The organism is Bacillus sp. FJAT-53060, from assembly GCF_037104745.1.
GTDB classification, from domain to species: domain Bacteria; phylum Bacillota; class Bacilli; order Bacillales; family Bacillaceae; genus Bacillus; species Bacillus stratosphericus_B.
The window spans coordinates 1-48344 of sequence record NZ_JBAWSW010000020.1 but is presented as its reverse complement, the minus strand read 5'-3'; the positions used below and the strand labels follow the sequence as shown (position 1 = coordinate 48344).

The 48344-nt window shown below is 40.6% G+C and carries 34 protein-coding genes and 6 pseudogenes; 31 read left to right on the top strand and 9 right to left on the bottom strand.

The genetic code is table 11. The annotated features are described in order from the left end of the window. The 9 genes from WAX46_RS09330 to WAX46_RS09290 form a co-directional block, all read left to right on the top strand. A partial coding sequence (locus WAX46_RS09330; RefSeq protein ID WP_336493384.1) for an IS3 family transposase occupies positions 1-186 on the top strand: 186 nt, incomplete at its 5' end. Between the two features lie 101 nt (positions 187-287). Further along, positions 288-866, top strand: a complete 579-nt coding sequence (locus WAX46_RS09325) for a superoxide dismutase family protein (RefSeq protein ID WP_336493730.1) — start codon at positions 288-290, stop codon at positions 864-866. An 89-nt stretch (positions 867-955) separates the two neighbouring features. Further along, the gene (locus WAX46_RS09320) at positions 956-1831 is read left to right on the top strand and encodes an ATP-binding protein (RefSeq protein WP_226568647.1); all 876 of its coding nucleotides are present in this window, start codon (positions 956-958) and stop codon (positions 1829-1831) included. 11 nt (positions 1832-1842) lie between these two features. Further along, positions 1843-3759 (top strand): vWA domain-containing protein, encoded by a 1917-nt coding sequence (locus WAX46_RS09315; protein ID WP_226568645.1) that lies wholly within the window; start codon positions 1843-1845, stop codon positions 3757-3759. A 229-nt stretch (positions 3760-3988) separates the two neighbouring features. Further along, positions 3989-6823, top strand: coding sequence for a 2-oxoglutarate dehydrogenase E1 component (sucA, locus tag WAX46_RS09310; RefSeq protein WP_336493728.1), 2835 nt, complete (start codon positions 3989-3991; stop codon positions 6821-6823). A gap of 14 nt (positions 6824-6837) precedes the next feature. Then, on the top strand, positions 6838-8076 hold the full coding sequence (gene odhB / locus WAX46_RS09305; RefSeq protein WP_226568641.1) for a 2-oxoglutarate dehydrogenase complex dihydrolipoyllysine-residue succinyltransferase: 1239 nt from the start codon (positions 6838-6840) through the stop codon (positions 8074-8076). 199 nt (positions 8077-8275) lie between these two features. After that, the gene (locus WAX46_RS09300; protein WP_336493727.1) at positions 8276-8992 is read left to right on the top strand and encodes a (Fe-S)-binding protein; all 717 of its coding nucleotides are present in this window, start codon (positions 8276-8278) and stop codon (positions 8990-8992) included. 21 nt (positions 8993-9013) lie between these two features. Then, a complete protein-coding gene (locus WAX46_RS09295; RefSeq protein ID WP_226568637.1) occupies positions 9014-10438 on the top strand; it encodes a LutB/LldF family L-lactate oxidation iron-sulfur protein in 1425 nt (474 codons plus the stop codon). Then, entirely contained in the window at positions 10435-11163 is a 729-nt protein-coding gene (locus WAX46_RS09290; protein ID WP_336493726.1) for a LutC/YkgG family protein, read from the top strand. Before WAX46_RS09295 ends, WAX46_RS09290 begins: the two co-directional genes overlap by 4 nt. A 136-nt stretch (positions 11164-11299) precedes the next feature. On the opposite strand, the gene WAX46_RS09285 is transcribed toward WAX46_RS09290, so the two are convergent. Continuing rightward, a complete protein-coding gene (locus tag WAX46_RS09285) occupies positions 11300-11491 on the bottom strand; it encodes a hypothetical protein (RefSeq protein WP_336493725.1) in 192 nt (63 codons plus the stop codon). Between the two features lie 761 nt (positions 11492-12252). Here WAX46_RS09285 and WAX46_RS09280 point away from each other — a divergent pair. The 7 genes and pseudogenes from WAX46_RS09280 to WAX46_RS09240 all read left to right on the top strand — a co-directional run bounded on the left by WAX46_RS09280 (position 12253) and on the right by WAX46_RS09240 (position 19804). After that, the gene (locus tag WAX46_RS09280) at positions 12253-12963 is read left to right on the top strand and encodes a DUF421 domain-containing protein (RefSeq protein ID WP_226568629.1); all 711 of its coding nucleotides are present in this window, start codon (positions 12253-12255) and stop codon (positions 12961-12963) included. 226 nt (positions 12964-13189) lie between these two features. Next, positions 13190-13771, top strand: coding sequence for a TetR/AcrR family transcriptional regulator (locus WAX46_RS09275; protein ID WP_226568627.1), 582 nt, complete (start codon positions 13190-13192; stop codon positions 13769-13771). An 18-nt stretch (positions 13772-13789) separates the two neighbouring features. Continuing rightward, complete coding sequence (locus WAX46_RS09270; RefSeq protein ID WP_226568624.1) at positions 13790-16933, top strand: bifunctional cytochrome P450/NADPH--P450 reductase; 3144 nt, start codon at positions 13790-13792, stop codon at positions 16931-16933. A gap of 182 nt (positions 16934-17115) precedes the next feature. Next, a complete protein-coding gene (locus WAX46_RS09265) occupies positions 17116-18024 on the top strand; it encodes a trypsin-like serine peptidase (RefSeq protein ID WP_226568622.1) in 909 nt (302 codons plus the stop codon). An 84-nt stretch (positions 18025-18108) separates the two neighbouring features. After that, positions 18109-18279 (top strand): annotated as a pseudogene (locus WAX46_RS09260) (transposase); the annotation flags it as partial. A gap of 317 nt (positions 18280-18596) precedes the next feature. Then, a pseudogene (locus WAX46_RS15830) lies at positions 18597-19667 on the top strand (Rap family tetratricopeptide repeat protein). 2 nt (positions 19668-19669) lie between these two features. Further along, positions 19670-19804, top strand: a complete 135-nt coding sequence (locus WAX46_RS09240; protein ID WP_264188736.1) for a hypothetical protein — start codon at positions 19670-19672, stop codon at positions 19802-19804. Positions 19805-20004: 200 nt separating this feature from the next. On the opposite strand, the gene WAX46_RS09235 is transcribed toward WAX46_RS09240, so the two are convergent. After that, positions 20005-20166: a hypothetical protein gene (locus tag WAX46_RS09235; protein WP_336493718.1), complete on the bottom strand. Its 162-nt coding sequence runs from the start codon at positions 20164-20166 to the stop codon at positions 20005-20007. A gap of 24 nt (positions 20167-20190) precedes the next feature. Next, positions 20191-20799 carry a hypothetical protein gene (locus WAX46_RS09230; RefSeq protein WP_336493716.1) on the bottom strand — a complete coding sequence of 203 codons (609 nt, stop codon included), beginning with the start codon at positions 20797-20799 and terminating at the stop codon, positions 20191-20193. A gap of 483 nt (positions 20800-21282) precedes the next feature. Between WAX46_RS09230 and WAX46_RS09225 the strand changes: the two are divergent. Further along, positions 21283-21849: pseudogene (locus WAX46_RS09225) on the top strand (lytic polysaccharide monooxygenase auxiliary activity family 9 protein); the annotation flags it as partial. A gap of 162 nt (positions 21850-22011) precedes the next feature. Next, positions 22012-22462 (top strand): annotated as a pseudogene (locus tag WAX46_RS09220) (glycoside hydrolase 43 family protein); the annotation flags it as partial. Between the two features lie 74 nt (positions 22463-22536). Here the strand turns inward: WAX46_RS09220 and WAX46_RS09215 are convergent. Beyond that, entirely contained in the window at positions 22537-24621 is a 2085-nt protein-coding gene (locus WAX46_RS09215) for a molybdopterin oxidoreductase family protein (RefSeq protein WP_336493715.1), read from the bottom strand. Positions 24622-24757: 136 nt separating this feature from the next. Further along, entirely contained in the window at positions 24758-25954 is a 1197-nt protein-coding gene (locus tag WAX46_RS09210; RefSeq protein ID WP_336493713.1) for a cytochrome P450, read from the bottom strand. A gap of 424 nt (positions 25955-26378) precedes the next feature. Here WAX46_RS09210 and proC point away from each other — a divergent pair, with 424 nt between their 5' ends. The 5 genes and pseudogenes from proC (at position 26379) to WAX46_RS09185 (ending at position 28798) form a co-directional block, all read left to right on the top strand. Further along, on the top strand, positions 26379-27176 hold the full coding sequence (gene proC, locus WAX46_RS09205; RefSeq protein ID WP_376776445.1) for a pyrroline-5-carboxylate reductase: 798 nt from the start codon (positions 26379-26381) through the stop codon (positions 27174-27176). Between the two features lie 27 nt (positions 27177-27203). Continuing rightward, positions 27204-27981: pseudogene (locus WAX46_RS09200) on the top strand (glutamate 5-kinase). An 11-nt stretch (positions 27982-27992) separates the two neighbouring features. Continuing rightward, positions 27993-28223, top strand: coding sequence for a hypothetical protein (locus tag WAX46_RS09195; RefSeq protein WP_226568610.1), 231 nt, complete (start codon positions 27993-27995; stop codon positions 28221-28223). Then, positions 28205-28438 (top strand): hypothetical protein, encoded by a 234-nt coding sequence (locus WAX46_RS09190; protein ID WP_336493712.1) that lies wholly within the window; start codon positions 28205-28207, stop codon positions 28436-28438. The genes WAX46_RS09195 and WAX46_RS09190 overlap by 19 nt, the downstream gene beginning before the upstream one ends. A 39-nt stretch (positions 28439-28477) precedes the next feature. Continuing rightward, positions 28478-28798, top strand: a complete 321-nt coding sequence (locus WAX46_RS09185; RefSeq protein ID WP_336493732.1) for a GNAT family N-acetyltransferase — start codon at positions 28478-28480, stop codon at positions 28796-28798. A gap of 241 nt (positions 28799-29039) precedes the next feature. Here WAX46_RS09185 and WAX46_RS09180 read toward each other — a convergent pair whose 3' ends face one another. The 3 genes from WAX46_RS09180 to WAX46_RS09170 all read right to left on the bottom strand — a co-directional run bounded on the left by WAX46_RS09180 (position 29040) and on the right by WAX46_RS09170 (position 33596). After that, the gene (locus tag WAX46_RS09180) at positions 29040-30869 is read right to left on the bottom strand and encodes an ABC transporter ATP-binding protein (RefSeq protein WP_226568605.1); all 1830 of its coding nucleotides are present in this window, start codon (positions 30867-30869) and stop codon (positions 29040-29042) included. Next, positions 30866-32599, bottom strand: coding sequence for an ABC transporter ATP-binding protein (locus WAX46_RS09175; protein ID WP_336493711.1), 1734 nt, complete (start codon positions 32597-32599; stop codon positions 30866-30868). Before WAX46_RS09175 ends, WAX46_RS09180 begins: the two co-directional genes overlap by 4 nt. A gap of 94 nt (positions 32600-32693) precedes the next feature. After that, positions 32694-33596: a LysR family transcriptional regulator gene (locus tag WAX46_RS09170; RefSeq protein WP_336493731.1), complete on the bottom strand. Its 903-nt coding sequence runs from the start codon at positions 33594-33596 to the stop codon at positions 32694-32696. Positions 33597-33747: 151 nt separating this feature from the next. On the opposite strand from WAX46_RS09170, the gene gltB reads away from it, so the two are divergent. Both gltB and gltD read left to right on the top strand, forming a co-directional pair. Further along, entirely contained in the window at positions 33748-38319 is a 4572-nt protein-coding gene (gene gltB / locus WAX46_RS09165; RefSeq protein ID WP_336493710.1) for a glutamate synthase large subunit, read from the top strand. 16 nt (positions 38320-38335) lie between these two features. Beyond that, positions 38336-39820 (top strand): glutamate synthase small subunit, encoded by a 1485-nt coding sequence (gene gltD / locus WAX46_RS09160; RefSeq protein ID WP_336493708.1) that lies wholly within the window; start codon positions 38336-38338, stop codon positions 39818-39820. Between the two features lie 458 nt (positions 39821-40278). On the opposite strand, the gene WAX46_RS09155 is transcribed toward gltD, so the two are convergent. Then, on the bottom strand, positions 40279-42411 hold the full coding sequence (locus WAX46_RS09155; RefSeq protein ID WP_336493707.1) for an MMPL family transporter: 2133 nt from the start codon (positions 42409-42411) through the stop codon (positions 40279-40281). 179 nt (positions 42412-42590) lie between these two features. Here WAX46_RS09155 and WAX46_RS09150 point away from each other — a divergent pair. The 6 genes and pseudogenes from WAX46_RS09150 to WAX46_RS09125 all read left to right on the top strand — a co-directional run. Beyond that, positions 42591-42921: pseudogene (locus tag WAX46_RS09150) on the top strand (helix-turn-helix domain-containing protein); the annotation flags it as partial. Between the two features lie 66 nt (positions 42922-42987). Next, entirely contained in the window at positions 42988-43431 is a 444-nt protein-coding gene (locus WAX46_RS09145; RefSeq protein ID WP_336493705.1) for a Tn3 family transposase, read from the top strand. Positions 43432-43576: 145 nt separating this feature from the next. Then, entirely contained in the window at positions 43577-44278 is a 702-nt protein-coding gene (locus WAX46_RS09140; RefSeq protein WP_226568592.1) for a DUF421 domain-containing protein, read from the top strand. A gap of 331 nt (positions 44279-44609) precedes the next feature. Beyond that, the gene (locus WAX46_RS09135; protein WP_226570228.1) at positions 44610-44762 is read left to right on the top strand and encodes a hypothetical protein; all 153 of its coding nucleotides are present in this window, start codon (positions 44610-44612) and stop codon (positions 44760-44762) included. A 53-nt stretch (positions 44763-44815) separates the two neighbouring features. Next, positions 44816-46300: a D-alanyl-D-alanine carboxypeptidase/D-alanyl-D-alanine endopeptidase gene (gene dacB / locus WAX46_RS09130; RefSeq protein ID WP_226570225.1), complete on the top strand. Its 1485-nt coding sequence runs from the start codon at positions 44816-44818 to the stop codon at positions 46298-46300. A gap of 19 nt (positions 46301-46319) precedes the next feature. Then, complete coding sequence (locus WAX46_RS09125) at positions 46320-47687, top strand: MATE family efflux transporter (protein WP_226570222.1); 1368 nt, start codon at positions 46320-46322, stop codon at positions 47685-47687. Positions 47688-48344: the final 657 nt, after the last annotated feature.

The window sequence follows — 48344 nt, the reverse complement described above, 5'->3', positions numbered from 1 at the left end:
GTTATCGAGAACTTCTTCGGTATCTTAAAGTCTGAATTTCTATACCTAAAAGAATTTGAGGACATCGAACACTTCAAGCAAGAACTTGAACAATATATTGATTACTACAATCACACACGTATAAAGACGAAACTAAAAGGCATGAGTCCGATACAATATCGAACTCATGCCTCGAAAGCTGTCTAATAAATACCGTGTCTAACTTAAGGGGGTGCACTTCAAATTCGGTTTTTTTTGTTTGTCCTCTCATGTGATTGTCCATACTGATATCAAAAGGGGGCAGTCATATGAAAATGTCAGTGTGGACGATCATGATTTGTTTGACCTTTCTTGTATCAGCATGTCATGCACCGCCGAAAAAAGAAACGACAGAAGAGAGCCGTGAAGCTGCAGCATCTAAGCAAGCGCCAATCACCACTTCATTGATCAATGAAAGTGGGCGAAAAATAGGAAGCATCGAAGTAAGGGAATCTTTTGCAAATGGACTCGATTTACATGTGAAAGCGAAAGGATTACCGCCAGGGCCTCACGGTTTCCATATTCATGAGACAGGTATATGTGAAACGCCGGATTTTGAAACGGCAGGTGCCCATTTTAATCCAACGCATAGGGAGCATGGCTTTGACAACCCAAAGGGGCATCATGCTAGTGATATGCCTAATTTAGAGGTGGGAGCAGATGGTCAAATTGATGTTGTCGTCAATGTACCAGATATAACCTTAAAGGGGGGTCCGAATCAATTGTTAGATCAAAACGGACGAAGCTTTATCATCCATGCAGAAGCAGATGATTACTTAAGCAACCCTTCTGGAAACTCTGGTAAACGCATTGCTTGCGGAGCGATCACAAAAGAAATGGGAAAATAACAGATGAAGAACCTTTATGTATTGAGTGCATAAAGGTTTTTTTAGTATACTTGTTGAGGAAAATGTTCGAAGAGAGGAATTAATCATATATGTTTAAACAATCACTCCCAGAAGAAATTCAAGCAATGATCGAAGCGAAAGCAAAGGTTCTAGAAGAAGAATTTCGTCCGCTCATCGGAACAGGTGGTTATGAATCACAGGATACTTCTATCATTCAAGATGCCATGATTGCGCTTGCGCTAGGAAAAAACGTCCTTTTAAAAGGGCCGACTGGCTCGGGTAAAACAAAACTAGCAGAAACCTTGTCCGCTTTCTTTAAACAGCCGATGCACAGTGTGAACTGCTCGGTTGACCTTGATGCAGAAAGCTTAATTGGCTATAAAACCATCCATAATGATGGTCAGGCCGCTTCTATTGAATTCATTGAAGGACCCGTTACAAAAGCGATGAAAAAAGGCCACCTTTTATATATTGATGAAATCAACATGGCCAAACCGGAAACACTACCTATTTTAAATGGTGTACTCGACTACCGAAAAATGATGACAAACCCATTTACAGGTGAAGTCGTCAAAGCAAAAGAAGGCTTTGGTGTTATTGCGGCAATCAATGAAGGGTATGTTGGTACAGTGCCTTTAAATGAAGCGCTGAAAAACCGTTTTGTCGTCATTGATGTTCCTTACATTGGCGGCGGTATTTTAAAAGGCGTGCTACAATCTCAGTCGGTTTTAAAGGATGAGCGGTTAATCGATCAATTCGTACAGCTCTCATCAGATCTCATTACACAAGCACACAATGGACAGGTTAGTGAAGAAGCAGCTTCCATCCGTGCGCTCTTAGATACATGTGATCTTGCGCAATATATCCCGCCGCTTCGTGCAGTTGAACGAGGGATTGTTGAAAAGCTAGAAGATCACCGGGAAAAAGCAGCGGTAAGAAATATCGCCCAAACATTATTCGAGTGAGGTTTTGACTTTTGAAATTCATCAAATTTAATGACAGCAGAATCGATTCATTTCTATTGATGGAATTAACGGATTTAGCCAAAACGTTAGCGAAAAGTGATGATGTAGAACTTGAATACGGTGTGCAATCCTACTATGAACCTTTTGAAAAGAAAATTTTCATCAGCCATTTTTGGGATGATCGTAAACAAGAAGACATGATAGCAGGGCTGAAAAGTGATGTTTTTTTGCGCGCAGTAGGGACAGTGCATAGTGATCTTACTGTGTTTGAGGACATCATCCGCTATGCTCACACACTATCAATTCCTGATGTATGTAAACAATTGTTTATGCTGTTTGAAGATATCCGGATTGAAGAACGGATTAAACGTGACCGCCCAGGAACAAAAAAGGTATTTAAACGTAGAAGAGAGCTTTACAGGCGTCACTTTAAGACGCAATTAACCATTAACCAAGAACGAAGCATTTTAACAGACGCATTGTTTTGTGCGATTTATGTGAAGCTGACAACTGATTCACCGTTAGAAGAGATTCCACCCCTTCACGAACGGATCAACCCAATGATACCGTTTATAGAATCGAGCCTTGAACGTGTCTATGAAGCAGGCTCAACATCTGACATCGCCACAATTGTGAAAGAATTGACCGAAGGCTTTGATGAGCTTCTTGAAAAAGATATGCTGAATACATACTTTTTCTTCCCGGAATTGGACTATGAAAAAGCGGCAAAAGAACCGCTGTTCCATGACTTAAAAAGAAAACCTAAAATAAGTGAGGACATCAAAGTTGACCGGGAAAAAGATGGGGATGAAGACATCCACCAAGAATATATGGAAGTTTGGCATAGAGAAACTGAAGCGCCATCAAAAAGCTTTCTTCAATTTGATTTAGAGCACGGCGGTAAAAGTGATCTCGGTAAGGATGCGGCAAGAGAAGGTGATGATGGAGATCAGGCGTTTGGAACTGTTCAAGGCTCTGCAAAACAAACACATCGAAAAGACTATTCAAAGCTTGAAGCACTAGAAGAGGCTAATGGGGAAGAAAGCGGAGTAGATGCTCATGAAAATGGAAAAGAGAACAAATATGCGTTTCCGGTGATGACTTCACCAGAGCCTCCAGTTCCAGAGCAAATAGATGTGTACAAGCAGTATGCAAAGGCGATAAAACCTTATCAAAAACAGTTAAAGCAAATGATTCAAAAAACACTAGAGCATAAAAAATCATGGCCAAAAACCGACCTTCATGCAGGACGTCTCAGTAAAAAGCTTGTCCGCTATTTTACAGAGTCTAACCCGCGTCTTTTCTATAAAAAACAGGCACCATCTTCTCAAATTGATGCTGTTTTTACCTTATTAGTTGACTGTTCTGCGAGCATGTTTGACAAGATGGATGAGACGAAAAAAGGGATTGTTCTTTTTCATGAAGCGTTAAAATCAGTTCAAGTACCGCACCAAATTGTTGGGTTCTGGGAAGATACAAACGACGCAACAGAAACAAGTCAGCCGAACTATTTCAACACAGTCGTGTCTTTCAAAGATTCTTTATTTGATGCAGGGCCTTCCATTATGTCACTTGAGCCAGAAGAGGACAACCGAGATGGCTATGCGATTCGCCAAATGACAAAAATGATTTTGAAACGAAGAGAAGAACAAAAATTTCTCATTGTGTTCTCAGACGGGGAACCAGCCGCATTCAGCTACGAGCAAAATGGGATCGTAGATACGCATGAAGCGGTTCTTGAAGCGAGGAAAAAGGGAATTGAGGTCATCAATGTGTTTTTATCCAATTCACCGATTGAAGAAGCGCAGATGAAAACCATTCAAGATATGTATGGCAAGTTCAGCATTTTTGTACCAGATGTCGATACATTACCAGATGTCTTATATCCATTACTGAAGAAACTGCTGTATAAAAGCATTGGGGCATAAGGTTTTGTTTTGCCCCTTTCTTCAAATTATTTTTCGGAATGATTTAAATTCTTTGTTTTTCTTTGAATTTTTTATCTTTAATTTAACAAAGAATGTAGAAAGTAATCCGAAACAGTGGTAAAATATTATTGGAAGCGTTTTATTACATAAATTTGGTCATTATGTTCTGGAAGTTATATCGAGATAGTGTTCAATCACTTGATGATCAAAGTTGGGGGTAGTGTTCAAAATGTTTCAAAATGATGTGAAACAACCGTTGAGTTGGGAAGAATTTCATGGTCCGAACCTCGGCTACGTGCTCGAGCTCTATGATCAATATGTCCAGGATCCTACTAGTGTTGATGAAGATCTAAGAGGCATATTTGATGAACTTGGTGCACCACCGAGTGAAATGAAGGAGGAAATTAGGAAAAAAGAAAATAGCGTAGTTACTTCTGAACAAATCCAAAAGATAGCATCAGTCGTTAAACTGGCAGAAGACATCAGAACGTATGGCCATTTAAATGCTTCCGTCAATCCTCTTCGTAAAGAAAAGGAATTACAAGAGCTGTTTCCTTTAAAGGATTACGGTTTAACAGAAGAAGATGTCAGGGATATTCCGATATCGATTATTAGTGCAAATGCACCAAAAAACATTTCAAACGGCATAGAAGCCATTAACCATTTGAGAAATACGTATAAGCGTACCATTTCATTTGAGTTTGATCATGTTCATGACTTCGAAGAACGAAACTGGCTCTTAAACTCGATCGAATCTGGTGAACTATTTATGAAAAAGCCAGCGGATAAACTGGTTTCTGTATTCAAAAGATTAACAGAAGTCGAGAATTTTGAGCAGTTCCTTCATAAAACATTTGTTGGACAAAAGCGTTTTTCTATAGAAGGATTAGACGCACTTGTTCCAGTACTTGATGAAATTATATCAGAGTCTGTTACACAAGGGACTTCAAATATTAACATTGGAATGGCACATAGAGGTCGTTTAAATGTATTAGCACATGTTTTAGGAAAGCCATATGAGATCATTTTCTCAGAATTCCAGCATGCGCCAAATAAAGAGCTTGTTCCATCTGAGGGCTCTATTGGGATCAGCTACGGATGGACAGGGGATGTCAAGTACCATCTTGGGGCTGACCGTCAAATTAAAGATGAAGATACAAAGAGTGCGAGAGTCACCCTTGCCAATAACCCAAGTCACTTGGAATTTATTGACCCGATTATTGAAGGAAGCACACGTGCCGCTCAGGAATCGCGTACTCAAAAAGGCTATCCAGTACAAGACGTTGAAAAGGCGCTAGCCATCTTAATTCATGGTGATGCTGCATTTCCTGGAGAAGGAATTGTAGCAGAAACATTAAATTTAAGCCAATTGGTCGGCTATCAAGTGGGTGGAACAATCCATATCATTGCAAACAATATGATTGGGTTTACCACTGAAAGCAATGAGTCTCGTTCAACGAAATACGCGAGTGACCTTGCAAAAGGCTTTGAGATTCCAATTGTTCACGTCAATGCAGATGATCCAGAAGCATGTTTAGCGGCTGTTCAGCTAGCTGTAGAATACCGTAAACGCTTCAAGAAGGATTTCTTAATTGACCTGATTGGTTACCGCAGATACGGTCATAACGAAATGGATGAGCCTTCTACGACTCAGCCAATGCTATACGATGCGGTCCGAAAGCATAAAACCGTTAAGAATATCTTTGCGGATAAGCTTGTCACAGAGGGCCTTCTGTCAAAAGAACAAAGAGAAGAAATCGAGCAGGCTGTGACGGCAAAAATAGAAGAAGCCTATAAAAAAGTGCCTTCAAAGAAAGAACATACGATTCAAGAAATCGAACTGCCAGAGCCAGTATCTAATGGTTTCCCAGCAGTTGACACATCAGTAGAATTTGATGTATTGAGAAAGCTGAATGAAGAATTGATTAGCTGGCCGAAAGATTTCCAAGTATTTGGTAAGCTAAAACGGATCCTTGAAAAACGTGCAAAGGTGTTTACAGATGCCCGTAAAGTGGAGTGGTCACTTGGGGAAGCACTGGCATTTGCATCTATATTAAAAGACGGTACGCCAATTCGAATGACTGGACAGGATTCAGAGCGAGGCACATTTGCTCAAAGAAACCTTGTTCTTCACGACAGCCAAACGGGAGATGAATTTATTGCTCTTCATGAACTGAGTGATGCTAATGCTTCATTTACAGTTCATAACAGTCCACTCTCGGAAGGCTCTGTCATTGGATTTGAATATGGTTATAATGTCTATTCTCCTGAAACATTGGTGATTTGGGAAGCTCAATTTGGAGACTTCGCAAATGCGGCTCAAGTGTATTTTGATCAATTTATTTCAGCAGGTCGCGCAAAATGGGGACAAAAATCAGGTCTTGTGATGCTCTTACCACATGGATATGAAGGACAAGGTCCAGAACATTCAAGTGGAAGAACAGAGCGCTTCCTGCAATCAGCTGCTGAGAATAACTGGACAGTGGCGAACCTGACAAGTGCAGCGCAATACTTCCATATTCTTAGAAGACAGGCGAAAATGCTGCTTCGTGAAGAGATTCGTCCGCTTGTCATTATGACACCGAAGAGCCTGCTTCGTAACCCGAACACATTATCTGAAGTCAAAGAATTAACGGATGGAGAGTTCCGTGCAGTTCTTGAACAGCCAGGACTTGTGCATGATCATGAAAAAGTATCACGCCTCGTTCTATCCAGCGGGAAGGTATCGATTGATATTAGTGATCGTTTTACTCAAATGGAAGAGCCGAAAGATTGGATTCATATTGCTAGAGTGGAACAACTATATCCATTCCCAGCTAAAGAAATTAAAGCAATTTTAACGAAACTGACGAACTTAGAAGAAATCGTATGGGTGCAAGAAGAACCACAAAATATGGGGGCTTGGGGATACATTGAGCCATATTTACGTGAAATTGCACCTGAAAAAGTAAAAGTACGTTACATCGGCCGCAGAAGACGTTCAAGTACGGCTGAGGGTGATCCAACTGTGCATAAAAAAGAACAAGAACGAATTGTATCTGATAGCTTGACTCGCAAAAACTAAGGGGGAAATGAAAAATGGCGGAAATTAAAGTACCTGAATTAGCGGAATCAATCTCGGAAGGAACGATTGCTCAATGGCTGAAGCAGCCGGGCGATTATGTTGAGCAGGGAGAATATCTGTTAGAACTTGAAACAGATAAAGTCAATGTCGAACTGACAGCTGAAGAATCTGGTGTGCTAAAAGAAGTGCTAAAAGATTCTGGTGACACTGTACAAGTTGGAGAAGTCATCGGAACCATTGTAGCAGGTGAAGCTGGCGGAAGCGAGTCCGCAGCTTTAGCACCAGCTTCGAAAGAAGAACCGGCAGCTGAACAAAAGGAAGAAGCAGCAAAAGAAGAGCCGAAATCTGGTAATGGCAGAACCATCGCTTCTCCTGCAGCTAGAAAACTAGCACGGGAGAAGGGGCTAGACTTATCTGAGATTCCAACCGTAGATCCGCTGGGCAGGGTACGAAAGCAGGATGTGGCTTCTTATCAAAAGAATGAAGCGCCTGCAAGTGCACCGAAAGCCGCGCCAAAAGCAAATGCTTCAGTGCAAAATGATCAAGCAGGGAAACCAGTTGAGCGTGAAAGAATGTCACGCCGGAGACAAACGATTGCTAAACGCTTAGTTGAAGTTCAACAAACGGCTGCGATGCTGACGACATTTAATGAAGTCGATATGACAGCTGTGATGGACCTAAGAAAGCGTCGTAAAGATGCCTTTTTTGAGCAAAATGATGTGAAACTTGGCTTTATGTCCTTCTTCACAAAAGCAGTTGTAGCAGCACTGAAAAAATATCCGCTTCTCAATGCAGAAATCCAAGGTGATGAGCTTGTCATTAAGAAATTCTATGATATCGGCATCGCTGTCGCTGCCAATGAAGGACTCGTTGTACCGGTTGTCCGTGATGCAGACAGATTGTCATTTGCAGGGATTGAAAAAGAAATTGGTCATCTTGCGAAAAAAGCAAGAGATAACAAGTTGTCTCTCAATGAGTTACAAGGTGGATCATTCACGATCACAAACGGAGGAACATTTGGTTCTCTTCTTTCAACACCGATTCTAAACAGCCCTCAAGTTGGTATTTTAGGGATGCATAAAATTCAACTTCGTCCTGTTGCGATTGATGAAGAACGTTTTGAAAACCGTCCAATGATGTATTTAGCTCTTTCTTACGACCACCGTATTGTTGATGGAAAAGAAGCAGTTGGATTCCTTGTCACCATTAAAAGCCTACTTGAAGATCCTGAGCAGCTATTGCTTGAAGGATAATGATTAAAATAAGAAGCTAGCACCTATTATGGTGCTAGCTTCTTTTGATGAAGCAATAAGTGGAATATGTCCAAATTTTAGACAAATCACTTCGTTGAAATTTCACAAATTTGGGGTTAAAATGAAATGAAGACTTATCATTTAGTCATCAGATGACCAGATATGAATCAAAGTGGAACAAAAGAAAGGAAGTTCGCGGATGAAAGTCAGTTTATTCGTCACCTGTTTAATTGACACAATGCAGCCAAATGTAGGAAGGGCGACAGTCGAGGTGTTAGAGCGCCTCGGTGTTGAAGTGGAATTTCCAGAAGCACAAGTGTGCTGCGGGCAGCCAGCCTTTAACAGCGGCTATACAAAAGAAACGATCAAAGCAGCGAAAAACATGATCAAAGCCTTTGAATCAGCTGAATATGTCGTGACACCATCAGGTTCTTGTAAGGCGATGTTTTTAGAGTATCCTCATCTTTTGAAAGAAGATCCAGTGTGGTCAGCCCAGGCTGAGGGGCTTGCTGCGAAAACCTATGAATTAACGGAATTTATTGTTGATATTTTACACGTGACAGATGTAGGTGCGAGTCTGAAAGGAATAGCAACCTACCATACCTCCTGCCATATGACGAGACTGCTAAGAATTAAGGAAGCGCCATTCACATTGTTGTCAAATGTCAAAGATTTGACGATTGAACCATTGCCTCGTTCAGAAAATTGCTGCGGATTTGGAGGAACCTTTTCAGTGAAAATGACACCCATTTCTGAGCAAATGGTCGACGAAAAAGTACAAAGTATAGAGGAAGCAGGCGCTGATTATATCATTGGTGCTGACTGTGGATGCCTGCTGAATATTGGTGGAAGGCTGAACCGTCTTGAAAAACCAATCAAAGTGATGCATATCGCAGAAGTATTAAATAGCCGCTGACGCTAAGAGGGGGAACGGCACATGAGTATGAAAATTGGAGAGAAGGCCTTTAAAGAGCGAATCGGGGAAGGCTTAGAAGACGCTGTCATGAGAGGAGCTGTTTCTTCGGCACAGGAGCGCCTGTATAAAAGGCGGTTGGCTGCAAGCGAAGAGCTTGGCAACTGGGAAAAATGGCGTGAACTTGGCGAGGAGATCAGGCAGCATACACTGGCCCATCTTGATGACTACTTATATCAATTAAGCGAGAGCGTGAGTGAACGCGGAGGCCATGTCTTTTTTGCAAAAACAAAGGAAGAGGCATCAGCGTATATTCAAGAGGTGGCACAAAAAAAAGCGGCCAAAAAGATCGTCAAATCAAAATCTATGGTCACAGAAGAAATTGAAATGAATCAAGCACTTGAAGAGATCGGCTGTGAGGTAGTTGAAAGCGATCTTGGTGAATATATTCTGCAAGTAGACGATCATGAATCGCCTTCGCATATCGTGGCACCTGCTCTTCATATGACAAAAGAGCAAATACGGGAAGTGTTTCACGAAAAGCTTGGATATGACATGTCAGACACCCCTGAAGATATGACGAGCTTTGTGAGAGCGATATTACGAGAAAAATTCCTCGAAGCCGATATTGGCGTGACCGGCTGTAATTTTGCTGTGGCGAACACAGGCTCAATTTGTCTTGTGACAAATGAAGGGAATGCGGATTTCGTCACTGCTATACCAAAGACACATATAGCAGTCATGGGGATGGAGCGGCTTGTTCCAACGATGGAGGAGCTTGATGTCCTTGTTGGACTTTTGTGCAAAAGCGCAGTCGGTCAAAAATTAACAAGTTATATCTCCGTCGTGGGGCCAAAAGGAGAAGGAGAGGTCGATGGGCCAGAAGAGTTTCATTTGGTCATTGTTGATAACGGGAGGTCAAATATATTAGGTACACCTTTTCAGCCTGTTCTGCAATGTATTCGGTGTGCAGCTTGTATTAATGTATGCCCAGTTTATCGGCATGTTGGCGGACATGCGTACGGATCGATTTATCCGGGTCCGATTGGCGCTGTTCTCTCGCCACTTCTTGGCGGCTATGATGACTACAAAGAGCTTCCCTTTGCATCAAGCTTGTGTGCAGCCTGTACGGAAGCTTGTCCCGTGAAAATTCCACTTCATGAATTATTAGTCAAACATAGACAAGTCATCGTTGAAAAAGAGGGGATAGCGCCCAAAGCTGAAATGATGGCCATGAAAATGTTTGGAATGGGGGCATCGACTCCCAGCGTGTATCAATTTGGAACAAAGGTAGCCCCTGCTTTGATGAATCGTATGGCCTCAAATGGACGGATTTCAAAAGGAATGGGTCCTTTAAAGAATTGGACAGATATTCGCGACCTGCCAGCTCCAAGTAAAGAGAGATTTCGAGATTGGTTTAAAAAGAAACAAAAGGAGGAGCGGGAATGAAAGGAAGCATTTCTCATCGAGATTCGTTTTTAGCTCATATCCAGCATCAATTAGGCAAAGGTCCCTCTCTATCTATCCAGCGTCCGGTATGGAAACATCAAGTACATTGGGAAACAAACGGGCTTCTGTCTAAAGAAGAATTGGTGGAGCAATTAAAGAAGCAATGTCAACAAATTCACACAAGAGTGATTGAAACAACGCCGCAGGAAGCGCCGTCTGCATTATGCTCAATAATGGCAGAGTATGGAGAGGGTGAAGTGATGACTTCAAGCGATAGCCGTTTTGGTCAATATGGATTTCACCCTATGTTTGTCGGCTTGCAAAAAGAAGGCATCGCAGTCACTAGCTGGGAAGCAGATGCTTCAAGGTACGAAAATATAAGGCAGGCAGAAAAAGCGAAATATGCAGTTGTGTTCAGTGATTACACACTTGCAGAATCAGGAACGGTTGTTGTTTCATCCCATCAAGGTCAAGGAAGAGCACTTCATTTTTTACCAATGATGTATATTGTGTGTATAGAAAAGAGCACGATTGTTCCACGAATGATTCAGGCCGTTTCGGCTTTCAATCGGTCGGTAGAAGAGAGGGAGCAGCCAAAAGGAGCCATTCATTTTATATCAGGTCCGAGTAATTCTGCCGATATTGAAATGAATTTAGTGGTTGGTGTTCATGGTCCGTTTCGAGCCGTTTATCTACTAATAGATAATGAATCAGGGCTTTCATAAGTTTTAAAAATCATCTTGCCGCTTGTGATTTCAATTATGGCCATTTCGTTTTCTTCTATTATTGTCAAATGGTCGAGTGCTCCTGTCTCTATTTTAAGTGATGGCAACAAAAAAATCCGGTTAATCCCCGGATTTTTTACTCTTTTAAATTGTTTTTTTTAATCACTTCGTTTAATCTAGCTTCGACTTTCTTAAATTCCAATCGTTTTCTTTTGAGCATTCGAAACGCAATAACAATGAATGTCACAATAAAAGCAATGAATAGAAGCGAAAACACTTGAAATATGATATCTCCAATGTTGAATGCTACATTTTCTCCATTAGACACGAGATAGTCCTCCCTTTATATCTATATATTACTATAATAAACAAAAGGTTGATATTTATCCATAATTTATTTGTAATGGTAAAAATATTATTCATTATAGGAGAACCAATATGAGAACTTTAGTCTATTTACGAGGTCTCCCAGGTGTAGGTAAGTCAACGTGGATCATAGCAAGGCTTAGAGCCATTTCCTTTAAATCCATCTGTTGACCCAGCCCCCGCAGTTATCAATCAATGGAAAACCGGAAATTACAAGCAAACAGGTCATAAAGTCTGGTCTTTATTATTTGATTTACTCACAGCCCGAATAGATGCGGGACCTTTACTGTGATTAATGCAACACATGTTACAAGTAAGTCGATTTCTCAATAGAAATCATTAGCCACTACGTATTGTTACAGGGTATATATTTCACGCAAGTGCCACTTGACACAGCTTTATTACAAAAAATAGTATAAAGCGTCGGCTGACCTATGAAAAAGCGCCATTTTCTGAAGTGAAAAGACTAAGTGAACAAATCGAAATGCCATGCAAGCAGAAAGTAGCTGCGTTTCATGGTTGGACATCTTTCAATAAATGGTATCAGTCCGTATCTCATGATGACTCGATCAAAGAAGAGGGATATGTCATTATTGAGCTGCGATTACATTCGAGTAAAGCGAAGCTACTCAATTGCATAATGATGGAATAAATGCATAGTCTAAAAAAGAGTCTTTTCTAAGAAAAGGCTTTTTTTCATGAAATGGAAAGGTGGAATCTTAAATGCCTGATTATATCGAAGTGATTGTTCGGACGATGTTTGCTTTTGCTATTTTATTTGGCGGAGCTCGTCTTCTTGGAAAGCAAACCATTGCGCAAATGAATATTTTTGATTTTATTGCAGCTATCAGCTTAGGTTCAATTGCGGCGAACCTTGCGTTTAATACCACGCTTCCGCTTCATCACACGACGATCTCTTTTCTGTCACTTGTTATCATTATTTATGTCATTTCTTTGCTTGCTTTAAGAAGCCGGAAGATGAGAGGATTTATGGCCGGTAAACCAACGCTTGTGATACAAAGTGGCAAAATTCTTGAAGACAATATGAAGGGCATGAGATATACACTTGATTATTTAAACCAGCAGCTCAGAGAAAAAGGTGTGTTTGATATTAGTGAAGTTGAATTTGCGATGATTGAAACAGATGGGCATATGTCAGTGAAAAAATATCCTTCATTTGAAAATGTAACGCGAAAGGATATTAATTTGTGGATGAAGGCAGAGCGTTACATGCCAATTGAAGTCATCATGGACGGAAAGCTCATTTTGAAGAACATCCATGAAAACCAATTATCGGAGCAATGGGTACATGAAGAACTTCAAAAAAGGCAGCTGACCTTACAAGACATTGTATACGCCGTGCGTGCCAGTAATGGGAGCTTATATATTGATACATATGACGATGACATTCATTCTCCAATCGATCAGGAATGAATGTGTAGGGCCCATGTCACCCCCGCGTCACGAATTTGACAATATTTATAAGCCTTTTGGATGCATACTGACTAAGTATCATTTCTCAATTATTATTATTTTTAGAAAATGTAGTGACGGAGCAAAATAAGTATGTTTAAGTAAAATAGAAGAAACTAAAATATTAATATAATATGTCTCATGCGGAATGAACATTCATTCCTAATCATTAAGAGGAGAGGATGAAATGCCATTAGCTAATGATAAACAGGAGCAGATCATGAAGGCTTCACTTGATTTATTTATTGAACGAGGATTTGATGGCACTACGATGCCAATGATTTCAAAAAATGCCAATGTTGGAGCGGGAACCATTTACCGGTATTTCGATAGCAAAGAAGCGCTCGTGAATATATTGTACCAGCGAAGCCTTACAGCATTTATCGACAAAATGAATACAAACAGTCCAGATCCAAAAGCAAGTATCAGGGCTTATTTCAAGCATATCTTTTATTGCTTGGTTCTGTTTACAAAGGAGAATCCAAGTGGTCTTTATTTCTTAGAAATTGATAAACGGTCACATTACTTAGATGATACGAGTAAAGAAAAAATGCAGCATTTGTTAAATGAGCTATTTCTCATCTTTGAAGAAGGGAAGAAGGATGGGATTCATCCAAATCTCTCGGGAAGAACCATTTTATCGATTGTATTTGGTGCTTTTGTACAGCTTCATAAACAGATTCTTGCAGAGGAAATAGAGCCAACGATTGAATTTTTAGAGGAAATTGAGCAATGCTTATGGCGCGCCATTAGCGTTGCCTCATCATGAAATAAAGGGAGTGGACACATGAAACAAACATCAATCATTCCAAAACCAAAAACATACGGACCTTTAAAAAACATCCCCCTTTTAAAGAAGGGAGAGCTTGCTCAAACTTTTTGGCGTTTAGCAGATGATTTAGGGCCAATTTTTCAGTTTGAATTTACAGGTCAAACAAGTATTTTTGTTTCAAGCCATGAACTTGTTAGCGAAGTGTGTGATGAGAGCCGTTTTGATAAATACATTGGGGTTAGTCTCGACAAAGCCAGGGCATTTGCAGGGGATGGGCTATTTACTAGCTGGACAGCAGAGCCGAACTGGAAAAAAGCCCATCAAATTTTGATGCCTGCCTTTAGCCAGAAAGCAATGAAGGGCTATCACGAAATGATGCTCGATATTGCAACACAGCTTGTGCAAAAATGGCAAAGGTCAGGCCGAGATGAAGAAATTGAAGTAGCAGAAGATATGACAAAGCTCACTTTAGATACGATCGGACTATGCGGGTTTGATTTTCGGTTTAACAGCTTTTATAAGGAAAATCAGCACCCTTTTATCGAAAGCATGCTGAAAGGTTTAATTGAAGCAATGGATCAAACGAGCAGATGGCCGTTTGCAGATAAACTAATGATTAAAAGAAAAAAAGAATTTGAGCAAAATGTCGATTTTATGAAGCAGTTAGTAGATGCCATTATTAGGGAACGGAAAAACCAAGATCATACAGGCGAGGATTTACTGTCTCTCATGCTGCATGCAAAGGATCCTGAAACAGGTGAGAGATTGTCGGATGAAAATATCCGTTATCAGATCATTACTTTCTTAATAGCTGGTCATGAAACAACAAGCGGACTGCTATCATTTGCAATTTATTTCTTACTAAAAAACCCAGACAAATTAAAGAAAGCCGTTCAAGAAGCGGATGATGTGCTGCAAGGCGGACTGCCGACATATAAGCAGGTGCAAAAGCTAAGCTACACCCGTATGGTCCTAAATGAGGCACTTCGCCTCTGGCCCACAGCACCTTCTTTCTCACTTTATGCGAAAGAAGATACAGTCATCGGAGGGGAATATCCGATTAAAAAAAACCAAAGTGTCAGCGTCCTGCTTCCTAAATTACATCGGGATCAAGCGGTTTGGGGAGAAGATGCAGAAGAATTTAAACCTGAACGTTTTACGTACCCTGAAAAGATTCCGCAGCATGCCTATAAGCCATTTGGAAATGGCCAGCGTGCATGTATTGGTATGCAATTTGCACTTCATGAAGCCACCATGGTTCTGGCTATGGTGCTGCACAATCTGGAATTGATTGATCACACTTCATATGAGCTGGATTTAAAAGAATCCCTAACGATCAAGCCAAACGATTTTAAAATCAAAGTGCAGCCAAGAAAGCAGCAATTCTTTATGCCACCAACGAAAGAGGAATCGAAAAAAAGCAATGCCACTAATGAGTCAAAAGTGGCCAGTCACGGTACGCCTCTGCTTGTCTTGTATGGATCAAATCTTGGCACTGCACAGCAGATGGCCAACGAATTTGCTGAAGATGGAAAATCAAAAGGGTTTGACGTGACAACTGCACCACTTGATGACTATACCCGCCAATTACCTGAGTCAGGCGCTGTATTGATCGTGACGTCTTCATACAATGGGCATCCGCCTGACCATGCGAAACAATTTGTGGAATGGGTGACGCAGGATGAGGAGCAGGATTTATTAAACGTGACATTTGCAGTGTTTGGGTGTGGAGATCGAAATTGGGCGAGCACATATCAGCGTATCCCTCGTCTCATCGATGAATCACTTGAAAGAAAAGGAGCGAAACGTGTTGCTGATTTAGGCGAAGGCGATGCAGGCGGTGATATGGATGAGGATAAAGAAACATTCCAGAAGACTGTCTTCGAAGAGCTTGCAAAAGCATTTAATTTAACCTTGCAGGAGAAAAGTCAGGAAAAGCCAAATCTATCAATTGATTTTACGAATGAGTTAGTGGAACGTCCTGTGGCGAAAACATATGGTGCCTTTTCAGCTTTTGTATTGAGGAATCAAGAATTACAATCTGAAAAAAGTCAGCGCCAAACAAGACATATTGAACTCAAATTGCCTGAAGGGAAACAATACAAAGAAGGGGATCATATCGGGATCGTACCGAAAAATAGTGATGTGCTCGTACAGCGGGTGACCAATCGCTTTAAACTAGATCCTCAGCAGCACATTAAGCTCTCTTCTGAAAAAGACACCAGTCATTTACCATTAGATCAGCCGATTCAAATCAGAGAATTATTGGCGTCCCATGTTGAGATTCAAGAGCTTGCGACCCGTACGCAGCTAAGAGAGCTCGCAAAATATACGGTATGTCCGCCTCACCGCATTGAGCTTGAACAAATGGCAGGTGAAGCCTATCAAGAGGCCATATTAAAGAAACGAGTGAACATTCTGGATTTATTAGAACAATATGAAGCGTGTGAGCTGCCCTTTGTTCACTTTTTGGCTCTATTATCCGCTTTGAAGCCGCGTTATTACTCGATTTCTAGCTCACCAAAGGTAGATGAAAAACGGCTCAGTATCACAGTAGCTGTTGTGAAAGGCGAGGCATGGAATGGCCGTGGAGTATACGCCGGTGTCGCATCAAACTACTTATGTGGTCTACAAGAAGGAGAAGAAGTGGCTTGTTTCCTGCATGAAGCACAGACAGGATTCGAGTTGCCTCCTTCCCCTGAAACCCCAATGATCATGATCGGACCAGGAACAGGAATCGCCCCATTCAGAGGGTTTGTTCAGGCAAGGGAAGAGTGGCAGAATGAAGGAAAACAACTAGGTGAGGCTCATCTATATTTTGGCTGTCGTCATCCTCATGAAGACGACCTGTATTTTGACGACATGCAGCTTGCAACGCAAAAAGGAGTTGTCACCATTCACCGGGCCTACTCTCGTTATGATGAGCATAAAGTGTATGTCCAGCACTTGATTAAAAAGGATGGCGCCATGCTCATTGAATTACTTGACCAAGGTGCTTATCTGTATATTTGCGGGGATGGAAAAGTCATGGCACCAGATGTAGAGGCTACGCTTGTCGATCTGTATCAAACCGTGAAACAGTGTTCGAAAGAAACATCTGAAAATTGGCTGATTTCACTTTCTAATGACAATAGATATGTAAAAGATGTGTGGAGCTAACTCACAGAGAAAACCGTCGATCTGGCGGTTTTTTCTTTGTTCATAGATAGAATAGATGTTTAAAGAGACAAAACAACTAATTTCAAAATTATATATTTTGTAAAAAATGAGAATATTCTCTCATTTACTCCAATATGAAACAATTATATGATTTTAATTATAGAATAAAAAGGAGGAATATGATGAAAAATTTGAAAAAGTTAATCCCTTCTCTACTCGTTTTTGGTGCTTTAAGTGTGCCTAGTTTTGCCCAAGCCACATCGGATTCAGTAGGAACGTCTGATTATGACATGGTGACTTCTGACGGAAAGGTGATCTCTTCAGCAGACTTCCACAAAGATACGAAAGCCCCCTTATCCTTTGATCAAGTGGATGATCTTTCTTCAACTGTTGGCGAAAAAGTAAAACCACTAACTAAATATTTAAAAGACTATCAAACAAAAGTAGTCATTGGAGACGATGATAGAACAAAAGTAGAGAACACAAGAGTTGCGCCATACAATTCTATTGCTTATATAACATTTGGCGAATCTAGCTGTACTGGGACACTCATTGCCCCTAACAAAATTTTGACAAATGGACACTGTGTGTACACTACGTCGACAAGAAGTTATAGTGAAAAAGGGTCTGTATATCCAGGCATGAATGATAGCACTGCCGTGAACGGCTCAGCAAATATGACCGAATTCTATGTACCAAGCGGATATATCAATACAGGCGCGAGCCAATATGATTTTGCCGTCATTAAAACAGATACGAATATCGGAAATATGGTCGGATACAGCTCAATCCGACAGGTGACAAATCTGACTGGAACAACGATTAAAATCTCTGGATATCCAGCTGATAAAATGAGATCAACTGGTAAAGTGTCACAATGGGAAATGTCAGGTCGTGTGACAAAAGAAGATACCAATCTAGCATACTATACGATTGATACGTATAGCGGCAATTCTGGCTCTGCGATGCTAGATCAAAACCAACAAATCGTAGGGGTTCATAATGGGGGTTATTCAAACGAGACGATTAATGGCGGTCCAAAAGCTACAGAAGCCTTTGTAGAATTTGTAAACTATGCGATAGCGCAATAAAATATCGAGCATAAAGCTTGTAGACAAAGTCTACAAGCTTTTTTGTATAATAAGGGTAATAACACAATTCTGCGGGGGATGAACATGTTATCGAAACGTGAAGAAGAGAGAAGAAATCAATTAAAAGTAGTGGCTTTAGATGAATTAGTGCCTGAAGATCATTATAGTTCTGACAACGGTAGACCAAGTGTGGATCCCGTTGTTCTCATTAAAATGGTTTTGATCCAATATCTCTTTGACATTCGCTCTATGCGTCTGATTCAGTAAACTCCCTCAGCGTAAAGAAAGCAATCATAATTGTTTTTTGATACTCGTTTTCAAAAGGCATGATTAAACCTCAACAAATGAAACACTAAACTAAACATAAGTTAGATTAAATTAAAATGTATAGCCATATTTAGAATTGAGGTTAACGGGTGTAGCATATGGCTATACACTCTACATAAAAAAATATTTTTTATTGCGGGATGCCGAAAATTTGATTTGTGAGATCAATTCTTTTACATCATATGTAAAAAACATGTTAAAATTATACAAGAGATTTATTTAGAAGGGGGTAAAGGGATGTCGGGATAATTGCCTCTGTAGATGTAGCCAACACTCTCAACAAATGGTATTTACATATAAAAAAGAGGGAAGTTTCGCAAGCGGTAGAGTTGAGGGATGAGATTCAAGATAGGGAAAATGGAAGAAAATCAAGATGTTTTACTCTATTTTAATATTCTCGATTACAGATTTAAGGTGCTTATGGAAGATTTAGTAGGGCAACCAACAATAACAGAAAGTGAAAGAGTCAAAACAGATGACATGTTGAGGTTCTACTTTTATCTGTTCAAAGGAATGTATGAGAGTGCAAAGAATAACTATTCAGAAGCTCTAGCCCTGTTCAGAGTAGCTGAGGGACAATTGGACAAGGTTTATGATGAGATTGAAAAGGCTGAGTTCCATTATAAAATTGGCACACTCTACTATTTCAATAAGGTCACGCTCCTTTCTCACCATCATTTACAAACAGCAAAGGACATCTATAAGGCACATGATGGATACCGTATACAGACAATAAACTGTAATATGTTGTTGGCACTGAATTTGATTGATGATGGTAGACTAGACAAAGCTGAAAGAATCCTTTTGGAATGCGTTGATAGGCTGATTGAGAAGAATGATAAGAGATTGATAGCTTTGGCTTATTATGATCTAGGATTCCTCAAAATTCAGGATAATCAACATATAGAAGCAATTGAATACTTTAACAAAGCAATTTCCACACATGATCTAAAACAGTCATCTCCTGTTTCTTACTTACAGTGAAATTTGCAAGATCAAGTTATAAGTCAGATCAAGTGGATCAGGCAATCAGTTGGGTAATTGAGGGGAAAACCTTTTCTAAAGAACAGCAGAACACAAATTTTATTCTGAAATTCAATGTCCTTGAGAAATGTTATACAGCACCACAGGAAAATTATGAGGACATTAAGAAAGAGCTATGTTTTTTGGAAGAAAGAAAGGCATATGTTGATATTGAGGCTTTAGCTCCTGATGTTGCCTCCATATATAAAAAGTTAAATCTTTATGAAGAAAGTAACTACTTCTTGGAATTGGCTTTAAAATCTTGTACGCTTATAGGAAAGGAGGTCATATGATCATGAAAAAAATAATGATGATTATTTCTACTGCTTTGCTGATAGGTGCAATTCTTGGAATCCCTGTTCTACAACATACCCAGGCAGATGCCAAAAGTGAGACAGTTTTACTTTCCTCAAGAGGTGCAGGATCATAAAAGGTATCAATATGGTTTTAATCGACCGCTACAGATCAGCCCTGTAGGTTGAATGGTTAAAAATAGATAAAATGGATTAAAGTATAAGACTCCTTATGGTATTCTAGTAAAGAATATTTCATAAAAGGAGTCTTTTTTATATGAAAATATTAGTCAGCTGTTGAAAAAAAACCTACTCAAATGAGAAAGGGCTTTGTTGTTCATCGAATTCTAATCGCAATAAACTTTGAAATAAATGATGAATAGACACTCGATGTTCCAGGTGTTGTTTCAAAAACTTTGTAAACCTTCCCCTCATCTTTAAGCATGTCACCATGGACAAGTCCATCCGTAGAACCGAATGAGAAAACTTCAGGTATCATACCTCTTAATCCTTCGCTCACACTTCAATAAATTACATTGCTCATCAATATGTTTTCACTAATTTTATTCTTACCGCCTAATCCTAAATAAGTGAAGCAAGTGATTGGAGCAGTTACAGAATAATCATTTTTGATATCAGTTACATACAATCTTCTACTATTTCCAATGCTACTTGATGCAAAGACACAAGCACTCCACTCATGTTCATCTGCAAAAGTAATTGGGACACCTATATAATTTAATGTAGATGGCAGAGCAAGTGAGAGAGAATAATGAGTCAAAAAGATAAGCCTATCCTTATTGCAAATATAGTAAAGTTCAATGGGCTGATTCGGGAGAATTTCCGATTGATAAGTTACTATAACAGCTTTCCAAGTATCATTGTTTTTTGCAAATGTGCCAGAGACCCCGGAAGACCCCGGTAAGTATTTTCCTGATAATCTCATTGAAAAAAATCTTGAGTTAGAATTTGAAAAGGATGCTATTGAGTTAGTGCTTACACTCGCAATGTCCCTTATCTGAAAATAAATTTCCTTCTTTCCATCCTCGCCGTTTGAAAACATTACATCATAATCAGTGGATGTTCTACTTGAAATGTTTTGCCATCCTGATTCAAGCATAATTTGTTTCAACTTTCCATACAAATCTTTCTTTAAAACAGTTGTTTTATTGAAAATAGTATGAAGTTCAAAAATGCGGATTTGAAGGGTCTACAAATTCATTATTGCCCCAACAGATGATTGATTATAAGTCCATCATCAATGAGCACATTTCAAAAAACGTGAAACAAAGCGTGCGATTCGGAAAGATTCCGTCCGGTGCTGTTCGTTCATGATTTCAGCCAGCCCCGAATTTTTTGAGGGGCTTTCGTAAAGCGCAAAAAGGCATTTTTTCAATCGAATTTGGCGTTTCTTCAGGAGCGCTACGGAAAAGAAGTCGAAAAAGTCATGAGAATGTCCCTTGGCATTATAACGGTCAGATGTTAAAATCGAATGGGTAATATTGGAATGGTCGCGTATGTTTTCTCTTTGCATCAATACCCGTCTCAACACTTTGAAAAGAGAGGGGATTGTAACGTGTATCGTTTGCCAAAAACCACCTTTAGCACTGCTTTCATTTTAGCAGCCGGATTGCTGTGGTTGTCCATTGTTCCTCAGCAGGCCTTCGCTCATGGTTTTATCAAAAAACCGGGGAGCAGAGCGGCTCTGTGCAGTGAGGCTTTCGGATTTCTCAATCTGAATTGTGGGAGTGTGATGTATGAGCCGCAAAGCCTGGAAGCGAAAAAAGGGTTTCCGCATAGCGGCCCGGCAGATGGACAAATCGCATCCGCGGGCGGACTGTTCGCCGGAATTCTTGATCAGCAGTCGGAAAATCGCTGGTTTAAACATATCATGACCGGCGGAGAACACACCTTTACCTGGACATATACCGCTCCCCACAATACGAGCCAATGGCACTACTATATCACCAAAAAAGGATGGGATCCTGACAAACCGCTTAAGCGCGCAGACTTTGAACTGATTGGTGCCGTTCCGCATGACGGTTCCCCTGCATCTCACAATTTATCTCACCACATTTATATTCCTAAAGACCGCCTCGGGTATCATGTCATACTTGCCGTTTGGGATGTGGCTGATACTGAAAACGCTTTCTATCAAGTGATTGATGTTGATCTAGTGAACAAATAAAGCCTGGTCTTTTCTTGATCTGTTTGGAAAACCGATTTGTGAATCAGCGGGTTTTGGTGCAAACAAAAAAATAAGCGATCCAAAACCCTGGCTCTCCAAAACATGCCGGGGTTTTTGAAATTCGCTATTTCTATTTCTTCATATTTAAGAGCTATATTCTTTCCAGAAAACTTTCAGCAAGTTGCTGGTCTTGTGAATTATTATAATACGGAAAATTGGACAGCTCTTCATGTGACATATGACGAGACACTTGACCGTATCCTTGAATTATCTGTCTGTCAAAACCGACCTTTTCTCAGCCGTTGACAAAAAAATCGTCATTCCAGACGGGGTCACGTATGTGTCTTTAAAAGTGACCGTTCACCGGGAGACATACACGTATTCTTATTCTTTTGTCAACAAGAGTGGGAGAAGGTGGATGTGCTGTTTGAATAAAGCCATTTATCCGATGATTTCATTCGCTGAGTCGGATTCTTTACAGGGGACTTTACGGGTATGCAGTGTCAAAACACAAGCGGAATGTGTTTGCCTAGATTTCAAATACTTTCGCTATGAAGAAACGGGAGAAAAAAAAAGACAACGCTGTCAAGCTGTAACAATATCCTAATTTGAAATGAAACAGCCAGTCACCGAAAGAGTTTCAACAACTGGCTGATTCATAAAGGTGTTTTGATTCCTGTCTCAAAAATGGGGGTCATTCCCCTCATTGCTGGCTTCTTCTCTTTCTATGAGTTTTTCAACCTCAACTCTGCCAGAAAAGAATGTGGCACCGCCGCCCATATCTGCCAAACGATCAGGTGTTAGCCCATTGACCAAATGCTTTCTGCCTTTTTGATCTGCCCATAATCCTTGACTGACCACAACGCCAGATAACACATTGTGACCGACCGCAACGACAAGCTCGCATTCTCCTCGATCATTCAGCACACGCACCATATCACCATCTTCAATCTTTCTCTCTTTTGCATCTTGTTCATTCATATAAAGCTTCGGATATTTCTCAAGCTTTTGATGCTTTTCATGAAGTGAGAAGGTGGAATTGAGAAAATTATGGTTCGGTCCCGGTATAAACGTAAGCGGATAATCACTTTCCTGATAAAGTGGTACATAGGTTGGAAGCGCTGGATATCCATCTTCTTTCATTTGTTCAGAATAAAGCTCAATTTTCCCGCTTGGGGTAGGGAGCTTTAAAGCTTGGAAAGGACCACGTTTTGCTTTGATCCATTTTTTTTCTTTTAACGCCTTATATGAAATGTCTTCATAATGAGGGTTTTCCGGGTGATAAAGGGCTTGTTCCATCAGTTCAGCATCTGTCTCCCGGAAGGCTTCATCTTCAAAGCCCATGGCATGAGCTAAAAGGCGAAATACTTCTGTGTTTGATTTGCTTTCTCCGTAGCGTTCAATAACAGGCTCTTGAATTTGAATATAATGATGCCAGTAAGATGTATAGAAATCCTCGTTTTCAAAGGCAGATGTCGCAGGCAGAACAATATCTGCATAGGCGGCTGTTTCTGTAAGGAACAGGTCATGAACAACCGTAAATAAGTCCTCTCTCAGCAAACCCTCTCTTACTTTATTCGCTTCAGGTGTCACAACAGCTGGATTGCAAGAGTAGACAAAGAGTGAATCAATGGAAGGCTCTCTGTTCATAAGCACGCAACCTAGCTGATTCATATTAAATGTTCTAGGTGCACGTTCCTTTAGTAGATCTGGACGTTGAAGAGCTGCTTCATTATAACTAAGAAAAGAAGAGTTCGATTTTATCGCACCGCCACCCTTGTACAGCCATTGACCAGTTAGAGCAGGGAGGCAGGAGATGGTTCTAATACTCATCCCGCCATTATCATGATGCTGCAAACCATTACCAATGCGAATGAGTGATGGCGATGTCTCTGCATACAGTCTCGCAAGTGTGAGGATGTCTTCTTTAGGGACACCCGTAATGTGTTCAACGGTTTCTGGATCATACTGCTTGACATGCTCGCAAAGTTCTTTGTGACCGATCGTGTAAGTCTCTAAAAATGACGTATCTGTTCGATCTTCTTCAAAAAGAACATGCATGATGCCAAGGGCAAGCGCACTGTCAGTGCCGGGTCGAAGCGGAATGAACCAATCAGCCATCCGGCCAGTTTGGTTTTTGTGAACGTCAATGACGACAATCTTGGCTCCTTGCTTTCTAGCTTTTTGTGCCAAGGTGATTTGGTGCATATTGGTCGACACAGCATTGATGCCCCAAAAGATAAATAGTTTTGTATAGATGGTATCTTCAGGATCTGTTCCTATGCTTGCGCCCATTGTATATTTATAGCCAGTTGTTCCTGCTGATTGGCAGATGGTTCGATCTAACTGACTTGAACCAAGACGATAGAAAAAGCGGCGGTCCATTCCCTCTGCATTGAGATTACCCATGTTCCCGTAGAAACTGTAAGGCAAAATACTTTCTGGACCTTTTTCTTCAATCAGTTTTGTCCATTTTTGACGAATGGTCTCAATGGCCTCTTCCCACGTAATGGGCGCAAACTGGCCGTCTCCTTTTCGTCCAACACGTTTTAAAGGAGTTGTCAGCCGTTTTTCATCATATAAACGGGCTGTCACATTCCGCACTTTATTGCAGATGTTTCCTTGTGTCACAGGGTGGTCTGGGTCTCCTTGAACTTTGACGATCTTTCCGTTTTCTTTATGTATCAAAAGACCGCACTGATCTGGACAATCTAACGAACAAACTGATTTGAATATTCCGTCTTTCATTGCTATATAATCGGTCATGAGTTTTAGCTTCCTTTCCGAATTCCGTGATCACTTGATATGGATTTTATTTTAGCATGTTCGGAGGTAGAAGGTAAGAAGTAAGAAAGAGATGATGAATTGAAGAAAAATGAAAAAAAGCCCCTTGAAGGGACTTTTAAAAACGGGTGACCTGTACAGGGAATTCTTTTACCCCAAAAACAAACGTGCTTTGAATTGGTTTTAGCCTATCTGCCGCAGAGGTGATTTCTTGAAACGTATGGAGTAAAATCTCAAGCGCAATATTGCTTTCAAGTCTGGCAAGAGGGGCACCAAGGCAGAAATGAATACCAAAACCAAAGCTCATATGAGGATTTGATTTTCGATCTAGTCGAAACGTATCTGCGTCCTCGAATGTCCGTTCATCACGATTCGCAGACGCAATCCAGCTAATGAGATAGTCTCCTTTTTCAATGTGTGAGCCGGCGATCTCAACATCCTCTGCTGCAATTCGCCCAATCGCTTGAACAGGTGGATAATAGCGTAACGTTTCCTCCGTCAACTGAGGAATGAGAGAAGGATCTTGTCGCACTGATTCGGCAATATCTGGCTTCTCTATGAGCAGCCGTACTGCATTTGTGATTAAATTGGTCGTTGTCTCATTACCAGCAACAAGTAATAGAATACAAAAGCCAAGCAGTTCATTCTCAGTTAATCGCTCACCGTCGATTTCTGCTTGAATGAGGAGAGAAATCAAATCATCAGCAGGCGTTTCTTTTCGTTTTTCGATCAAACGAGCAAAGTAATCTGAAAGCTCTTCTTCTGCTTGTTTTTGCATGTCTACAACGGCTTGAATGGCTTCCTTTGATTCATCTTTAGCACCTGCTACAAGAGCATCTGAAAGCTTCTTAATCACCTCTCTGTCTTTCACCTCTGCACCGAGAAGCTCGGCGATGATCAACACAGGCAGGGGAGCTGCTAAATCTTGCACAATATCAAATGTACGTTGATCCCTTACTTGCTTTAATAGATCATGTGTCAGGTCTTTGATCTTATCTTCTAATTGTTTGATCGCTTTTGGCGTGAATGCTTTATTGACGAGTGCTCTCATCTTTGTATGTTTTGGAGGGTCCATTGTTAAAATACTCGTTTTAGACGTGCTTCTTCCTCGCTGTGATGAGAACACTTTAGGCTGCCTCAGAACGGACTGAATATCAGCATATCGAAAGAGATCCCAGCACTTTCTCGTCTCATCGTATCTAATATCACCTTGTGAACGTAACTCATTGTAGATAGGGAACGGGAAAAGAAGATCATCAGTAGATCGGATTTCTTTCATTGGAATGACATTGACATAGTTTTCTTTCACTTTCATTATGAACGCTCCTTTTTCACATGATTTCTCCTTGACGGTATCACCAGTCAATTTTCACTTCAACGGACATTTTTTCTAAAATATGTCAATAGTCTAACCGAAATATTCACACACAATCATCGTATAGGAGAATAGAAAGTCACCAAAAATAAAATGATGAATTCAGTCGAACGAAAGGGTACTATGATTCAAATAATGATAGTTCTTTTTACCCAAATTTAATGATGAGAAAAGCGTGACTAACATATATACAGCAAGCTATCCCCTGTGCATTCGGGACTTTTGAAAAGCGACAGGTCTTTCTTGACACCATTTCTCATCATGTTACGATAACTAACGAGCGAAAAACACGAACAAAAACCGAACAAGGGAGAGGATCAATATCATTGATCAAAAGAAAGTTGCTTTCATTGGAGCAGGTTCTATGGCGGAAGGAATGATTGCAGGTATTGTGCGATCAGGACAGGTGCCGCTCAACCATATTTACGCAACAAACAGGCAAAATAGGCAGCGATTAAATGAACTAACGAAGCGATACGGAATACAAACAACAGCAATGGATTCATTTCCTTTTGAAGAAATGGATATCTTGATCTTGGCAATGAAACCAAAGGATGCTGAAACAGCACTTGAATCATTAAAACCTCATATTCAGAGAGATCATCTCATCCTGTCTGTACTTGCAGGTGTGAAAGCATCGTATATTGAAGACATGCTGCATGAAGGGCAGCCCGTCATAAGGGTGATGCCAAATACGTCAAGTACCATCGGGGCATCAGCAACGGCTCTATCTGCTGGACGTTATGTAAAAACCGAAGACGTGAGCATGAGTCAGGCCCTTCTATCTGAAATGGGAGAAGTCTATACCATTCAGGAAGAGCAAATGGACATTTTCACAGGAATTGCTGGAAGTGGGCCAGCCTATTTTTATTTCTTAATAGAAAGAATTGAAGAAGCAGGAGAAGAAGCAGGTTTATCAAAAGAACTGTCTCGCCAAATTGGTACACAGACCCTTCTTGGTGCAGCCAAAATGCTTCAAGAAACAGCTGAAAACCCTTCTGTCCTAAGAGAAAAAATCACGTCACCGAATGGAACAACTGCTGCAGGGCTGAATGCATTAGATGATTTTGGTGGGGGAGAAGCGATGAAGCAAGCCGTCAAACATGCCGCCAATCGATCAAAAGAGATTAGCGACGAGCAAAAACAAAAAGTATCTATATAAATAGAGCCTTAATACAGAAGTGATAAGGTGTTCGCAGATAAAGAGAGAAAACGAATTGTTGTCAAAATCGGCAGCAGCTCTCTTACTAGCTTTCAAGGTGAGATTAGTTTAAAAAAACTAGAAAACCTCGTCAATCAAATTGTGAAACTTAAAGGTGAAGGAAACGAAGTGATTTTTCAGATGAAACACGCTATCAAAATGTTCGAAATACCATGAATGTGTTATTAGATCGAGGCATTATCCCAATTATTAATGAAAATGATACAGTGACAATTAATCGCTTGAAGTTCTGAGATAATGATACATTTTCTGCAAAAGTAGATGGATTGATAGATGCTGATTTCCTTGCGAACTTATCTGATATTGATGGTTTGTATGAAGGATAACCCGCATACCAACCCGGACGCAAAGAGAATCTGCGAAGTCACAGATATCACAAAAGAGATTGAAGCAGCGGCACAGAGGACGGCACTTATTTTACAGCTGATGAAAACTTGGCTCCGCTGAATTATAAGAAGCAGTGGATTGCTTTTCATTCTGGATCAAAAGGTGAGATCGTTGTGCAAGAGAAAACAAAGGAGCACCTCATGCATCGTGAGAAAAGTCTTTATTCTGATGGCATTGTAGATGTAAAGGGTTCGTTTAAAAAAGGCGATGTTGTCTTGTATTTTAGATCCAGATGGAAGAGAAATAGGGCTCGGCATTGTCAATTTTGCGTCTGACGAACTCGCACGGTGAAGTCGTTCATGTCGTCGATCTTGAAGCATTAGTTTGTCATTTAGATTTATCAATACCAGTTTGCTAACCATAAGGGACATGACACTGACAGTTGAAGTTATCACATCGGTCAAAGAAAAAGCGAAAAAAGCAAAGCACGTATCAAAAAAACGAGGTTTACTTCAAACAGAGGAAAAGAATGAGGCGCTGCTTAAAATAACAGAAGCTTTAGAACAAAGAAGTAGCTTCATTTTACAGGAATATCAAAAAGATTTAGATTCAGGAAAAGAAAAGGGCTTCTCAGATGCCTTATGGATCGTTTTATGTTAAATGAAGAGCGAATTCATGAGTTCTCTGAAAGTTTACGGCTTGTGAAGAGATTAACAGATCCTGTTGGAGAAATATTGGATGAATGGACTCTTGAAAACGGCTTACATGTGAAAAGCCGAAGAGTACCGCTCGGAGTAATCAGTATGATCTATGAAGCGAGACCGAATGTCACTGTCGATGCAGCAGGACTTGCCCTAAAGGCAGCAACTCAGTGATTTTAAAAGGCGGTTCCTCCGCTATTTCTTCCAACAAAGCTGCTTCTGTCTGGTGTTGTCAGAGACGTCCTTCAAAGTGCCTGGCTCGGATACGGCCTTGATCAAAAACAAAATGGAAAAGGCTACACGACTGAAGCAATTGCACTCATGCTGAATGAAGGATTTCAAGTGCTGGATCTTCACAGAATTGAGGCAGGTGTTCAGCCTCACAATCTCGGGTCGATACGAGTTCTTGAAAAAGCTGGATTTCAAAAAGAGGGTCTGTCTAGACAAAATGTAAAGATCAATGGAGAGTGGAAAGATCATTATTTGTTTGCCATTCTTTCCAATGATGAACGACCAAGTGTCATATCAAGATAAAAACTCTCTCGTTATAAAGAAGTTGAATCAGCCTATTCACGGTGATTAGATGAGATTGAGGCAGGGGAAATGGTGCTGGATGGAGATGTATTTGAGGAGTATGTGCTCCATTCGCTGGTCTCTAAAAATGAAGCAGAATACATGACAAAACTCAGTGTAAAGGTGAGAAAGAGGTCAGATCAAGAAATGATAAAAGAGAATAAACAGCATGGAAAAATGCGTGTCTATCCTCTTTTTGTTTTTAACCAACTTGATGCTCAGCAAATTGACTCATATAGAGGTCAGCATAAAAGCCCTTTTCTTTCAAAAGTTTACTGTGAGTTCCTTTTTCAATAATGGTGCCATTTTTCATGACTAAAATGAGGTCGGCATCTTTAATCGTCGAAAGTCTGTGTGCAATGACGAAGCTTGTTCTGCCTTTCATTAATTCATTCATCGCTTTTTGAATATGCATCTCTGTCCGCGTATCGACACTGCTCGTCGCTTCATCTAATATCAACATTTTTGGATCAGATAAAATCGCACGGGCGATCGTTAACAGTTGACGCTGGCCTTGCGAAAGGTTGCCGGCATCTTCTGTTAAGAGAGTGTCATATCCGTCTGGAAGCGTGCGGATGAAATCGTCGGCATAGGCATGTTTGGCAGCTTTCATGACATCCTCTTTTGAAACATGCTGCCTGCCATATGCAATGTTGTCATATATTGTGCCTTCAAAAAGCCACGTATCCTGAAGGACCATCGCAAATAAGTCACGTACTTCTTTTCGGCTGAGATCGGTCGTTTTTACGCCGCCAATGCGAATGGAGCCTTGATCTAGTTCATAAAAGCGCATTAACAGATTAATGATCGTTGTTTTTCCAGCGCCTGTTGGCCCGACAATAGCAACCGTTTGTCCTTCTTTTACTTGTAAATCCAAATCTTTAATAATCGGATGATCTTTCTCATATCCGAATTGAACTTGTTCAAAGGTCACATCCCCTGAAAGTGATTCAAGATCAACCGCCGCATCCTCTTCGGTACTTTCTTCTTCCTCATCCAGGATTTCAAAGACCCTTTCAGCAGAAGCGATCGCAGATTGAACTAAGTTTGCGACACTGGATGCTTGTATAAGCGGCTGAGACATTTGCTGCGTGTATTGGATAAATGCCTGTACATCCCCAACACGAATATTCCCGTTAATAACAAGAATGCCGCCGGCTACACTTACTGCAACATAACCAAGGTTCCCAATAAAGGTCATCATTGGCATCATTAAACTGGAAATAAACTGAGCCTTTCTTGATGATTCATATAGCTGTTCGTTTAATTGATCAAATGTATCGATCGCTTTCTTTTCATAGCCATACGCGCGAACCGTCTGATGTCCTGTGAACATTTCATTAATATGTCCATTCATCATACCGAGCTCTTTTTGCTGCGCCTTAAAATGCTTTTGAGAAAATGACGTAATACCTCGTATGGAAAACAGACTGAGAGGCAGCGTCAAACAAACAAGCAAAGTTAATAACGGACTGATGAATAGCATCATGACGACAATTCCAATGACCGTAATCACAGAGGTGATCACCTGGGTGAGTGCCTGCTGAAGCGATGTATTAATATTGTCGATATCGTTCATCACACGGCTCAGCGTGTCCCCATGTGTTGTTTTATCAAAATACCGAAGGGGGAGACGTGTGAGTTTGTCATTTGCTTCTTGGCGTAATTCAGCAATGGTCTGCTGGGAGACACCCGCCATCACGTATTGCTGAACAAATGAAAAAAGAGAGGCAACGACATATAATAGGACGAGCAGCAATAAAATGCGTGAAATGACGTCAAATTGAACGCCTGTTCCTTGTGTAAAGCTTTCAAATAGGGAAGAGGTGGCATCTCCGAGTAGTTTTGGACTAATCACGTTAAAGACGGTTGAACCGATTGCTGAGATCAGTACAATGATCAACTGAAACTTCCTCGGTTTTAAATAGCCAGTCAAACGAAGAAGTGTTTTTTTGAATTCCTTCGGTTTTGCAACCGGCCCTCTTGGGTGACCGCCTTTATGGCCCATTCCAGAAGACATTTTCTTACTCATCCTTGTTCCACCTCCTGACCTTCCTGTGATGCGACAATTTCTTGATATACAAGATTGTCTTCAAGTAATTGTTCATGCGTTCCAATGCCTGCGATTTTCCCTTCATCTAGTAAAATGATTTTATCACTATGCTTCACTGTGTTAATTCTTTGGGCCACAATGATGAGAGCTGCATGCTCTTTTTCAACTTCTAATGATGCCCGGAGCTTCGCATCTGTTTTGTAATCAAGTGCAGAGAAGCTATCGTCAAACAGGTAAAAGGCGGGCTTTCTGACTAGTGCTCTTGCAATGGAAAGCCGCTGCTTTTGGCCACCAGAGAGATTCGATCCACCTTGATCAATCTCTGCATCGATCCCGCCATGTTTTTGCAAAACAAGTTCCTCAGCCTGCGCTGTTCGAAGCGCCTGCCAAATGTCTTCATCGCTCGCATCCTGCCGACCAAAACGCACATTATCTGCAATGGTTCCGCTGAATAAAACAGCTTTTTGTGGGACATAGCCCATTTGACTTCTCAGTTTCTCCTGAGGAAGCTCTCTAATATCTACACCATCTAGTGTAATCCGTCCTTCTGTCGCTTCGTAAAAGCGCATCATTAGCTGAAGGAGGGTCGTTTTCCCTGAACCCGTACTGCCAATAATCGCAGTCGTCTCGCCAGTTTTGGCTTCAAATGTAATGTCTTGTACCACTGGTTTTTCAGCATTTGAGTAATAGAGTGTCACATCATCAAAGCGAATTGATTTTGCGGGCTGCTGAAGCTCAGAGAGCGGTTCATCTTTGTCTTTTATCTTTGGTTGGAGGTTTAACACTTCATTCATCCGTTTAGCTGATGCCTGTGCTCTTGGGACCATAATAAAGCTCATCGATAGCATAATCAGTGCCATTAAAATCATCATGGCGTATTGAATGAAGGCGATGAGATTCCCAACTTCCATCTGTCCTGCATCAATCCGGTTAGCACCAATCCAGACAATGCCAATATTCGTGAAGTTCATAATGATGAGCATAAATGGAAATAAATATGCCATTAATCGATTCACCTTGAGGCCCGTATCCTTATAGGATGTGTTGGCTTCTTGAAAGCGCATCTTTTCATCATCAACGCGGTTAAATGCACGAATCACCCGGATGCCTGAAAGAGACTCTCTCATAATTAAATTCAGCCGGTCTGTTTTTTTCTGAAGCTGGCCGAATAGAGGGATGGCTTTTCTTGAAACCAAATAGATAAACCCGCCAAGAAGGGGAAGAGCTGCTAAAAAGATAAGAGATAACAGAGCATCTCTAGAGACAGCCAAAATAATTCCACCCACGAGCATGAGAGGGGCCCTCGTCATCATTTGTAAGATCATGATTGTTACATCTTGAACTTGCTTCACATCATTTGTTGACCTTGTAATAAATGAAGACGTCCCGATCTTTTGAAATTCTTCTAGTGAAAATTGTTCGATATGCACAAACAGTTGTCTTCTCATATCACGCCCGAAGCCAAGTGCAGTCTTTGAAGACAGGTAGGACTTCCAGATCGTGAGCAGGATGGCCAGTAAAGAACAAGCGACCATCCAGCCACCAACCTTCCATATATAAGCGATATCTCCTTGAACGATTCCAACGTCTACGATATCTGCCGTTAGAGTCGGTAAGTACAGCTGGAGCATACTGCTTAAAAAGGTCAGAATGACAATGGACACAACGGATAGCCGATATGGCTTTAAAAACGATAAAATTGATTTCATACGAATACCTTTCTTCCATATAATCTGTTGTTCTGTAATCTATCATATACAAAGAGGGATTATTTCTACAAATGAAAGGTCTTGTTTTAATGAATTATTTATATTGTTCAATTTTTGAGAAGAAATCCTTTACAAACGCATAAAAATCATGTGCAGAAGGAGACATCTCTCTTGACTTAGACGCAATAATTCCGACGGTTCTTCGGACTTGCGGGAAATCAATTGGAATTTTCACTGTAAATCGAGGTGTCGTTTCATAAAAGGCACTTTCTGGTAATAAGGTGACGCCCATACCCGCTGACACGAGACCTTTAATGGCATCCAAATCTTCTCCTTCAGATGAAATGGTTGGCTCATAGCCTGCCTGCGTGCAAGCATCAACCGCAATTTGTCTGAGCACATATCCTTCTGGAAATAAAACGAAATGATCCTTTCTCAAATCACTTAAATGAATACTTCTTTGACCACTAAAAGGGTGACTAATAGGCAAAAGGGCATAAATGCTTTCTGAAAACAAAATATTCCCTTCTATTTGAGGATCATTTGTCGGTAAGGGTCCTAAAAAGGCAAGATCAATATCACGATTTTTAACAGTGTCAATGAGAAATTTATAAGATCCTTGACGAAGTAAAAAATCAACCTCTGGATATTCCTGCTTAAAGGCAGAAATGACAGAAGGGAGTACTTGGCTTGCGAGACTTGTAGGAAATCCAATGGTCACCGTTCCTTTGTGCGGATCTAAGTATTCATCAATTTGCTCTTTCGCATAATCAATGGCCTTTAGTGCAGTTCTGACATGATCTAAAAATTGTCTGCCGATCTTTGTTAATTTAATATTTCGTCCTTCTCGTTCGAATAAGGCTACTCCAAGTTCTTCTTCTAAATTTGCAATCTGCCGGCTGATGGCAGATTGGGCAACATGTAAGTTTTCTGCCGCCTCTGACACGTGTTCACGGCCAGCAACTTCTACAAAATAACGTAACTGACGAAGCTCCATTTTTGCACTCACACCCATCTATCTCAAAAAGAGATTGTTTTAATCTAAATTATATATTGTTTATATTAATTTGAAAACTTAAAATAAGTTACAGAGTTTGTGAGATTTTATTACTGTGAAAAACGGATCTTTTAAACGGGGGAAAGAAACGATGACTTATAATCAACTACCACAACCACAAGGTCTCTACCGTCCTGAATTTGAACATGATGCATGTGGAATCGGACTGTACGCCCATTTAAAAGGGGAGGCGACACATAGCATCGTCAAAAAGGGATTACAAATGCTGTGCCAGCTTGATCATCGCGGCGGGCAAGGCAGTGATCCGTATACAGGTGATGGTGCCGGCTTAATGGTACAACTGCCAGACGCTTTTTTTAGAAAGAACTGCAAAGAATTTGCACTTCCTGAAAAGGGCCGTTACGGGGTAGGAATGGTCTTTTTTTCAAAAGATGATGATGACAAAACGCGTCAAGCCATCGAACAGAAAATCAATGGGTTCATTAAACAAGAAGGTCAAACATTAATTGGCTGGAGAACGGTGCCTGTTGATGCTGGGAAAATTGGTACTGTCGCGGCCAAGAGCTGTCCGGTTGTCAGGCAAGTTTTTATTGGCGCGAACGAAAACATAACAGATCGTTTGTCATTTGAAAGAAAATTATATGTCATTCGTAAGCAGGCTGAAAATTGGGGAGCAGAAGAGGAAAAACAATTTTACTTTGTCAGCCTATCAAGTCAATCCATTGTATATAAGGGACTTTTAACCTCAGATCAAGTTGATTCTTTTTACCTTGACTTGCAGGATGAAACATTTGTTTCTGCATTTTCACTTGTTCATTCAAGATTTAGTACAAATACATTCCCTACATGGGAAAGAGCCCATCCAAACCGTTACTTAATTCACAACGGAGAAATCAACACATTAAGAGGAAACATCAATTGGATGAGAGCAAGAGAACAACAATTCGTGTCTGAAGCCTTCGGAGAAGATCTAGACAAGATTTTGCCAGTGCTGAATGCAGACGGAAGTGATTCATCCATTTTAGACAATGCCTTTGAATTTTTCGTGCTTGCAGGCCGTACACCTGCTCATACAGCTATGATGCTCATTCCTGAGCCTTGGACTGAGAATACACACATGTCGAAAGAGAAACGGGCATTTTATGAATACCATAGTTCTTTAATGGAGCCATGGGATGGACCAACAGCCATTTCCTTTACGGACGGTAAACAAGTCGGTGCCATTTTAGATCGAAACGGACTTAGACCGGCGAGATACTACGTCACAAATGACGATCATATTATTTTCTCATCTGAAGTCGGTGTGATCGACACAAATGAAGAAGATGTGAAGTATAAAGATCGCCTTGAACCAGGTAAAATGCTGTTAATCGATTTAGAAGAAGGAAGAATTATTTCTGATAAAGAAGTGAAGTCTTCAATTGCGAATGAACTTCCTTATCAAAAATGGCTCGATGAAGAAATGGTTCATGTCAATCGCTCTGAAGAAAATTCAGAAAATTCTAGTATAATGAGTGACTTATTAACCCGTCAGCGTGCTTTCCATTATACGTACGAAGACATTCAAAAGTATTTAATTCCTTTACTAGAGGAAGGCAAGGACCCGATCGGTTCAATGGGTAGTGACACACCGCTTGCTGTGTTATCAGATCGTGCACAGTCTCTGTTTTCTTATTTCAAGCAGCTGTTTGCACAAGTCACGAATCCGCCGATTGATGCCATTCGTGAGCAGCTCGTCACATCGACCATGACTTGGTTAGGTGCTGAAGGAGATATTTTACATCCAAATGAATATTCATGCCGAAGAATTAAACTATATACACCGGTCTTAACAAGCGGGCAATTTAACGGCTTGAAAACGATTGTTCACAATGCCTTTAAAAGCAAAACGATTCATACACTTTTCTCAGATGATCTAAAACGCGGGCTAGATGCAATGTTTGAAGAGGCGGAAAAAGCCATTCGCCAAGGTGTATCTTTATTAATCCTTTCAGATCGAGAAATGACGGAAGAAAAAGTGCCGATTCCACCACTTCTTGCACTAAGTGCACTTCATCATCACCTTGTACGCCAAGGCTTACGAACAAAGGTGAGCTTGATTGTCGAATCTGGCGAAGTAAGAGAAGTCCATCATTTTGCAGCACTGATTGGCTACGGAGCAGATGCAATCCACCCTTATCTCGTCTACGAAACATACAAACAGCTTATTGCTGAAGAAGCGATCTCCATTGGCTTTGATGAAGCTGTTACGAAGTTTGGCAAAAGCGTGACCGAGGGTGTTGTCAAAGTCATGTCAAAAGTGGGTATTTCCACTGTGCAAAGTTATAGAGGGGCGCAAATTTTTGAAGCAGTTGGCATTAGTGAAGACGTCATTCAGGCGTATTTCACAGGAACAGCTTCGCAGCTTGGCGGAATTGATCTTGACACCATTGCAAGTGAGGCGAAGCTTCGTCATCAAGCAGGGTATCAGGCATCTACTGATCAAACGCTAGAATCAGGCAGTGAGTTCCAGTGGAGAAAAAATGGAGAGCATCATGCCTTTAATCCAAAAACAATTCATACCCTTCAGTGGGCATGCCGCAACGAAGATTATGACCTATTTAAGCAATACACAAAGGCAGCGAACGAAGAAAGAATCGGCTTCCTTAGAAATCTATTTGCTTTTCATCCAAAACAAAAGCCAGTTCGTCTTGAAGAGGTTGAATCTGCTGAATCGATTGTGCGCCGATTTAAGACAGGTGCGATGTCATTTGGTTCATTAAGTAAAGAAGCGCATGAGGTACTTGCTATTGCCATGAACCGAATTGGCGGCAAAAGCAACAGCGGAGAAGGCGGGGAAGATCCTGCACGCTTTACAGTAGATGAGCGCGGTGATGATCGCAGAAGTGCGATTAAACAGATTGCTTCGGGCCGCTTTGGCGTCAAGAGTCATTACTTGATCAATGCCGATGAATTGCAAATTAAAATGGCGCAAGGCGCAAAGCCTGGCGAAGGCGGCCAACTGCCAGGAAATAAAGTGTATCCTTGGGTAGCAGATGTACGTGGTTCCACACCAGGTGTAGGCCTCATTTCACCACCACCTCATCATGATATTTATTCAATCGAGGATTTGGCTCAGTTGATCCATGATTTGAAAAACGCTAACCGTGATGCGCGCATCAGTGTCAAGCTTGTGTCTAAAGCTGGCGTCGGAACGATTGCAGCAGGTGTAGCAAAAGGGACGGCGGATGTCATTGTCATCAGCGGTTATGACGGTGGCACTGGGGCTTCTCCGAAAACAAGTATTAAACATACAGGACTTCCTTGGGAGCTCGGTTTGTCAGAGGCACATCAAACTCTTGTCTTAAACGGACTTCGTGAGCGAGTAGTTCTTGAAACAGATGGAAAGTTAATGACAGGGCGCGACGTTGTCATGGCTGCGATTTTAGGAGCAGAAGAATACGGTTTTGCGACAGCTCCACTTGTCGTTTTAGGCTGCGTGATGATGAGAGCATGTCATTTAGATACTTGTCCAGTCGGTGTTGCGACACAAAATCCAGAGCTTCGGAAAAAATTCATGGGTGATCCTGATCACATTGTGAACTTCATGATGTTTATTGCCGAGGAAGTAAGAGAAATCCTAGCTGAACTTGGCTTTACATCAATGGATGAATTGATTGGACGCACAGACGTTCTATCAGTTAGTGAAAGAGCAAAAGCACACTGGAAAGCAGGGCAGCTGGATCTTGAAACATTGCTTTATCAGCCAGAAGGGGTGCGCACATTCAGAACGCCGCAACATCATAAAACGGATGAATCACTAGATATAAATGAGATCCTTCCTTATGTACAGGAAGCGTTGAATCACCAAACACCGGTTGATCTATCACTGAACATTCGCAACGTCAACCGTGTGGCCGGAACGATTACTGGTAGTGAAGTGTCTAAGCGCTACGGAGAAGAAGGATTGCCAGAGGATACGATCACACTTCGTTTCACTGGTTCAGCTGGACAAAGCTTCGGCGCATTCGTTCCAAAAGGCATGTCTTTATATTTAACAGGTGATGCAAATGACTATATCGGCAAAGGACTCTCTGGAGGCAAAATTGCTGTCAAGACATCTGATCACTTTGTGCAAAATGGACATCAAAACGTGATTGTCGGAAACGTCGCATTTTACGGTGCGACAAGCGGGAGAGCTTATGTTAACGGGCGTGCAGGTGAACGATTTGCTGTTCGTAATTCAGGTGTTAATGTGGTCGTTGAAGGAATCGGTGATCACGGCTGTGAGTACATGACTGGTGGACGTGTCGTTATTTTAGGGGGCGTCGGGAAAAACTTTGGCGCAGGCATGTCTGGCGGTGTGGCTTACGTGCATACATCTGATGCGAAGCAGTTCAAAAGAATGTGTAACATGGAAATGATCATGTTTGAAAAGCTCACAGATCATGAAGAAGAACAAGAAGTGAAACAAATGATCAAAGAGCATCTTGATTATACAAAAAGCTCAAAAGCAGTAGCACTTCTAAAAAACTGGGCGCAAGAAAAGGATCAATTCATTAAGATCATTCCGAGAAATTACAAAATGATGCTTCAATGCATTGAAGAACAAAAACAAGCGGGCCTCAGTCATGAAGAAGCTGTCATGTTCGCCTTTGAAGCAAACACAAAACCGAAAAATAAAGAAACGGCAAACGGGCAAAAAACAGCCCTCGCTCATTAAGAAAGGGGAGAGGACAATGGGCAAAGCAACAGGTTTTATGGAATATAAAAGAGAAAAGCCAAATGAACGTGACCCTCTCACTCGTCAAAATGACTGGAAAGAATATTCAGCTCTTTATACAGATGAGGTATTGAAGAAGCAGGGCGCTAGATGTATGGATTGCGGAACACCGTTTTGTCAAATGGGGATGGAAATCAGGGGCGACGTTTCTGGCTGCCCGATATACAATTTAATTCCAGAGTGGAATGACCTTGTCTATCGTGGGAGATGGAAAGATGCGCTCGAAAGACTGCAAAAAACGAACAATTTTCCTGAATTTACTGGCAGAGTATGCCCAGCACCTTGCGAAGGCTCATGTACAGTTGCGATCAATGATTCAGCTGTATCGATTAAAAATATTGAACGCACGATCATTGACAAAGGATTTGAAAATGGATGGATTACACCAAGAATTCCTTCAAGTCGTACAGGGAAAAAAATCGCCATTGTCGGTTCAGGGCCAGCAGGACTTGCCAGTGCTGATCAATTAAACCAAGCAGGGCACACAGTCACAGTGTTCGAACGATCTGATCGTCTCGGCGGCCTGCTCACCTATGGTATTCCAAATATGAAGCTAGATAAAGAAATCGTTGAGCGCAGAGTCAAACTTCTGAGACAAGAAGGCATTGACTTTGTGACGAACACAGAAATCGGTGTTGATATCACTGCCGATGAACTGAAAGAGCAATTTGATGCGGTCATCCTTTGCACAGGTGCACAAAAACAGCGTGACCTATTAATTGAAGGTCGGGAAGCAAAAGGGATTTACTTAGCAATGGATTATTTAACGCTCGCAACAAAAAGCATGCTAGATTCAGAATTTAAAGACAAAAATTTCATTGATGCAAAAGAAACAGACGTGATCGTCATTGGCGGAGGAGATACAGGTGCTGACTGCGTAGCAACTGCACTTCGTCAAAAAGCAAAAAGTGTTGTTCAATTCGGAAAGCATCCAAAGCTTCCAGATACACGTATAGGGGATAACATGTGGCCAGAACAGCCCTATATCTACTCATTAGATTATGCTTATGAAGAAGCACAAGCAAAATTGGGAGAAGATCCACGTCAATATTCGATACAAACCACAAAGTTTGTGGCAGATAAAAACGGAAAATTAAAAGAGCTTCATACCATTCAAATGGAAAAGGTGAAAAACGAGCATGGGAAGTTTGAATTTCATGAAATTCCAGGAACAGAGAAGGTATGGCCTGCTCAGTTAGTCTTGATTGCGATTGGTTTTGAGGGAACTGAACAGCCACTAGTGAAGCACTTTGGCGTGGACAGCAAAAACAATCGAATTGACGCAAAGTATGGGGAGTATACAACAAATGTAGAAGGCGTATTTGCAGCGGGAGATGCAAGACGCGGCCAAAGCTTGATTGTCTGGGCGATTAACGAAGGCAGACAAGTGGCACACGAGGTAGACCGTTATTTAATGGGGAGTTCGGTTCTGCCAAGGTAGGTCAAACAAAGGATGTTTATCAAATATAGAGAAAAGCCATGACCACTCTTTTGGTCATGGCTTTTTATGATTCAGAGATCGAGTGGTAGATGATCACTTTTTTTCCACACCCTTTGGTCGTCTGCTTTGGTTAAATTGCTCACAAAGCTCTTCTCTGATTTCCTCATCAAGTAATTTTTCTCGTATAGGGGTAGTATTAGCGAAGCTATCACTACCCTCGATAAGGAATTAAATTAAAAATACACCATTTCTGATTGTACTTCTTCATATACAACAGCCGATTCCTTAAAAATAGAGGTGAAAACGGCTACTTTATTTTTAAATTTCCTTAGCGTATATCGCATTTGTCGGTACTACCCCATAATGCGTATGAAACAATCTATCTTATGGCCGCCATTGAAGTGAATGAAACCTTAGTAGAGCAGTAAATCAAACTTATATAAACATAAACAACTTCTTTATTTTTTATGTGTCAATATCAAAAGGGAGGGAAGTAAAATGGCTCTTATTAAAAACGTGTCTATTAAAATTCCCATCGCCATTGTAAAGCCGAATAAGAAAAGTTCTTGCAACGGCTGTGTCATTAAGACGGCAAAAGTTGCAGCCAAAATAATCCCTGCTGAAGAAATAACGCCACCGGTTAATGCAATTCCTTCGCCAACCGCCTTTTTCCATGGAAGTTCCTTTGCTTTTTCCTTAATCCGTGAAACGAGCATGATATTGTAATCAATCCCTAATGCAACCATGAAAACAAATGTGTACACCGGCAAACGGTAACTGATTGCTTCATAACCCATAAAGTGTTTGAATATCCACCAGCCAAATCCGAGCGTTGCGAAATAGGATAAAAGAATGGTTGCCATCATTAAAATTGGCATCAGAACTGATTTTGTTTGAAATCCTATTACAAGGGTCAGCAACACCGTCACAAGTGAAAATAGGATAATCATGTCACGTACATTCATTTGCTTCACATCAAGCTGCCCAGCTGTTTGTCCTGCATAATGCAGTTGATATTCATTCTTGGTAAATCCATTATCTTTAAGGAAGGTTTCCGTATGATCTCGAAGCTGTTCAACGGTATTTAGTGCCTCAATGTCGTAAGGGTTATTCTTCAAAACAAGCTGTAATTTCACGGCCTTCCCATTATCAGCTAAAAAGTTCGGAGGCAAATCTGCGTTACCTTTTATTACCTCATCAGTAATATCGGGACTAACTGAACTAATTCCTTTTTGATTGGCTAGTTCCTCTTTAAGTCCTTTCACCTTTTGTAAAAATTCTTCATTAACATCAATTTTCTTATCCGCCAGTAATATCACTGTTACAGGGGCCAATTGCCCTGCCGGATAATGGTCCGCAAGAAGTTCAAATCCTTGACGGGAAGAAATATCCTCCGGAAATGAATTCATTAAATTAAAAGAGAACTTCATTTGTGTCGCATTTAAAACACCGGAAAGCAGAATGATCAACAAGATACCCGCATATAACGCAGGACGTTTTAACACAAGTTTACTTACCTTTGACCAAATGCTTTCTTTATCTTTATGTTGTGGATTAAACTTTGGAATAAACGGCCAAAATGCTTTCCGGCCCATTAGTGCAAATATACTTGGGATAAGTGTTAACCCTGCTAATAATATAACGACAACGGCTACTGAAAACACAGGAGCAAAATGGTTATAAGGCTCAAAAACTGTTGTAAACAGTGTCAGCATTGCTAGGAATACCGTCCCGCCACTAAAAAAAATTGGCTCAGAAACATGGTACATCGCTTCGCTCATTGAATCATATTTCGATTCCTTTTTTCTTAATTCCTCACGGTACCGTGAGAACACAAACAAACTGTAATCGGTTATAACCGCGAATAACAGGACAAGCATAATTGAAACGGCAGAGCTATCAACAGGAAACCAATCATTCTTTCCAGCCAAACCTATGATTCGATCTACAAGGCCATATACAATCCCAGCAATAATCAATGGTGTAATGGCAAGTATTGGTGAACGATAGATGATAATTAAAATAACAAAGATTAAAGCTACTGTAGCTAACATTAAGACGAGATCAGCGTTTTTGAATAAAGCAATGGTATCAGCCGATATGCCGGCAGGACCCGTAATTTCGAATTGGAGATCATCCAAACCGATAGCAGTTACCTTATCCCTGATAGCATCTAATGTTGCATTAGCTTCATCCGAGTCAATCCCATCTTTTAACGCCAAGTTAAAAATTAATGTCGTTCCATCATCAGAAAACATTTGATCTTGAACCTTTTTCGGAAACTTATGATACGGAAGTGCACTTGCTATATGTTTTGGTTTATTAGCCGAAGCAAACCATTCACTGAGTTCCGTAATCCTTTCCCGATCTTGGTCGGTTATTTTTCCTTCATGATGAAATACAAGCAAGGCGGTTAGCCCGTTGTCGGTGGGGAATTCTTTATTTAGTACTTGCTCCGCAATTTCGGAAGCTGTGTTTCCTTTTACACTGCCTTCCGTACTGTTTTTGGAATAATCCTTAGATGATGGCGCAACGAAGCTGAATACAGCTACCACGACAATCCATGCAATTAAAACAATTTTTGCTCCCATTGAACTGCTGGAGAATCTGGCTAGTCTACGAAATGGTTTAAGCATCATATCAACCCCCAATATTTTATCTTGAACCATTATAGGAAATGAATATGAACAGAGGATGAACTACATATTTCAATTAATCCATCGAAATTCACTCGGATCCCAGAAGAGATACAGCTTGGGAATTTTTCTAGACCAATGATCTGATTGAGATTACAGAACTCATTGCCCAATAAGGGGCGCATTTAAAAAGTTTAAAGGGGTCTTGACTGGATACAACAACAGCTCACTGAAAAATGTTGTATACTATGCTGGGAATTGCACAATTTGAGAGAGATCTTACTTCAGAGTACAAAGGAAGGCATCTTAGCTGCCAACGAGGAAAGTTTCCCGGAAGGCCAAAAGCAGATGAGGAAAAGATCACCCCTCATAGATCAGGGGATGAGCCGGACAGATGCTGCTGAAAAGGTTGGTATTTCCCGTATAACTCTATATCGTATGCTACAAAAGGAGGATAACAGTTGAAAAGGAATTGGGAATTAGATGAGCTAATTGATCATTTCATCCTCATGCCTGTTGAACAAGAGCTGATTGACAAAGGCATTAAATAAATTAGAACAAGGAATCCCTAAAAATACAAAGGTTCGTATTTTAACAAAAGGAAAGGGAAACAGTAACGGCCGAATATCCATTTCTCCTTTTGACCCTGTGCCGGAGCCGATAAACCTGTCACGACTCAAAGGTGAAATTATGAAACGCTGGCCTATGACGAGTTTACTAGATATCCTCAAGGAAGATGATTTGCGTGTAGACTTTACAGAACTTTTTAAAACAGCTGCATCGAGAGAGGTCATTAGTAAAGATTTGTTACAGAAGAATATCTTATGCTTATACGGTTTGGGGACAAATGCTGGGTTAAAGCGAATTTCATACGGAGAACATGGAGAAAAATACAAAGAACTATTATACATACGGCGAAAATATATTGATAAAGATAATTTGCGTAATGCTATTGCTGAGATTGTTTCGGTATAGGGGGTAGAGGTGTCATGATTTACTGGCATGTGGCTAAACATTCAACTTGTATCTAATAATTTACTACCTTCGTACATGTTTTAGAACCTTCCTTTCATGTACATACTGTATGTAGATAAATGCAGTAAGAAAGGAAGGGACCTCTGTGTCATTTTTTAATATTTTTATTGAACTAATGATCGGATTTTTAGCCTTGTTTTTTATTATAAAACTTTTAGGTAAAACACAATTTGCACAAATCACTCCGTTTGATTTTATTTCTGCACTGATTTTAGGTGAAATGGTCGGGAATGCGATCTTTGATCAAGAAGTCAGCATCTTACATATTCTCTTTGCCGTTGGGGTTTGGGGCGTTTTAATTTACACAATTGAATGGCTTTCACAAAAATTTAAATCATTACGTGCCTTTTTAGAAGGAAGACCTACACTTATCATTGATAAGGGGAATATTCGCTACAATCGTTTGAAAAAGAATAAGCTTGATCTGAATCAATTGCAGACGCTCATTCGAGCAAAAGGTCATTTTGCTCTTAATGAAATAGAATTTGCGATTTTAGAAACGGATGGCTCTGTCAGTGTCCTTCCAAAAATGAAATACACACCAGCTACAGCAGAGGATGTGAACGTGAAAGGAAAAGAAGTCAAATTGCCTAGAACGTTTATTATTGACGGGGAAATCTTAAGAAAAGACTTACAGGAAGCAGGATTTGACGATGCATGGCTGCGAAAGCAATTAAGAAAGCAGCATATTTCTTCCTATAAAGACGTCCTATTCTGTGAATGGATTGAAAATGAAGGGATTTATGCGATCAAATATGAGAAATCTGAAAAAAAATCCACAACATAAAGCATTGGGTGTTTTTTCTTGTGGTCAATGAATATAATATTTCAATGAAAATGATGATGAAGTTTGGTAAAGTACTGCTTGTTTTAAAAGAGCTGAAATAAAAAGTCTTGGAAATGAGTATATTACTGCGAAATCCACAACAGATTCGCACGGCTATGTTTTCATTGATTCCACGTTAAAAAAGTGAATGGCAGCTGCTCAATCTGTTTATTTAGTCAGTCCGTAGAGACCTCATTCTCCCGTCACGTGCCTTCATACAAAAATGGAGGATCATAATAAAAGCAGAAGGATGGCATAATTGGGATAACAGTGACAACGAGAAGGGAGCAATGTGACAAACCGCTTGAAATGGTCAACGATTTTAACCAAAAACGAAGCAAGTCAAATCACGGTTCAGGCTGTTCTTGGTGAAACCGATGGATGGAATCAAAAAAAGGTAGAGGCTTGTCAGTTTTCGTCAAAGAAAGCTGACTTTTCTGTTTAAAAAACCTTTGAGAACAAACGTTCTTTTGTGTATAATGAAAAAGGAGGGATTGCGTGAAGCGTTTTTCACAGTTCATGGTTTTACATATTTGGATCATGTCGATTTTATTGCTCCCTTTTTCAGTGAAAGATGAATATCTAAAAGCTCATGATCATCAAGCTGAATGGATCACGGTTTTAGACGAATTCATTCAAGCAGCACCTGATTTAGAGGGCGCTATCTCTGGCATTAGCGTCCGCGATACTTCTGATACCTCTCTTCTTTATGAACATCAAGCTGATATCCGTCTCACTCCTGCTTCTAATATGAAACTGCTCACATCAGCTATCGCCCTTGATCTACTTGGTGAAACACACACATTCCCTACAGACGTATGGATGGATGGTTCTATTCAAAAGAAAACGTTATATGGCAACCTGTATCTCCGAGGCACAGGAGATCCTACTTTATTAGAGGAGGATTTTGCTGCATTAGCCAAACAAGTCAAAAAGGCAGGCATACATACAATTCGTGGACAGCTTGTGGGAGATGACACTTGGTATGATAATACGAGATATTCCATTGATTTGCCTTGGAGTGATGAAGATCAATATTACGGCGCACAAATATCTGCTCTCACAGCTTCACCGAATCGAGACTATGATGCTGGAACCATAATCTTTGAAGTAAAGCCTGGAAAGAAAGCTGGTCAGAAAGCCACATATGACATGATTCCGAAGACTGACGTTGTTCATGTCATCAACCGAGTAAAAACGGTTTCAGAAGGCGGAAAAAAGAAGATATCTTTTAAGCGATCTCACGGTTCGAACGACATTACTTTGACTGGGAGCATTCCACTTAAAGCAAGTACATCTAAACAATGGGTTGCATTATGGGAGCCGACAACCTATGCCTTAGACTTAATGAAACGTGCGCTTAAGGCAGAAGGAATTCAGGTAAAAGGACCACCCAAAACAAAACAAGTTCCTAAAAAAGCAACAAAAATCGCCTCTCATTCATCTATGCCTTTATCAGAACTGCTTGTTCCCATGATGAAATTAAGCAACAACACCCATGCAGAAATTTTGTTAAAGGAACTTGGTAAGCGGGTAAAGAACAAAGGAAGTTTTGAAAAAGGGCTAGATGTGATAAACGATCGACTTTCTGCCTTTGGCATAGATCCGTCACTTACTGTGCTAAGAGATGGGTCAGGCATATCACCGATTAACCTTGTCTCTGCAAACCAATTTACTCTATTTTTGACAACCATTCAAAAAGAAAAATGGTTTAAGACCTATATAAATGCGCTTCCGTTAGCAGGAGCAAGTGAACGAATGGTGGGAGGCACATTAAGGAACAGATTGAAAGAACCAGCTACACTAGAAAAAGTACGTGCGAAAACAGGCTCATTATCAACTGTCAGCACACTTTCTGGATATATGGAAACGCAGAGCGGAAAAACGCTCGCTTTTTCCATATTATTGAATCATCTTGTTGATGACGAAAAGGGAAAAGATATAGAAGACCGTATTGTCAGCATCTTAGCTGAGGATCTTTAGACAGAGAAGGAGAACCATCATGACGTTAGATAATCATCAATCTTTAGTAAAAACCATGTCCATCTTTCTGATTCCCCTTTTATTAAGCAATATTTTACAATCAATCGGACAGCTTGTGTCTATTGTACTTGTCGGTAGATGGATTGGAGAGGATGCAGTAGCTGCGATTTCTGCATTCTTTCCGCTTTTCTTTTTACTCGTTTCTTTTTCTATTGGGATTGGGTCAGGAAGCTCGATCCTGATTGGACAAGCATACGGTGCAAAAAATGAACAGAGATTAAAAGAAATTATAGGCACAACGCTTTCGTTCACCTTTTTGATCGGATTCTCTTTAGCAATCATTGGAGGTTTCTTCGCAACAGATATCTTAAATCTGATGGGGACACCTGCCAATATTGTTGAGGAAAGTGCGGCTTATGCTAGAATTCTTTTCATCTCAATGCCGATCTTATTTCTTTATTTCGTCTATACGACCTTTTTACGAGGGACAGGGGATTCGAAAACGCCTTTTTATTTTTTAATAATTAGTACAGGAACGAATATTTTGCTGTTGCCGATTTTATTATTCGGCTGGCTCGGGCTACCGGCTTTTGGTTTGTACGGCGCTGCGTATTCCTCTGTGATTTCAACAATTGTGACGTTTATCATTCTGCATATCTATCTATATAAAACAAAGCATCCGCTGCGGATTGATGCGTCGGTTAGAAAGCATGTATTGATGAAAGGGGATCTATTAAAAACGTTATTAAAGCTAAGTATTCCTTCAAGCATTAATATGATCCTCATTTCTTTATCAGAAATTGCTGTCATTTCTTTTGTAAATGACTATGGTTCACAGGCAACAGCTGCCTATGGTGTTGTCAATCAGGTCGTGAGCTATGTGCAGATGCCAGCAGTTAGTCTTGGCATTGCCGTCTCTATCTTCGCAGCACAATTCATTGGTGCAGGAAACATGAATCGTCTCAAAGATGTCATTAAAATTGGGCTAGGACTAAACTTTGCCATAGGCGGATTGATTATTGTTTTCGTCTATATCTTTGCACCGCAGATTTTATCCATCTTTTTAACAGATCCTGAGACGATCGATATTGCGTATAGTCTGGTCGTCATTTCTCTATGGAGCTATCTCATTTTTGGAACGGCGCAAATTGTTGCAGCCACAATGAGAGCAAGTGGAACCGTTCTATGGCCAACGATCTTTAGTGTTTGTTCGATTTGGCTTGTTGAAGTACCAGTTGCTTATGTGCTATCACACTATACATCGCTTGGTATCAAGGGAATCTGGATCGGCTATCCTGCGGCTTTCTTTGTAAACCTACTCCTTCAATTCGGCTACTATCAGCTGATCTGGAAGAAAAAACAGATCGTTGCGCTTGTTCAATCATAATGAGAGGCTATCCTGCGGCAAGATCCATCACTTGTTAGGAGTCTAATCGTCTATGTTTTTGAATCAAAGAAGTGAACTCAGCTCGTACGATATTGGTGACTTTTCTTATGCTTGACCAGATTTCCAAGTACTGACGTGGGGAAGTTTAGTTTCATTGCAAACGAAGTGACGTTTGTCTTGGAGGTGAACACCGAACAGATTGGTTCACAACATATCCTTTAATCAAAGCTGCCCGTATTGAAGGACATCCTAAAGCAAAAGGAGATGTCCATATAGGGCATGATGTTTGGACTGGGTATGGAGCGACGAACATGTCGGGAGTAAGTACTGGGAATGGGGCAGTGATTGGTGCAAATAGTGTGATCACAAAAAATGTACCGGCATATGCCATTGCAGGATGAGATATTGTTTTTTTCACATAATTGAAAAACCTCATTTACTAGAATAGTGGATTTTAGAGTTTTCAATCATACAGTCTATGTTTCACTTTTCATAATCTCATAAAAAAGAAAGGCTGATAAAGCCTTTCCCAGCTTGTAGACAAAGTCTACAAGCTTTTTTGTATAATAAGGGTAATAACACAATTCTGCGGGGGATGAACATGTTATCGAAACGTGAAGAAGAGAGAAGAAATCAATTAGAAGTAGTGGCTTTAGA

Excerpts from the sequence above, each read along its gene's own strand:
- sucA (WP_336493728.1), top strand. The coding sequence starts at position 3,989 with ATGTTTCAAAATGATGTGAAACAACCGTTGAGTTGGGAAGAATTTCAT.
- odhB (WP_226568641.1), top strand. The coding sequence starts at position 6,838 with ATGGCGGAAATTAAAGTACCTGAATTAGCGGAATCAATCTCGGAAGGA.
- WAX46_RS09275 (WP_226568627.1), top strand. The coding sequence starts at position 13,190 with ATGCCATTAGCTAATGATAAACAGGAGCAGATCATGAAGGCTTCACTT.
- WAX46_RS09170 (WP_336493731.1), bottom strand. The coding sequence starts at position 33,596 with ATGGAGCTTCGTCAGTTACGTTATTTTGTAGAAGTTGCTGGCCGTGAA.
- WAX46_RS09175 (WP_336493711.1), bottom strand. The coding sequence starts at position 32,599 with ATGAAATCAATTTTATCGTTTTTAAAGCCATATCGGCTATCCGTTGTG.
- gltB (WP_336493710.1), top strand. The coding sequence starts at position 33,748 with ATGACTTATAATCAACTACCACAACCACAAGGTCTCTACCGTCCTGAA.
- WAX46_RS09325 (WP_336493730.1), top strand. The coding sequence starts at position 288 with ATGAAAATGTCAGTGTGGACGATCATGATTTGTTTGACCTTTCTTGTA.
- WAX46_RS09280 (WP_226568629.1), top strand. The coding sequence starts at position 12,253 with ATGCCTGATTATATCGAAGTGATTGTTCGGACGATGTTTGCTTTTGCT.
- WAX46_RS09270 (WP_226568624.1), top strand. The coding sequence starts at position 13,790 with ATGAAACAAACATCAATCATTCCAAAACCAAAAACATACGGACCTTTA.
- WAX46_RS09210 (WP_336493713.1), bottom strand. The coding sequence starts at position 25,954 with ATGAAAGTGAAAGAAAACTATGTCAATGTCATTCCAATGAAAGAAATC.
- WAX46_RS09235 (WP_336493718.1), bottom strand. The coding sequence starts at position 20,166 with ATGATACCTGAAGTTTTCTCATTCGGTTCTACGGATGGACTTGTCCAT.
- WAX46_RS09265 (WP_226568622.1), top strand. The coding sequence starts at position 17,116 with ATGAAAAATTTGAAAAAGTTAATCCCTTCTCTACTCGTTTTTGGTGCT.
- WAX46_RS09215 (WP_336493715.1), bottom strand. The coding sequence starts at position 24,621 with ATGACCGATTATATAGCAATGAAAGACGGAATATTCAAATCAGTTTGT.
- WAX46_RS09320 (WP_226568647.1), top strand. The coding sequence starts at position 956 with ATGTTTAAACAATCACTCCCAGAAGAAATTCAAGCAATGATCGAAGCG.
- proC (WP_376776445.1), top strand. The coding sequence starts at position 26,379 with ATGGCGGAAGGAATGATTGCAGGTATTGTGCGATCAGGACAGGTGCCG.
- WAX46_RS09190 (WP_336493712.1), top strand. The coding sequence starts at position 28,205 with ATGGATCGTTTTATGTTAAATGAAGAGCGAATTCATGAGTTCTCTGAA.
- WAX46_RS09240 (WP_264188736.1), top strand. The coding sequence starts at position 19,670 with ATGAAAAAAATAATGATGATTATTTCTACTGCTTTGCTGATAGGTGCA.
- gltD (WP_336493708.1), top strand. The coding sequence starts at position 38,336 with ATGGGCAAAGCAACAGGTTTTATGGAATATAAAAGAGAAAAGCCAAAT.
- WAX46_RS09155 (WP_336493707.1), bottom strand. The coding sequence starts at position 42,411 with ATGGGAGCAAAAATTGTTTTAATTGCATGGATTGTCGTGGTAGCTGTA.
- WAX46_RS09295 (WP_226568637.1), top strand. The coding sequence starts at position 9,014 with ATGAGTATGAAAATTGGAGAGAAGGCCTTTAAAGAGCGAATCGGGGAA.
- WAX46_RS09195 (WP_226568610.1), top strand. The coding sequence starts at position 27,993 with ATGACACTGACAGTTGAAGTTATCACATCGGTCAAAGAAAAAGCGAAA.
- WAX46_RS09290 (WP_336493726.1), top strand. The coding sequence starts at position 10,435 with ATGAAAGGAAGCATTTCTCATCGAGATTCGTTTTTAGCTCATATCCAG.
- WAX46_RS09180 (WP_226568605.1), bottom strand. The coding sequence starts at position 30,869 with ATGAGTAAGAAAATGTCTTCTGGAATGGGCCATAAAGGCGGTCACCCA.
- WAX46_RS09300 (WP_336493727.1), top strand. The coding sequence starts at position 8,276 with ATGAAAGTCAGTTTATTCGTCACCTGTTTAATTGACACAATGCAGCCA.
- WAX46_RS09125 (WP_226570222.1), top strand. The coding sequence starts at position 46,320 with ATGACGTTAGATAATCATCAATCTTTAGTAAAAACCATGTCCATCTTT.